Raw genomic sequence first — 49,093 nt, 5'->3', positions numbered from 1 at the left:
CCGGGACAAGCCCGGGCATGACGGTGTTGTAGCGATGTGCCTTTTTCGCGCCTACGCGGCCGCCTGCTCGCGCGGCTGGTAGATCGCGGTGTGCTGGCAGTGCGCCAGCGGCGTCGTGCCGTTGGCGACCACCAGGGCGTCGAGCTCGACGAAGCGGTGGCCCTTCTTCTCGTAGTTCGCGGTGACTTTGGCCCGCGCGGTGATCTCGTCGCCGGCGCGCGCGGCTGAGAGCAATTGCATACGGCTGCCGACATGGATCCACGGGCCGAGGATGGTGTTGTCCACCAGCACGCGATTCATGACGCGCTGGATCAGGCCGGGATGGCCGAGCCCCTCGCGCGCGAAGATCGGATCGGCCTCGCGGATGTCGGCGAGATAGTCGGCCGCATCCTGCCCGGTCCAGCGGCGCGGCGTCGTGCCCAGCCATTTGCCGGTCTCGAAGGTTGCCGGGTTGACCGGTTTGCGCTCGGCAATCGCGGGGACCTCGACATAGTCGCTCAACGACACCGCAGTCGCAGTCGCCGGCAGCGATGCCGTGCCGGTGGCACAGAGCTCGGTGCGGCTGAACACCTCGATCGTGAGCAGGCCGTTGTGCTCGGTCGCATCGACGTCGGCGATCTCGCCGTCATAGACCGGCTTGATGAAGCGCGCCTCGATCAGTCCGCGCGACAGGAAATCGCGGCCCCAGCGCGCCACCGGCACATGCATCATGTAGGCGAAGACGTCGACGCCGGGGACCAGCCCACCGGAAAAGCCGAAGCGGCGCGCCACATTGTCGTCATGCATCTTGTTTTCGGATTGCTTGGCCGTGTTGTAGGCCTCGACACGATAGGTTTCGAGCCGGTTCGGCATGGCTTGGCTTTCCCCAAATTCTTGTTGTTTCAGGCCAATCGTAGGCCCTGAGGAACCGGGGTCAATCCCCTCGCCTTTGCGGCCCGAATGGGGTACCACGCGGCTGCTGCGGAACCGCTTCGCAAGCCCCATCTACGGACAATGACGAACCCTCAAAACACTACCCGCATCTATGTCGACGCCGACGCCTGTCCGGTGAAGGACGAGATCTATCGCGTCGCCGGCAGACACGGCCTGCCCGTGAGCGTGGTCGCGGGCAATTTCATCCGCGTGCCCCAGGATCCATTGATCGAGCGGGTCGCCGCGGGTGCCGGCATGGACGCGGCCGATGACTGGATCGCGGAACGCGCCGGGCCCGGCGATATCGTCATTACCTCGGATATTCCACTCGCGAGCCGCTGCGTGAAGGCCGGCGCCGATGTGATTGCGTCCAACGGCAAGGCGTTCACCGAGGAATCGATCGGGATGACGCTCGCGGTCCGCAACCTGATGACCGATTTGCGCTCGGCCGGCGAAGTCACCGGCGGTCCGAAATCCTATTCGCCGCGCGACCGCTCGACATTTCTGTCGACGCTCGACCAGACCATCCGCCGCATCCAGCGCCGCCGCGCCGAACAGGCCGCAACAAGACAGGACCGAGACACCGCATGGCGCCACCGCTGATTCAACTGCGCGATATCAAGCTGACCTTCGGCGGCACGCCGCTCCTGGCGGGCGTCGAACTGTCGGTTTCGACAGGCGAGCGCGTCTGCCTGATCGGCCGCAACGGTTCCGGCAAATCGACGCTGCTCAAGATCGCCGCCGGCCTGGTCGAACCGGATGGCGGCAGCCGTTTCGTTCAACCCGGCGCCACCATCCGCTACCTGCCGCAGGAGCCGGATTTTTCCGGCTTCTCCACCACGCTGGCCTATGTCGAGGCCGGCCTCAATGCCGGCGACGATCACTATCAGGCACGCTATCTGGTCGAACAGCTCGGTCTCAGCGGTGAAGAAGATCCGGCGCATGTCTCCGGCGGCGAAGCCCGCCGCGCCGCGCTGGCACGCGTGCTGGCGCCCTCACCCGATATCCTGCTGCTGGACGAGCCGACCAACCATCTGGATCTTCCGACCATCGAATGGCTGGAGAGCGAACTGGAGAGCCGCCGCTGCGCGCTGGTGATCATCAGCCACGATCGGCGCTTCCTGGGCAATCTCTCGCGCAGCACCGCCTGGCTCGATCGCGGCCAGATACGGCAGATCGACCGCGGCTTCAGTGCCTTCGAGGCCTGGCGCGACGAGGTGCTCGCGGAGGAAGAGCGCGACCAGCACAAGCTCGACCGCAAGATCGTCAACGAGGAGCACTGGCTGCGTTACGGCGTCTCGGGCCGCCGTAAGCGCAACGTCAAGCGGCTCGGCAATCTCCACGCGCTGCGCGACCAGCGCCGCACCCATCGCGGCGCGACGGGCAACGCCAACCTCGCGGCTGCCGAAGCCGACAAATCCGGCAAGCTCGTCATCGAGGCCAAGAACATCAGCCGGTCCTATGGCGAGCGAAAGATCGTCGACGGCTTCTCGATCCGCGTCCAGCGCGGCGACCGCATCGGCATCGTCGGTCCGAACGGCGCCGGCAAGACCACGCTGATCGAGATGCTGACCGGCGGCAGCGCGCCGGACAGCGGCAGCTTACGGCTCGGCGCCAACATCGAGATGGCGACGCTCGACCAGCATCGTGAAAGTCTCGATCCGAAGACGACGCTGGCCGAGGCGCTGACCGGCGGCCGCGGCGACCATGTCATGGTCGGCGGCAAGCCGAAGCACGTCGTCAGCTACATGAAGGACTTCCTGTTCGCCCAGGAACAGATGCGCACGCCGCTGGAGGTGCTGTCGGGCGGCGAGCGCGGCCGGCTGATGCTGGCACGCGCGCTGGCGAAGCCTTCAAACCTCCTGGTGCTGGACGAGCCGACCAACGACCTCGACCTGGAGACCCTCGACGTCCTCGAGGAAATGCTCAGCGACTACGAGGGCACCGTGATCCTGATCAGCCACGATCGCGATTTTCTCGACCGCGTGGTGACATCCGTGATCGTGCCCGAGGGCAACGGACGCTGGCTCGAATATGCCGGCGGTTATACCGACATGCTGGCCCAGCGCGGCGCCGACGTGAAGCGGGCGACAGCGAAGGCCGTCGAAGAGACGAGAGAGCAGCGATCAGTTGCGCCGTCCGGCGTCGCGAGACGACGGTTGACCTTCAACGAGCAACACGCGCTGGAGACGCTGCCCAAGACCATTGCCAAGCTGCAGGCCGAAATTGCCAAGCAGCAGCGCTTCCTTGACGACCCCGATCTCTTCCGCAAGGATCGCAAGCGCTTTGACCAGGCCTCCGACGCTCTGACGAAGGCGCAAAAGGAATTGGCCGAGGCCGAGGACAAATGGCTGGAGCTCGAAGTGCGGCGCGAAGAGATTGAACAGGCCTAGCGTGCATTCCGCAAAAGTGGGCACCGCTTTTGCAAACGGAATGCGCGCCAACTCAGAGACTTCCATGACAACGACCCTTGCCGCCAAAATCGCCCGCGAATACGGCACGCCCTGCGCCGTCATCGACATGGACAAGGTCGAGCGCAACATCGCGCGCATCCAGAAGGCCTGCGATGACGCCGGGATCGCCAACCGTCCCCACATCAAGACGCACAAGAACCCGACGATCGCCAAGATGCAGATCGCTGCCGGTGCCAAGGGCATCACCTGCCAGAAGCTCGGTGAAGCCGAGATCATGGCCAATGCCGGCATCGATGACATCCTGATCAGCTACAATCTGCTCGGCGAGGAGAAGATGGCGCGGTTAGGGGCGCTGCAGGCGAAGGCCAACATGACAGTCGCCGCCGACAATTCGACCGTCGTTGCCGGCCTGCCCAAGGCCGCTGCGGCCTCAGGCCGACCGCTGTCGGTCGTGGTCGAATGCGACACGGGACGCAAGCGCGCCGGCGTCGAGACGCCAGCCGAGGCCATTGCGCTGGCACAGGAGATTGCCGCATCCAAGGGCCTGCAATTCGCCGGCTTCATGATGTATCCGACCGAGACTGGCTGGGCGGACGCGCAAAAGTTCTACGACGAAGCTCTGGCCGGCGTGCGCGCGCACGGGCTGGATGCAAAGATCGTCTCGACCGGCGGAACGCCGAACCTGAAGAATCTCGGCAAGCTCAAGGGCGGCACCGAGCACCGCTTCGGCACCTACATCTACAACGACCGCATGCAGGTCGCCGCCGGCTCCGCCACCTGGGACGACTGCGCGCTTCACATCTATTCGACGGTGGTGAGCCGTGCCGCGCCCGAGCGCGGCATTCTCGATGCCGGCTCCAAGACGCTGACCACGGATACCGGCGGCCTCGACGGCCACGGCCTGATCCTTGAGCACCCCGAAGCCAAGATCGCGCGCTTCGCCGAGGAGCACGGCTTCCTCGACCTCTCCCGCAGCAACACCCGGCCCAATGTCGGCGACGTCGTGCGGGTCGTGCCCAATCATGTCTGCGTCGTCGTCAACATGATGGACGAAGTCGTGATGGTGCGCGGCGATGAGATCATCGGCACGCTGCCGATCGCAGCGCGGGGGAAGCTGCGGTAGCTATCCCCCGATCAGCGCCTGGAGTTCCCGGACCAGGCCATCGCGGAAGAGTTTGATCGGCCGCTCCAGCCGACCGGCGGGGGCGCGATGCACCACCCATGCGCGCACGGCGGGTTTGAAGTCGCGCGCAGCGACCGGCTTGAGCCTGTCGCGAAATGCGCTGCGTTTCAGGGCGATCGGGGTGACGAGCCCGACGCCGAGGCCGCGCGACACCAGCGACAGGCGAAGCTCACTGTCCAGCGCCTCAACGGCGATGTTGAACGGCAGATGCGAGGCATCGAATTTTCGCTTCAGCGTATCGCGAAATCCACAGCCATCCTGGTTGATTACCCACGACAGTTGGGACAGCCGTTCCAGGTCGACGGTGCGCGGGATCTTCATGTCGCGTGCGACGACGAAGACGACGGGCTGCGCGCCGAGATCGTCGGCCGCCAGATCGGCGGGCGGCACTGCACCGTCGGGGAGACAAATCGCGGCTGCATCGAGCTCGTTGCGGCAGACACGCTCGAGCTGGTTCGGCGACCAACCGGAGACCACCCGCACGGCCAGCGCGGGAAATTCGGCGCGCACCGCATCGAGTGGTGCGGTCAGGCCTGCCTCCGAGAGAAACGGCGTCAGACCGAGCCTGAACTCGCCGCGGACCATTCCGTCGTTGGCCACGCCCGACTTGAGGTCGTCCAGCATCCTGAGCAGACGCCTGCCCTGCTCGTAGGCCTCATGGCCCGCCGCCGTCGGCTTCAGGGGCTTCGAGAGCCGGTCCAGAAGCTGCGCCCCCAATATCCCCTCGAGATTCTGGATACGTCGGGTCACGCCAGGCTGGGTGAGATTGAGACGCGCCGAAGCTGCGACAATCGATCCGGTCTCGACCACGGCGACGAAAGCAACAAGGTCATGGGTGTTCATAACAAACTCGCATGTTCTTTATAGCCTTATTTGAATTGTAGCATATTGATGCCCCCGCTTAAAGGGTCCCGCGCCACAGCTGCGAGGTCCCATGACTGTCTCCGAACCCACCAGGCCTGCGTCCCGAAACCAGCTCGCCGAGCGGCCGCTGATCTGGCTCGGCGCGATCACCGCCGGTGTCGTCGTCACCAATCTGTTCGCGCCGCAGATCCTGCTCGGCTTGATCGGCCGGTCAATGTCGATGCCCGCGTGGCAGGCGGGGCTGATCAGCACGCTGACCTTGCTGGGCTACGCACTCGGCCTGCTGCTGCTCGTACCTCTGGTCGATCTGGTCGAGAACCGGCTTGTCATCCTCCGCACCCTCGGCTGCGCGATCCTCGCCGCTCTCGCGACGGCGCTCGCGCCGACGCCCTCGCTCCTGCTGCTCGCCACCTTCATCCTCGGCGCCTGCTGCGCGGCGATCCAGATGATGGTTCCGCTGGTCGCATCCATGGTGGCACCGGATCGCCGCGGCCAGGCCATCGGCGAGGTGATGGGCGGATTGATGATCGGCATCCTGTTGTCACGACCTGCGGCGAGCCTGATTGCAGATCTCTGGAGCTGGCGTGCCTACTATGTCGTCTCGGCCGCTTTGATGGCTCTGCTTGCCGGCGCACTTGCCCGTTACCTTCCGACCCTTCGACCGACGGGACGCGCGAGCTACGCCGAATTGCTGCTGTCCTTTCCGAGACTGCTGCGCGAAGAGCCGGTGCTGCGCGTGCGGGCCTGGACCGCGTCGCTTGTCATGGCCTCCTTCACGGCGTTCTGGTCGGCGGTCGCGCTGCGGCTGCCGGAGGCGCCGTTCGACCTCGACGCCAAGGGAGTTGCCGCTTTTGCACTGATCGGCGTAGCGGGCGCCGCGGCGACACCGATGGCCGGCCGCTGGGGCGACAAGGGCCGGGCGCGGCCGATGTTCTTTGCCGCCCATCTGCTCATCATCGGTTCGCTCGCGCTCTGCGCCTGGGCGGGCATGCTGGACTCCCAGATCACCAGTCTGCTGGTACTGAGCCTCGGCACGATCCTGCTCGACGTCGGCATCACCACCGACCAGACGCTGGGCCGCCGCGCGATCAACCTGTTGCGCCCCGAGGCACGCGGTCGCATGAACGGCCTGTTCGTCGCGCTGTTCTTTATCGGCGGTGGCGTCGGCGCGGCGGCGGCATCGCTGGCCTGGAGTTTTGGCGGCTGGACCATGGTCTGCACGGTGGCGGCAAGCTTCGGCGTGCTCGGCCTCCTCACGGATCTCACAACCCGGACCGGAACGTCATGATGGGATAGTCAGGGCGACGATTGGGCGAGCCGTCGCAACACACCCCTACCCGCCGCCGCTCCCGTCGCGAACGAGGCCTGGAGCAAATAGCCCCCCGTCGGCGCCTCCCAGTCCAGCATCTCACCGGCTGCGAAGACGCCCGGCAGCTTGCGGATCATGAAGTCCGAGTCGAGTTCATCGAAGGAAATCCCGCCGGCGCTGGAGATCGCGCGCGCGATCGACGCGACGCCTATGAGCTTGATCGGCACGGCGTTGATGAGTTCGGCCAATCGCTCGGCCGATATTGCCGGCAACGACTGGCCAGCACCGATGGCGGCTTCCTGCAACAGCCCGACCGCGACCGGCGACAGCTGCGCAGCCTTGCGCAGGAAGTTGGAGAAGGATTGCTTGCCGCGCGAGGCGGACAGGCGCTTGACGAGTTCGCCATGCTCGACATCCGGCCGCAAGGTGACGTGCAGGACCGCTTCGCCGCTCGCCGCGATCGCCTCGCGCAGTTCGGCCGACAACGCATAGATCGCCCCGCCCTCGATTCCGCCCCTTGTGATCATGGCCTCGCCGCGCGCCCGGTGTGGGCCGAAGGACAGCGTAATGCCCTTGAGCGGCTGGCCTTCGAAGCGCGTGCGGAAGATTTCGGACCATGCGACTGTGAAGCCGGAGTTCGCCGGCCGCAGCGGCGAGATCGCAACGCCTTTGTCGGCCAGGATCGTCGTCCAGCCGCCATCGGAGCCCAGTCGCGGCCAGCTGGCGCCGCCGAGTGCCAGCACCGTGGCGTCCGCGGCGATGGTGGTGTCGCCGCCGGGTGTGCCAAAGACCAGTCGTCCGTCCCCGTCCCAGCCCATCCAGCGCTGGCGAAACGCAAAGCGCACGCCGGCGGCATCGAGCTGTCGCAGCCAGGCCCGCAGCAAGGGCGATGCCTTGAACGCTTTCGGAAACACACGCCCGCTGGTGCCGACAAAAGTCGGCTCGCCCAGCGCCTCGCTCCAGGCGCGCAGCGCGTCAGGCGGAAACGTTTCGATCGCTGCTTGCAGTTTCGGCGCCGCCTCCCGGTAGCGCGCCATGAACTGCGGCAGCGGTTCGCTATGGGTGAGATTGAGCCCGCCGCGGCCGGCCATCAGAAATTTGCGGCCCGCGGACGGCATCCCGTCATGGATCGTGACGCGAGCACCGCCCTGCGCGAGCACCTCGGCCGCCATCAACCCGGCAGGGCCGGCGCCAATGACGGCGACGGCTGTCAGAGTTTCACCCCGGCGCGCGCAGCGGCCTGCGCTACGTATTTCTGCGTCTGCTCGAAAGCCCCCTGCAGCGCCTTCGCCTTCGACATGTCGCTGATCTCGGCGAAATGCGCCGCGACCGCGTCCGGCGTCCACTCGGACTCCGGCAGGTTGATGCCTTCGCTCTCGACGATCTTGATCACCGCGAACGAGCCGGCGCCAGCGCCCATGATGGTGCGCGTCGGCGCATCCTCGCTCAGCATGTACTCGACCGCGGGCGTGATCGCGTTCGGCTTCATCAATTGCAACGCCTGCGGCGGCAGCAGCTCTTCCGTCATGCGGGTTGCCGCCGTCGGCGAAATGATGTTGACCCGGATGTCGGCCTTGCGGCCCTCTTCGGCCAGCACGTTCATCAGGCCGACCATGCCGGACTTGGCCGCACCGTAATTGGCCTGGCCGAAATTGCCGTAGAGGCCGGAGGACGACGTCGTCAGCACGATGCGGCCGTAGTTGCGGTCGCGCATGCCGGCCCAGGCGGCCTTGCAGCAATAGAAGGTGCCGACGAGGTGCACGTCGAGCACCTTCTGGAAATCGGCCGCTTCCATCTTGCCGAACGACTTGTCGCGCAGAATGCCGGCGTTGGCGCACAAGAGGTCGACGCTGCCCCACTCCTTGGTGGCGCGCTCGACCATGGCGGTGACCTGCTCGAAATTGGAGACGTCTGCGCCGTCGGCCATCGCGGTGCCGCCGGCCTTGCGGATCTCCTCGACCACGGTTTCCGCGGGCGACAGCGAACCGCCGCTGCCGTCGCGCGCGCCGCCGAAATCGTTGACCACGACTTTCGCACCGCGGCTGGCCAATCCCAGCGCATGCGCCCGTCCGAGACCATTGCCCGCGCCGGTGACGATGGCGACGCGTCCGTCGAACCTGATTGCCATGAGTGCAGTTCCTGCTTCTTCTTCCTTCTCCCCTTGTGGGAGTAAGGTGGCATAGGCGGCCAACGGCCGCCGTTCCCAGTTAAAACGCCAACGCGTAGCGTTGGCTACGGCGCCGAATAGGGGGTCTCTCGCAACGGATGTGCTCGCGGAGAGAAACCCCTCACCCGCCTCGCGTTCGGCGGGGCACCCTCTCCCACAAGGGGAGAGGGTTCGAGTCCACCGATTTGGACAGCTTTTGAGCAGCGATGGGTTGCCGGGTCAAGCCCGGTAACGACGGCCAGCGTCAGGCGAAATAGATCAACCCCAACCAATCAGCGACCAGCGCGGGCTTGTCCTCGCCTTCGATCTCCACGGTGACATTGGTGCGCGACTGCAATTCATTCGGCTTGCGCAGCTTGGCTTCCGCCAGCACGAAACGGCCGCGAACGCGCTTGCCCGAGCGCACCGGCGAGATGAAACGCAGCTTGTCGAAACCGTAATTGACCCCCATCGTGGTGCCCGCGATGACGGGCATCACCTCGTAGGACATGATCGACAGCAGCGACATCGTCAGGAAACCGTGCGCGATGGTGGTGCCGAACGCCGTCTCCTTCTTCGCACGCTCCGGATCGACGTGAATGAACTGGTGATCCTCGATCACGTCGGCATAGGTGTCGATGCGGGGCTGATCGACCATGTGCCACGACGACACGCCGATCTCCTTGCCGACCATGGCCTGATAGGCCTGAAGCGTGATCGGCGGCTTCTTCCAGACTTCGTTCACTTAGGTCTCACTCCGTGTTTTCGGCAGCTCCGGAAAATCCTCTTCGCGGAATTCGCGGCCGCGCAGGGGATCGGTGCGGTCGTCGTCGCGCTCGAGACGTCGTAGCTGCACGCGGCGGATCTTTCCCGAGATCGTCTTCGGCAGCTCGGTGACGATTTCGAGGCGGCGGATGCGCTTGAACGGCGCAAGGCGCGTGTGCAGATGTTGGAAGATCGAGAGCGCGGTGGCCGGCGACCGCTCCGCACCCGCGGTCAGCAGCACGAAGGCTTTGGGAATCGCGAGCCGGATCGGATCCGGGCTCGGCACCACGGCGGCTTCCGCGACGAGCTCGTGCTCGAGCAACACGCTCTCCAACTCGAACGGGCTGATGCGGTAGTCGGAGGATTTGAACACGTCGTCGGAGCGGCCGACGAAAGTGAGATAGCCATCGTCGTCCTCGAACACGACGTCACCGCTGCGATAGAGCTCGCCTTCGGCGCCGGACAGCTCACCGTTGTCGCCCTGATAGCCCTGCATCAGGCCGGCGGGGCGGTTTTCGCCGAGCACCAGAGCCACCTCGCCCTCCTTGGCCGGATGACCGTCGGCGTCGCTGACCTGCACGCGATAGCCCGGCAGCGGTCGGCCCATCGAGCCGACCTTGATCTTTTGCCCCGGCGAGTTGCCGGCGAGCGCCGTCGTTTCAGTCTGGCCGTACCCGTCGCGGATGGTGAGGCCCCAGGCGGCCTGCACCTGATCGATCACTTCCGGATTGAGCGGCTCGCCGGCACCGCAGACCTCGCGCAAGGCCACCTTGAACGACGCCAAGTTCTCCTGGATGAACAGCCGCCACACCGTCGGCGGCGCGCACAGCGTTGTGACACCGCAGCGGCCGATGGTGGCAAGCAGCCCCTTGGCGTCGAAGCGCGGCTGGTTGACCACAAAGACGGTTGCGCCCGCATTCCACGGCGCGAAGAAGCAGCTCCAGGCGTGCTTGGCCCAGCCGGGCGAAGAGATATTGAGATGGACGTCGCCGGGCTTCAGTCCGATCCAGTACATGGTCGAGAGATGGCCGACGGGATAACTGCGCTGGCTGTGCCGCACCAGTTTTGGCTTTGCGGTGGTGCCTGAGGTGAAATAGAGCAGCATCGGGTCGTCGGCGTTGGTCGGGCCGTCGGCTGCAAAGCTCTCCGACGCCTCTGCCGCGTCATCATAGGAAAGCCAGCCATCGGAGGCCTCGCCCACGACAATGCGGACGATATTGTCGGCACCAAGACTTGCGAACTTCGCAACCTGGTCCTGCGCTGCCACCACCGCCTTCGCCTGGCCGCGATCGAGCCGGTCGCGAAGTTCATCGGCCGTGAGCAGCGTCGTCGCGGGAATTACGACGACGCCAAGCTTGATCGCCGCCAGCATCGTCTCCCACAGCGGAACCACATTGCCGAGCAGCAGCAGGAGATGATCGCCGCGCTTGAGGCCCTGCGCGCGGAGGAAGTTCGCGACCTGGTTGGAGCGGCGCGACAACGCCCCGAACGAGAGCTTGGTCTGCCGGTCCTGCGCGGCATCGACGATCCAGAGCGCAGGACGATCCTTGCTGTCCGCATTCGCCGCCAGCTCGGCGTCGAACCAGTCGAGCGCCCAGTTGAACGGAACAGGATCGGGCCAGCGGAAGCCCCTGACCGCTGTCTCGTAGTCCGTGCGGTTGTGAAGTAGAAACGCGCGCGCTTCCTGAAATGTCGTCATCAAGCTTTCCCGGCCAGCCCCCTAACGTGCTTGATAATTCCGGAAAAATCCACCCCGCCCTGGCCGGCTGCGTCGAATGACTGATAGATCTCCTGCGCATGTTTGCCGAGCGGCGTTGCCGCGCCCGCGGCCTTGGCAGCGTCCTGCGCCAGCGTCAGATCCTTCACCATCAGCGCCGAGGCAAAACCCGGCTTGTAATCGTTGTTGGCGGGCGAGGTCGGCACCGGCCCGGGCACCGGGCAATAGGTCGTCAGCGACCAGCACTGGCCCGACGAGGTCGAGGCGACGTCGAAAAGCGCCTGGTGCGAGAGCCCGAGCTTCTCGGCCAACGCGAACGCCTCGCTCACCGCGATCATGGAAATGCCGAGGATCATGTTGTTGCAGATTTTTGCCGCCTGGCCCGCGCCGGCACCGCCGCAATGCACGATCTTCTTGCCCATGTTCTCCAGCACGGGCTTTGCCGCTGCAAACGCGTTGTCCTCGCCGCCGCACATGAAGGTGAGCGTCGCACCCTTGGCGCCGCCGGTGCCGCCGGAGACCGGGGCGTCGACCGAAAGCACGCCGTGCTTGGCCGCCAGCGCATGCGCCTGGCGCGCGCTCTCGACGTCGATGGTGGAGGAGTCGATAATCAGCGCGCCCTTGGTCATGACAGGAACGACCTCGCCCCACACGCCGAGCACATGCTTGCCGGCCGGCAGCATGGTGACGACCACATCGGCGCCCTTCACGGCGCCTGCCGCGCTCTCGGCGATGCCGGCGCCATCGGCCCTGGCCTGGTTGCGGGAGGCCTCGGCGAGGTCGAAAGCGACGACCTTGTGGCCGGCCTTGACCAGATTGGCGGCCATGGGGCCGCCCATGTTGCCGAGACCGATGAATGCGATCGTGGCCATCTTCGTTTCCTCCGCTGAACGTTTCGTTGATTAGTTGAATTTCAATTCGTCGGCGCCGATCTCGGCGAGATAGTGCGCAAGCATATCCGGCGTGACGTCCTCGATCCGCAGCGGCGACCAGGTCGGATTGCGGTCCTTGTCGATCACGGCGGCACGCACGCCTTCGCGAAAGTCGTCGCTGCGGAAGACTTCCAGCGCAGCCCGATATTCGCGCACCAGGCATTCTTCCAGGCTCGACGCGGTGCGCGCGAGCCGCAACAGCTTGAGTGTCACCACCATGCCGCGCGGCGATTTTTCGTTGAGCGTCTTCAATGTCGCCAGCGCGAACTCGGAACCGTCACGCTTCAGCGCGGCAAAAATGTCTTCCATGCGGTCGAAGCCGAACAGTGCGTCGATCGCCGGCTCCTTTGCGGCGACCGGCCCAGCGGTCTCCCCGGTCGCGAAGCCGTTGATGAGCTTACTGACATCGGCCGCTGTGACGCCTTGGCGAACCTTGGTCAGCGCTTCCCGCAATTCCGGCCATTTGGCTGCCGGTACCACTGCATCGGCAAACCTGGCGTGGATCGCATCGGGGCCGTTCATGGTCTGGCCGGTCAGGCCGAAATAAGTGCCGATCTCGCCCGGCGAGCGTGACAACAGCCAGGTGCCGCCGACGTCAGGGAAGAAGCCAAGCCCGACCTCGGGCATCGCGAGCCTGGTGCGGTCGGTCACGATTCGATGGCTCGCATGTGCCGAAAGCCCGACGCCGCCGCCCATCACGATGCCGTCCATGAAGGCGACATAGGGTTTTGGGAATTTCTTGATCCGCGCGTTGAGGATGTACTCTTCCCGCCACAGGATCTTGCCGAGGTCGCCCTCGACCTTCGAGCTCTCCCAGAGCGCACGGATGTCGCCGCCGGCACACAGGCCGCGCTCGCCGGCACCTTCCAGCACGATCACGGCAACGGCGAGATCGGCCTCAAAACGGTCGAGCGCCTTGTCGATGTCGCGAAACATCTCCAGCGTGACGGCGTTGATCGCCTTAGGGCGATTGAGCCTGATAATGCCGGCCGAGCCCTCGACCCGTGCGACGAGATCGCCCTCCTCCACTCCACTCATCGGGCGCCCTCGATCAATTTGCGCGCCACGATCAGCCGCATGATTTCATTGGTGCCTTCGAGAATCTGGTGCACGCGCAAATCGCGCACAATCTTCTCGATGCCGTATTCGCTGAGATAGCCGTAGCCGCCATGAAGCTGGAGCGCCTGGTTGGCGACCTCGAAGCCGGCATCGGTGCCAAAGCGTTTGGCCATCGCGCAGAGCATGGTGGCGTCGGGATCCTTGCGGTCCAGCGCCGCCGCTGCGCGCCACAGGAACGTACGCGCGGCCTCGAGCTCGATCGCCATGTCGGCAAGCTTGAATTGCAATGCCTGGAATTCGTCGAGACGTTTTCCAAACGCCTTGCGCTCTTTCATGTAGGCGCGCGCCTTGTCGAGCGCGGTCTGCGCGCCGCCGAGTGAGCACGCCGTGATGTTGAGACGCCCGCCGTCGAGGCCCGCCATCGCGATCTTGAAGCCGACGCCCTCCTCGCTCAAGCGGTTGGCAACCGGAACGCGCGCGTTCTCGAAGATCACGGCGCGGGTCGGCTGCGCGTTCCAGCCCATCTTGCGCTCGTTGGCGCCGAACGAGACGCCCGGCGTCTTGCCGTCGATCACGAGCGTCGAGATGCCGCCGGGGCCGTCGCCCCCGGTGCGGACCATCGCGACCAGCAGATCGGTCCCGCCAGCGCCGGAGATGAACTGCTTCTGGCCGTTGAGCACGTAATGATCGCCCTCACGCACCGCGCGGGTGCGGAGCGCTGCCGCGTCCGAGCCGGCGCCCGGCTCGGTGAGGCAGTAGCTCGCGATCAGCTCCATGGTGCAGAGTTTGGGCAGCCAGGTGTGACGCTGGGTGTCGCTGCCGTAAGCATCGATCATCCAGGACGCCATGTTGTGGATGGAGATGAAGGCCGAGGTGGTCGGACAACCCGTCGCCAGCGCCTCGAAGATCAGCGCGGCCTCGAACCGCGACATCGCGGAACCGCCGACATCGTCACGTATGTAGATGCCGCCCATGCCGAGCGTGGCGGCCTCGCGCATCACCTCGACGGGAAAATGCTTCTCCTCGTCCCAGCGCAGCGCGTGCGGCGCGATCTTTTCCGCCGCAAACGCCAACGCCATCTCGCGAACCGCGATCTGATCCTCATTCAGAGCGAACTGCATGATGGGCTGCTCACTGTTCTCGTCATTGCGAGGAGCGAAGCGACGAAGCAATCCAGTGGGTCCGAGGGAAAGTCTGGATTGCTTCGCTATGCTCGCAATGACGGGCTGGGCTACAGCCTTACTTCATCAGCGGGATCGAGAACTCCGCACCTTCCTTGACGCCGGACGGCCAGCGCGAGGTCACCGTCTTGGTCTTGGTGTAGAAGCGCACCGAATCCGGGCCGTGCTGGTTAAGATCGCCGAAGCCCGACTTCTTCCAGCCGCCGAAGGTGTAATAGGCGATCGGCACCGGGATCGGCACATTGATGCCGACCATGCCGACATTGACCTTGGCAGCGAAATCGCGCGCGGCATCACCGTCGCGGGTGAAAATCGCAACACCGTTGCCGTAATCATGCTCCGACGGCAGCGCCAGCGCTTCCTTGTAATCGTGCGCGCGCACGACCGAGAGCACGGGACCAAAAATCTCTTCCTTGTAGATCCGCATGTCCTTCGTGACGTTGTCGAACAGCGAACCGCCGAGATAGAAGCCGTTCTCGTAGCCCTGCATCTTGAAGCCGCGGCCGTCGACCGCGAGCGTCGCACCTTCCTTGATGCCGATGTCGATATAGCCCTTGACCTTCTCGACCGCCTCGCGCGTCACCAGCGGACCGTAATCGGCGGACGGATCGATCGAGGTGCCGATCTTGAGCGACTCGACGCGCGGGACCAGCTTTTCCATCAAGCGGTCGGCAGTGGACTTGCCGACGGGGACCGCGACGGACACCGCCATGCAGCGTTCGCCGGCCGAACCGTAGCCGGCGCCGATCAGTGCGTCGACCGCCTGGTCCATGTCGGCGTCGGGCATGATGATGGCGTGGTTCTTGGCGCCGCCAAAACACTGGCAGCGCTTGCCGGTTTGGGCTGCGCGCTCGTAGATGTATTGCGCGATCGGAGTGGAGCCGACGAAGCCGACGGCCTTGATATCGGGATCGTCGAGGATGGCGTCGACCGCTTCCTTGTCGCCGTTGACGACATTGAGGATGCCGGCCGGCAGGCCCGCCTCGATCATCAGCTCGGCGAGCATCATCGGCACGCCGGGATCGCGCTCCGACGGCTTCAGGATGAAGGCGTTGCCGCAGGCAATCGCAGGAGCGAACTTCCACATCGGGATCATCGCCGGGAAATTGAACGGCGTGATGCCGGCGACGACGCCGAGCGCCTGGCGCATCGAGTAGATGTCGATGCCGGGGCCGGCGCCTTCGGTGTATTCGCCCTTCATCAGATGCGGGATGCCGCAGGCAAATTCCGCGACTTCGAGGCCGCGCTGGATGTCGCCCTTGGCGTCCGGAACGGTCTTGCCATGCTCGCGGGCGAGCAACTCGGCGAGCTTGTCGTAGTCGCGCTGCACCAGCTCGACGAACTTCATCATGACGCGGGCGCGGCGCTGCGGGTTGGTCGCGGCCCATTCCGGCTGCGCGGAGCGGGCGTTCTCGACGGCGGCGCGGACCTCGGCCTTGGACGCCAGCGCCACCTTGGCCTGGACGTCACCCGTCATCGGCTCGAAAACGTCGGCGGTGCGGCCCGAGGTGCCCTTGACCTCCTTGCCACCAATGAAATGTCCGACTGAACGCATGGAATGGTCTCCTTAAGGCGAGCTTGAACGCTTTGACAAATCCTATCGACCTGCATTTTATAGGATTCAAGTCTGAGATAATGCACCATAGATGTGCGAAAATGCTGGATCAAGGCGCTATCGACTGGGACGACTTCCGCTTCGTGCTGGCCATCGTGCGGGGCGGCTCGGTTTCGGCTGCGGCAAAACAGCTCGGCGTCGACCATGCTACCGTCATCCGCCGCGTCGACCGGCTGGAGAAGCACCTCTCGGCCAAGCTGTTTGACCGGCGCAAGACCGGCTACCTGCTGACAGAGGCCGGCCAGCGCGTCGCCGACAGCGCGGAAGCCATGGAATCGACCATCGTCGCCAACCAGGAGCAGGTCGGTGGCTCCGTGGCGCGGCTGACCGGCACAGTGAGGATCGGCGCGCCAGACGGATTTGGCACCGCCTTCCTGGCGCCCCGGCTCGCTCAGTTCGCCGACCGGTATCCCGATCTCGATTTGCAACTGGTGGCCACCGCGCGGCTGTTCAGCCTCTCCAAGCGCGAGGCCGATATCGCGATCAGCCTGACCATGCCGAAGGAAGGCCGCATCGTCGGCCGCAAACTGCTCGACTACCGCCTCGGACTCTATGCCGCGCCCGCCTATCTCGACCGCTTCCCGAAAATCACCTCGCGCGAGGTGCTGCCGCAGCATCGCTTCGTCGGCTATATCGAGGAGCTCTTGTTCACGCCCGAGCTCGACTATCTGCCGCAGGTGTCGCCGAAGGTCTCCGCACGCTTGCGCAGCGCCAATCTGATCGCACAACTCAATGCCACGCTCGCCGGCTTCGGTATCGCCGTCCTGCCGCACTTCATGGCGGCCGACTATCCGCAGCTGCTCGCGGTGCTGGCGGAAGAGGTCTCGATCACCCGCACCTTCTGGATGCTGATGCACGCCGACAGCAAGGACCTCGCACGCATCCGCGCGGTGGCAGATTATATTTCCGAGATTGTGGAGCGCGAGCGGGCGCTGTTTGCGGGAAGGTAAGGACGGTCTCGTAGGTTGGGCAAAGCCGCCCTAGCGCCGTGCCCACCATGTCTCCACACTCGCGGTTGGGTGGTGGGCACGCTTCGCTTTTGCCCACCTACGGCACCTCGGCCTAACTCTGCTTCGGCTTCTTCGCCGCCGTTACCTTCGGCTCACGCCGCGCGCCATCCAGCGCGCTGTCCTTGCCCGTCTTCAACACCTCGTCCGACAGCTCGCTCGAGCCGGCAATGCGCGCGAGCAGCATGGTGCCGGCCATGGTCGCCAGCGTCGCGATCGCCTGCTTGCGCGCGGCCTTGCGCGGCAGATTCGGGATGAAGTCCGTGATCATCTCGATCATCTCGTCGAGCTTGCCCGCAAAGGCCTTTCGTGTCTTCGGGCTCTCCCGGGCGATCTCGGCGCCGAGCGCGGGAATCGAGCAACCGTGACCGGGGTTGTCGCGATGCACCGTCGAGAGATAGGTCTCCACGATCTGGGGGAGCTGCTTCTCCGGCGCGACCTGAACAGATTGCTTGCGCCAGTGCTCCATCGAGCGATCCATGGCGTAGTCGAACGCCTCGATCACGAGCGCCTCGCGGGAATCGAAATGGGCGTAGAAGCCGCCATGGGTCAGGCCCGCCTCCTTCATGAGGTCGGCGACGCCGATGCCGTGGGCGCCCTTTTCGCGCAGCCGCACGGAGGCCTTCTTCACGATGCGATCGTGGGTTTCCTGCTTGTGTTCCCGGGAATAGCGCATGCGAGTCTCATTGAATGTCGGAGGTCATCTAATAACACGGATATCGGCCGGACGGCGCATTAATTCCCGGTAAAATTGTTGCCGATCATGGAAAAGGTCGCCGTTGCGTGCACCGCAAGCGCCCCCTGACCGTCTCGGACGAAACCCTCGGTGTAGCTGGTCTGGCGTCCCAGCTTGATCACCTTGCCCTCGGCGGCGATCAGCCCGGACCGGACCGTACCGAGAGCGGACGCAGGAAGGTCATTTTCAGGTCGAGGGTGACGGAGCCCTGCCCGGGCTCCAGCCTGGTCGAGATCGCACACCCCATGGCGGTGTCGAGCAGCGCGGCGGCTGTGGCCCCGTGCAGGAGGCCTATGGTGTTTTCGAGATCCTCGCGCGGCTCGAGTTCCATGACGATACGGCCCGGCTCGACCACGGCCATGACGAAGCCGATCAGCTTGGCAAAGGGTGGCGGCGGCAGCCTTCCGTCGCGGATGCCCAGCATCGCATCCATGCCTGACAGGCCCATCGCCACCTTCGCAACCGGCGCAGGCACCTGCCACTCCACCACACGCTCGCGCCGGCCCGCAGGCGAAAACAGGTCGAGTTGATCGTTGCTGGTCATCGCGGCCTCTTGGTATGATTTCCATCATACTATTCTGCGGACTTCGCGCTGGCAACTCCCTCCCGCCCGCTTGACAACCAATGCGTTTCGCCCGGAAGTGATCCCGACAGGCGCATTCGCACGTCCACGAAACTCAGAGATCCCCTCATGGAAATGCTCAACCATCACTGCGGCGTGACGCGCGATCCGCGCGGCGTCGTTCACGTCGCCATCTGCAATGCCGGCTCGCTGAACATTTTGGGCTCGCCCGTCACCGATGCGGTTCGCGAAGGTTTGCAGCAACTCTCGTCCGACCGCAGCATCCGGGTTGTGGTGCTGCGCGGCCAGAGCGAGAAGAGCATGATCGGTGGCGCCGACATCAAGGAGATGGCCAGGCTCGACCAGAAGTCCGCCGAAGCCTTCATCAGCCGCCTGCGCGACCTCTGCGAGGCCGTGCGCGCCTTCCCGGCTCCCATGATCGCGCGCATGCCCGGCTGGTGCCTCGGCGGCGGGCTCGAAGTCGCTGCCGCCTGCGACTTCCGGATCGCAGCCCATGATGCGCATTTCGGCATGCCGGAGGTGCGCGTCGGCATTCCCTCAGTGATCCATGCCGCGCTGCTGCCGCGTCTGATCGGCTGGGCCCGCGCGCGCTGGCTGGTGATGACCGCTGAGAACATCGACGCGTCGACGGCGCTGGCCTGGGGGCTGGTCGACAAGGTCGCGCCGGAAGGCGGGCTCGATGCCGAGGTCGAGCACCTTGTGCAGGCGCTGCTCGAATGCGGCCCCGAGGCGCTGCGCTCGCAGAAAGCACTGCTGCGGCAATGGGAGGAACTGCCGCTGACGGAGTCGGTGAATTTGAGCGTGAAGGTGTTCGGCGAGTCGTTCCTGACGGACGAGCCGACGCGGCTGATGGGCGCGTTTGTGAATCGGAAGCGGTAGGCGCTCTCAACCTCTTCCGTTCGCACGACCAAATCTCATGCGAACCACAAGATTTTCTCATGCCGGACGCAGTTGCATTTTTTTGCGCCGCATCATATGATGGTCATAATCTTACATGTCCGACATCGTAGGGAGTCTCCCCCATGGCCGAAGCCGCCGATCCCGTCGTCATCGTCTCCGCCGTCCGTAGCCCGCTCGGGCGCTTCATGGGCGAGCTGTCGCCGCTTCCCGCACACAAGCTCGGTTCGCACGTGATCGGCGCGGCACTCGAGCGTGCCAAGCTTGCGCCGGAGAAGGTCGACGAGATCTTCATGGGCTGCGTCCTTCCCGCGGGCCAGGGCCAGGCCCCGGCGCGCCAGGCTGCGCGTGCGGCCGGCCTGCCCGACGCCACAGGGGCGACCACTGTGAACAAGGTCTGCGGCTCCGGCATGAAGGCGACCATGCTGGCGCACGACATCATTCGCGCCGGCTCGGCCGAGATCGTCGTCTCCGGCGGCATGGAGAGCATGAGCAACGCGCCGTATCTGCTCGTCAAGGCGCGCGGCGGCTATCGCGCCGGCCACGACCGCATCATCGACCACATGATGATGGACGGCCTTGAAGACGCCTACGAGACCGGCCGCTCCATGGGCGATTTCGGCGAGGCCACCGCCGAAGCCTACCAGTTCACCCGCAAGGACCAGGACGCCTTCGCGATGGAAACGTTGAGCCGCGCGCGCAAGGCGGTCGAGGGCGGCGCGTTCAAGGCCGAGATCGCGCCGATCACGCTGAGCGAGAAGGCAGGCCCCCGCATCGTCGCTAATGACGAGCATCCGCTCAAGGTCGATCCCGCGAAGATCCCCGGGCTGAAGCCGGCGTTCCGCGCCAACGGCACCATCACGCCAGCGGCCTCCTCCGCCAACGCCGACGGCGCCGCTGCGCTGGTGCTGACGAAGCGCTCACTCGCCGATCGCAACGGCCTGCCGGCTCTCGCCGTGATCAAGGGCCACGCCACCCACAGCCAGGAGCCGCAATGGTTCACCACGGCCCCGATCCCGGCGATCCGCAAGCTCTTGGACAAAGTCGGCTGGAGCGCCGACGACGTCGACCTGTTCGAGATCAACGAAGCCTTCGCCGTGGTGGCGATGGCGGCGCAGCGCGATCTCGGCATTCCCCGCGAGAAGCTCAACATCAACGGCGGCGCGTGCGCGCTCGGCCATCCCATCGGTGCCCCGGCGCACGGCTGATCGTGACGCTGCTGCATGCGCTCGAGGCGCGAAACCTCAAGCGCGGTGTCGCGGCGCTCTGCATCGGCGGCGGCGAAGCCACAGCGATCGCGATGGAACGCTTGACGCACTGAGGTGAAAGTCCGGAAATGAGGGAACTCCGTCATTTCAGACAGACGCGTCTCGTGCCACTCTGCAAACTTGCGCAGGTGTTTCAAATCCTGCCTACCAAGATTGAGGCCCAATGATCTCGAACTGGCTCGCGGCAACACTCGGCCGCCGCAATATCCACTACGGCTGGGTGATGGTCGGCGTGACCTTCCTCACCGCGCTGATCAGCGCCGGCACGGTCGGCGCGCCCGGCGTGTTCATCGTTCCGCTTCAGAAGGAATTCGGCTGGAGCACGGCGGAGATCTCCTCCGCGCTGTCAATCCGCTTCATCCTGTTCGGGCTGATGGCGCCGTTTGCGGCAGCCCTGCTCAACCGTTACGGCCTCCGCAACGTCACGCTGACCGCGCAGCTCATCGTCGTCTCGGCGCTGGTGCTCTCGCTCGGCATGACGGAGGTCTGGCAGCTCGTGGCGCTGTGGGGCGTCGTGATCGGGATCGGCACCGGCATGACCGCACTGGTGCTGGGCGCCACCATCGCGACGCGCTGGTTCGCAGCGCGGCGCGGCCTCGTCGTCGGCATCATGACCGCAAGCGTCGCCACCGGCCAGCTCGTGTTCCTGCCGCTGCTGGCAAGCCTCACCGAACGTTTCGGCTGGCGGCTTGCGCTCGGCTTCGTCTGCATCGCGCTTGGTGTTTCCGCCCTCGCGGTCCTGCTCGCGATGCGCGACCGTCCGAGCGATTTGGGCCTGCGCCCGTTCGGCGACGAAGGCACCACACCCCTGCCCGCCCCGCCCGTCAGCCATGGCTCGATCACCGGCGTGGCACTCGGCACGCTGCGCGACGCCTCGAAGAGCAGCGCGTTCTGGGTCCTGTTTGCGACGTTCTTCGTCTGCGGCGCATCCACCAATGGCCTCGTGCAGGTGCATCTGATTCCGATGTGCCTCGATTTCGGCATCCCGCAGGTGCAGGCCGCGGGCTTGCTGGCTGCCATGGGCATCTTCGACTTCTTCGGCACCATCATGTCGGGCTGGCTGTCGGACCGCTACGACAACCGCTACCTGCTGTTCTGGTATTACGGCCTGCGCGGGCTCTCGCTGATCTTCCTCCCCTTCAGCGATTTCTCGTTTTATGGGCTCTCGATCTTCGCGATGTTCTACGGACTCGACTGGATCGCAACCGTGCCGCCCACGGTGCGCCTGACCGCGCAGAAATTCGGACCTGAGCGCGCCAATCTGGTGTTCGGCTGGATCTTTGCCGGCCACCAGCTCGGCGCGGGCACCGCCGCCTTCGGCGCCGGTTTCTCGCGGACGGTCTATCAGAGCTACCTGCCCGCCTTCTTCATCGCCGGCGCGCTCTGCGTGTTCGCCGCGCTGATCGTGCTGACGTTGTCGCGACAACCGAAGCCAAAGCCGCAAGCCGCGATGGCTTAGTATCTGATGGTGCCGGTGACGCCGTAGAGTGCGGCGTCACCGATCCGCCCGACACGAGGCGGGTCGTTCGGGTTCGGGATGCCGCTCGATTGCGGAAGACGTACCTGAAATAAAACGCGACCAGCCGTCGCAGATCGAAAAATCAGCAAGGCGAACCTGCCGTAGCCGTCGACAGACGCCTTGCGGATGTTCATGCGTCGCAATTATGTCGGCTGGCCTCTCAGGCGACGGAACCACCGCGCGGGTTGACGATCGTATAGCCACGCAATGAACGCGCATGCATTCGCGTCGCGTGTCCGCCCGAGTTGGCGTCGTACGCCATCCAGGTGTCCCCTTCCAGGTGCTGCTCGAGGACGAACACATGTCCACGTCGCGCTGCGACCATTCCCGGTGCGGGTGATGTCCGCGGGAAGCGCAGCCAATTGGCCGCAAGATTCAATTCCGGCACGATACGGCCGAACACGCGCAGAGCCGCGCCGCAGCCGCAGAAGGATGAAGGACACCCTGCCGGACGACTGCCGACGATGCGGGCGCCGGAGATGTCCGCCGTCGGGGCGCTGCCCGCGCTGGTCACCGTCAATTGCGTCGCGCGATAGGCTTGTAGCGAGGACCTGGGATTCAGTGGGGACCGGGAAGTCCGCTCACGGCGCGTTTGCGCATACGAGAAGTCGCAGGGCATCGTGACGTTGCATTCAGGTACTTGATGAATGCGATAAGTCCGTGCTTCGGAAGCGACGGAGCTGAGGGCAACCAAGAGACACGCAGAAAGAACCGCCTTGAACATTGCAGGGCTCCAAATTGAAGATCCCTGCCTCGGCAATGAGAAACCAATAACAGTTTGGCTGAAATGGGCTAAAAAGCGGCCGAAAGTGGCTTCATTTGCGGGCCGATTTCTGCAGTCCTCATAGCCCAGACGTAGCGGCAGAGATGGACTACTCGCAGAGAACGAATGCGTGTCGTCGCAACTGAGACGCTACCGCATGTGCACGCCGCCCAGCGACGGGCGTCGACCGGCCGAGCGCGCAAACGCCCAGGGCGCCCCTCGAGCCATAAACCCGGGCAGTAATTGTTGCGCGCGTGGTCAGCCCCGAGTCGTCGCCAAACCCGCTCCTGTGGCTATCGCAAAGTCCGATTTTGCAGCACTGAGCGCTGCGGCGAGCTCGTCGATGTGGTAGGGCTTCGACAGGATCCGGATCCCGGCCATTTCGGCGTCGTGAACCGCGGCTTCGGCGTATCCGCTCGTCAGCAGGACCGGGATGTCGCTTCGCCTCCTCTTTATCTCGGACGCGAGTTCGACACCGTTCATGCCGCCCGGCATCATGATATCGGAAAACACCAGATCGACGGAGCGGCCGTCCGCTAGGGCACCGAGGGCCGCCGCAGCACTGGCCGCGCGCGTGACCTGGTAACCGAGCTGCGCAAGCATTTCGCTGACCAGCGCGGCGACCTCGTCGTCGTCTTCGACGAGGAGAACCCGGCCATGATTAGCCTTCTTGGGACGCGCCCTGTTCAGGTCGATGAGATGCCGTTCACCCGAAGGAATATTCCTGGATCGCGGCAAATAGAGCTCGATGCTGGTGCCCTCGTCGACGATCGATTTTATTCGAACCATCCCGCGTGATTGCGTCGCAAATCCGTGCACCTGCGCAAGCCCCAGGCCCGAGCCTTTCCCGACATCCTTGGTCGTGAAGAACGGTTCGAAGACCCGCGCCAGGATCTCGGGGCTCATCCCGACGCCCCTGTCGACCACGGACATGCGGACGTAATCGCCCGAAATTTCATCCTCGTCGAAGCCGGCCAGGTTCTCGCCACGAACAACGATCGTGCCGCCGTTCGGCATCGCATCGCGGGCGTTGACCGCCAGGTTGAGAATGACCAGTTCGAGCTCTCCCGGATCGACCTCCACCGGCCAAAGACCATCCGGAAAATCGAACTCGACGTGAACGTCGCCTCTCAGGCTCCGATCGAGCAGTTCGCGCATGCCGCCGATCTGCGATGCGATGTCGACGGCCTCGGGCCGGAGCTTCTGCCGCCGTGAAAAAGCCAGAAGCTGCCGGGTCAGGCCGGCACCGCGCTGCGCCGCCTGAACCATTCCCTGCAACAGACGACGCCGCCGATCAGGATCTGTCTGCCGATCGAGCATGTCCAATCCACCGGAGATCACCATCAGCAGATTATTGAAGTCGTGAGCTACTCCGCCGGTCAATTGTCCGATGGCTTCGATCTTCTGGGCTTGACGAAGGGTCTCCTCGACCCGGGCGCGCTCTTCCATTTCGGCCCGCAGATGCTTGTTGGCCTCCTCGAGAGCACGGGTGCGCTCGACCACGAGCTTCTCGAGCTCCTGGGCCGTCCGCTCGCGCGCCTGCAGCAAGGTTCGAATTTCATATTGCCGCCGGCGGGCCCGCATTGCGGATTGAATTGCGCTCGTCAGCGTGATCGGCTGAACCGGACGTTCAAGCAGCGAAACGTTGCGGAGTGTCTCGACGATGCTGCGGCGCCAGGCAACCACCGCCGGCTGCTCCCGGTGGCTGGTGAGAATGACAAAGGGCAGGTCAGACCAGGGCGGCTGCCGCTCGATCCAATGTGCCAGCGGCTGGGTATCCTTCCCGAACAAGCCCTCCTCGGCGAGAAGGACCGCGCCCACTCCCGCCGACATCTCGCTGACCAGTTCAGGCAGACCACGACAATTGATTGCGACGAGATTCGAATTGCGGAAAAGCTCGACCGATGCCGCCCCATCACGGCCGATCGGAGCAAAAACGAGAACGCAATGATCGCGGTCCGCGCTCATTCCGCCGGCCCCTCTGGCATGCTCGTGCCCGTATAACGCGGATTTCCGGAAAAAATGCCGCTGAACTCGCTCAGCGGAGGGCCTAGCGTGACGCCAGCGCGGCCAAGACGAAACTCGCGGATTGAGTTTTCATGATTGCCGCTGCGCTTCTTCACGACGGAGAGGGCACGCCGCACCGTTCCGCCGACCTCAAAATAGCGCAGCATGAGCACCGCATCACTCAAATAGCTGATATCGAGAGCCGTTTCCATCGGACCGATCAGCCCATGTTGAGCGAGGATCAGGACGGTCAGCACGCCTTTCTGCCCGAGATAGCTCAGGAGCTCATGCATCTGAAGGATGAGGAATCGCTCATCCGGCATCGCGTTGAGGTAACCGTTCAGACTGTCGATGATGACAATCCGGGCGTTATCCTTTTCGACGCTCTTTCGTACATTCGCGGCGAATTCCCCGGGGGACATCTCGGCGGGATCGATCTGTTGAAAGCGGATGAGTCCCGATTGCAGGTGCGTTTCAAGGGGCAGGCCAAGCGTCCGAGCCCGGGCTTCCACCGTGCCGCGACCTTCATCGAAGGCAAAGAATACCGCATGCTCACCACGGGCTGCCGCCGCGATCGCATAGGTCAGCGCGAGAGACGACTTGCCGACACCGGCGGCGCCCAAAAGAAGCGCACTGGTGCCGCGCTCAAGCCCTCCTCCCAGGAGCTGGTCGAGTTGCGCATTGCCGCTCGGCGTCAACTCACCGATGAACGATGCGTGATGTTCCCCCGCGACCAGCCGGGGGAATATCCGCACACCTCCTGCTTCAATGGTGAAATCGTGGAAGCCGCCGCGAAATCGAATGCCGCGCATCTTGATGACGCGCATCCGCCGGCGCTCTGCTCCATAATCAATGGCGAGCTGTTCGAGCATCACCACGCCATGCGCGATCGAATGGAGTTGCAAATCGTCCTGGGACGACGAGAGGTCGTCGAGGAGGATGACCGTGCAATTGCGGTTGGTGAAGAAGTGCTTCAGGGCCAGAACCTGGCGCCGGTACCGCAGCGGGTTCTGCGCGAGGAGGCGCAGCTCGGACAGGCTGTCCAGCACCACGCGCGCGGGATTGATCCGTTCGACTTCCTTGAATATCAGGCCCGTCGTTTCGCTCAGCTCCATTTCAGCGGGATGGAAGACGGTGAGCTCCCGCTCGGGATCCAGCGTCGTCTCCGGCGGAACCAGTTCGAAGATGTCGACACCTCGCAGCGACCAGCCGTGCCGCTGCGCAACCAGCGTCAGCTCACGTTTGGTTTCCGACAAGGAGATATAGAGCACGCGTTCACCGCAGCGGACGCCCTCGAGAAGGAATTGAAGCGCCATCGTGGTCTTGCCCGAGCCGGGCCGACCCTCGTAGAGGTACATGCGATTGGGATCGAGCCCGCCACAGAGGATGTCGTCCAGACCGTCGCTGCCGGTCGAAATCCTGGGCAAGTCTTCGGGGTCGCTGGTTTGCGCCCCGCTGGATGAATCGGTCATTGGACCCCCGTGAAAGTTCCGTCGCTAACAATCTGCGCTCCGGCCGGAAGACGGGTCGCGCAGGTCAGCGGTCCGGTTCCAACCAAAAGGCGAAAGCTGGCGAAGAACGCCTAGGCGGGGTTCCAAGTTCCGCGTTACGACGCATGTCCGCCAGACCGTCTCCGGCGGAACCGTTTTGGGCCCTCGTTCAGATTCCCGGAGGGTCAGAAGGTCAATATCGACAAAACCAGTACGCTGGCCCCGAAATGCAGCACCAGCTCACTGCATCATCGAGGCCGCGATCTTCTCTGCCGACATCAGAACTGGGAAATTGGTGTTGGCACACGGCACCACCGGGAAGATCGAGGCATCGACGACGCGCAGGCCCTGCACGCCTTTGACGCGGCCCTCTGGATCGACGACTGCCATCGGATCGTCGGCCCGGCCCATGCGGCACGAGCAGGAGGCGTGCCACACGCCGATGGTGGCCTTGCGCACGAAGGCTTCCAGCACCTCGTCGTCGTTGATGACGTCGTCGAAGGTGAAGCCCTCGACCACGAAATTGTCGATCATGTAGTGGCGCAGCGCCGCCGGCCCGTCCATCAGGGCCGCGGCGATCTTGGTCAGTATCCGGTTCCTGGTGTTGACCACGCCGATCTTGCGTACGCGGTCGGTATAGGAGGCCGGGAATGGCTTGTCCGTCACGGCCCTGACGACGTCGCTCATCTGGACGGCCGCCATCTTGCGGAAACCGCTCATCAGGCGATCGAGGTCGCGCCGGTCGGACAACAGGTTGAACTCGACGATCGGCTCGGCTGCCGGGTCGCGCGAGGCAAGCTTGACCTGTCCTGTCTCGGAATAGGTCTTGTTGACGAACGTCAGCAGCGATCCGATCTGCTCACCGACGGCGTGCCAGGCTGATTTGCTGAGCAGGACGACGAACATGTCGCCTTTCGGCACGCCTTCGAGCCCGGACGAATAACGCAGGCCAAGCTGCATGTGGCGCCTGGTGTGCTCGTTCATCCGCGCTCCGCGGCGGACAAAGGACGACAGCGAGATCGAGGGATGATCCATCAGGCGCTGGCCGACGCCCTGTAGCCCCATCAGCACGGGAATGCCCATGTCCTTGAGGTGTCCGACTGGGCCGATGCCGGCGCGCAACAGATGCGCCGGCGAATGGATGGCGCCGCTGGAGAGAATGATCTCGCGGCCGCGGAATTCCTGCTCCCGTCCGTCGACCACGGCCTTCACGCCGACGCATCGCGTGCCTTCGAACAGCAGCTCTCTGACCTGCGTGTTGGTGGAGATCGTCAGATTGGCGCGCTTGCGCGTATCACGATCGAGATAGCCCATGGCGGCCGAGACGCGTTGCTCGGCCTGGTTGGAGTGCGTCACGGGGAAAAACCCGTCGACGAACTCGCCGTTCTGGTCGGCTAAGTATTGGTGGCCGGCCTGTTGGAAGGCATCGGCGAACGCCTGAGAATGTCGCGTCCAGTGCTCCCGCGGGATCCGGCGAACCGGGATCCGGCCGTCCTTGCCGTGGTAGGGACCGTCGAAATCGAGGTCGCGCTCGACCTTCTTGAAGAAGGGCAGCACATCGTTCCAGCTCCACCCCGCAGCGCCGCGCGCTTCCCATTCGTCGTAGTCGGTCGGCGCGCCGCGGTTGGCCATCTGGCCGTTGATCGAGGAGCCGCCGCCAAGCACGCGTGCCTGCTCGTATTTGCGTAAGGGCGGACGTCCTTCGTCCGGATTGTTGTGGCTGACGATCTGGGTCGTGACCTTGAGCTCGGTCCAGTGGAAGCGCGGATCGAAATAGGCCGTACCCGGATAGCTGTCCCTGATCTCGGCCGGCTCGTCGCCGGGCGGTGTGTCCTGTCCAGCCTCGCAGAGCAGGACCTTGTTGGCGCTCCTCGCGGAGAGCCGGTGGGCCAGCACGGACCCCGCCGAGCCGCCGCCCACGATAATGAAGTCGTACACGATTGGCGCTTCCTCTTGTTCTTGCCCGGGAAGCGTAGCGCGTAATTGTTTTGAGGTCACGTCATCACTGCCGCGGCAAAGCGGAGCACAGACAGCGGCAACATCGAAGGCGCCCTATCGGCAGGCACCCATCGTCGGGTCAGCAGTTGACGAGCTACCGAACCTGGGAAGCTTTACGGCTTCCTCACGAAGCCCGCGCGCAACCGCTCGGCAAACCAGACTACAAAAATTGAAGCAAACGACAGACAGAAAAATATGGCCGTCCAAAGCAGCGCGTTACCCGCATTTGTCATGACGTCTCTCCCTCGTTTCAAACGAGACGCTTGCAGACAATCGGACGCGTGGCGTTGCGATAGATCAATTTTGCTCAACTGGCATTGGGCAGAGGTCGGCATCAGCGGCTCGCAGTGACGGCTGAAACTACGGCCTGATCGAAAACTTCCCCGGCGGCCCCGGCTTTCGCAATGGCTCCGCCAGCCGCGCAAACTCGCACAGCAGCGACCGCGTCTTCCTGGGATCGATGATCTCCTCCACCCAGAACTTTTCGGCGGAGCGGAACGGCGAGCGCAGCTTGTTGAGGCGGTCCTCGATCTCTTTCAGTTTCTCCGCCTTGTCCTCAGCCGCGTCGATGTCCGCACGGTAGGCGGCTTCGATGCCGCCTTCGAGCGGGAGCGAGCCCCAATAGGCCGACGGCCAGGCGTAGCGGATCGAGAAGCGGTCGGCGGGCTGATGCACCACGCCGGCGACGCCGAAGGCATTGCGCAGGATCACCGTGCACCAGGGCACCGTGGTCTGGTTGACCGCGGCCATGGCGCGAACGCCATGGCGGATGGTGCCCGCCTTCTCCGCATCGAGCCCGATCATGAAGCCGGGGCAGTCCATGAGATAGACGATCGGCAAATGGAAGGTCTCTGCGAAGTCGACCCAGCGCACCACTTTCTGGCAGGCGTCCGCCGTCCAGGAGCCGCCATAGTGAAAGCTGTCGCTGGCAAGGACCATCACCGCCCTGCCCTCGAGCCGCGCGAGGCCGACGATGATCGGCTTGCCGAAATTCTTGGCGACCTCGAAGAACGAGCCCTTGTCCACGACCTGTTCGACGATCGGCCGTATCTTGTAGACCTGCTTGCGGTTGCGTGGCACCGCGCTCATCAGCGCCTCTTCGGTGCGCTCCGGATTGTCGGTGCAGGGCAAGGTCGGCGGCAGCCCGTCAACCGACGACGGCAGATAGGACAGGAATCGCCGGGCGCAGGCAAAGGCCTCCTCCTCGGTGTCGACGGCATGATCGACCGCGCCGGCGCGGGTCTGGATGTCGGCGCCGCCGAGCTCTTCCTTCGAGAGATCCTGCCCCAGCGCCTTCACCACCGGCGGGCCTGCGACGAACATCGCGGACTTCCGGGTCATGATGGAATAGTGGCTGGCGGCAAGACGCGCGGCACCGAGCCCTGCGACCGAGCCGAGGCCGAGCGCGACCACGGGCACGCGCGACAAGTTTTCGGTGGTGAAGCGATACCAGCGTGTGCCGCCGATACCACCCGGCAGGTTCGCCGCGCCCTTGGTCTCGATGGTCTTGACCGAGCCGCCGCCGCCCGAGCCTTCGATGATGCGGACGATGGGCAGGCGGAGATCATGCGCCATCTCCTCCGCCATCAGCGGTTTTGCGGAGATGGACGCGTCCGCCGAGCCGCCGCGCACGGTGAAATCGTCGCCGACCACGACGACGGTGCGGCCTTCGACGCGGGCACGGCCGAACACGCAGTTCGCCGGCGTCAATTTCTGCAACTCGCCGCTGGAATCGTACTCGCCGACGCCGGAGACGGCACCGATTTCGTGAAAGCTGCCTTTGTCGGTCAGTCTGTCGATACGTTCCCGAACAGTCAGTCGGCCCTGGTCATGCTGACGCTTGACCTTGTCAACGCCGCCCATCTCCCGCGCGAAGGCTTCGCGCCGGGCGAGCTCGTCGAGTTCCGACTTCCAGTTCATTCACTCCCTCCGAATTGATCGGCTTGTTATTGTTGTGCACGGCCATGGCGACCGGTTTGCGCGGGATGCGGGCGTTGAATACGTCGCCCTCCGCGCCGTCCATCAGGCTGCCGAGCGAGCGGCCGAGCGCGACCATCAACGGGGCGACTTCGGCATGCAGACGCTGCTCGTCATACATCGACGACAGAAGACCGATCGTGATCACCACAAACGTCTGATACTGCGGCGACCAGATCGGCACCGCGAGCCCGTTGATGTGCGGGCTCCACAAGCCGCAGGCCACGACATAGCCGCGCTCATGCAGCGACTGCCGATTGGCCTCGATGCGGGGCCGCAGGATTTTCGCAGCCTCGGGAGCTTCCCGCTCCATGTCTGCGATGAAGGCATCGCCGACCTCGGGCGCCAATGCCGCGGTGTAGGCTGCGCCCGCAGCAGTGGAGGCCATCGAGATGCGGCTGCCGGTGCCCTCGTGCAGGCCGAGTGCCGAGGCCGAGCGCGCAAACTGGAGATAGACCAGATGGAAGCGATCGGGCACCACGAAACCAACCGTGCCGGGCAGTTGCTCGGCGACTTCCTGGAGCCGCTGGCGAATCATGCTGCGCAGCTGCGCGCCCTTCATCATCGAGGCGCTCATCGCCACCGCGCTCGGCCCGATGCGATATTTCTGATCGCGCGGCAGATAGACCAGCTGACCCATTCGCGTCAGCGTGTGCGTGAGCCGCGACACGGTCGAGCGCGGCAGGCCGCAGCGGTTTGAAATTTCGAGATTGCCGAGCCTGCTATCGTGGCCCTCGAAGCATCGTAACACGTCGAACGCGCGCGACACCACTTGGATGACATCACCCTCACCGGCATCGCCGGCGAGCGCACCTTGTCTACTCAACCGCTCTGAACGTCGTCCCATGATCCCTACCGCTTGTTCCGCTGTGCGGAATTAAATTCCGCTTGCAGAAGAAACTACCTCAGGCATTTTGCGACCACAAGAAGAAGGCGATGGCATGCCAGAGATTAAGATCGTCACGGAGATCGCGGGTCGCATCTGCTCAACTCCCGTGCAAGTTGGAGGAACCGTTGCGGATGGTGATGAGATTGTGCTGGTCGAAGCGATGAAGATGGAGATACCTGTGCTTTCTCCTGTGAGCGGCGAGATCACATCTATCCTGGTGAAGATCGACGACGTCGTTGCCGAGGGACAGGCGATCGCGATCGTTGCGAACTGACTGCATTCTCCGTCTTTTCCGCGACAATCTGTCAGCCTCATTGCTGCGTTCGCGGTACGGCGTTGCCATTGCTTGATCGCGATGACATGATCCGTTTCAAACAAAACCTGTTTCAAACAAAGAAAGAAAATCGTCGCGGCAAACGCGAGGATCATTGGAGGGAAACATGCTTCGTGGGCTGATCGTGCTCGCGCCTGCCTTGGTGGCGGGCCTTTCTTTTGCGTCTACACGCTATGCATTCGCCGAAGACATCAAGCTACCGACGACATTGACGTTCACCGCCTATGACACCGGCACCGCCGGCTTCAACATCGCGGTCGGCGTCGGCAAGATGATGAAGGACAAATATTCGACCGACGTGCGCGTGCTCCCCGCAGGCAACGACGTCGCGCGTCTGGCGCCGCTGCGCGCCAAGCGTGCGGTCTCCGCGGCGATGGGATCGGGGACCTATTTCGCGCAGGAAGGCGTGTTCGAGTTCGGCTCCAGGGAGTGGGGCCCGCAACCGCTCCAGATCCTGCTCTCATCCGTCGACTGCAATTGCGGCACGCTCGGCGTGGCTGCGGATACAGGCGTGAAGGAGCTGAAGGATCTCAAGGGCAAGCGCGTCGGATTCGTCGTCGGCTCGCCGGCGCTGAACCAGAACTCGCTCGCGGTGCTCGCCTTCGCCGGCCTGACGCAGAAGGACGTCAGGGTCGTCGAGTTCGCAAGCTACGGCGCGATGTGGAAGGGCCTGATCAACAACGACACCGACGCGGCCTTCGGGACCACCATCACCGGCCCCGCCAAGGAAGCCGAGACCTCGCCGCGCGGCCTGATCTGGCCGCCGCTGCCCGCCAAGGACAAGGAAGGCTGGGCGCGGATGCAGAAGGTCGGCTCATTCTTTTTCCCGCAGACCGCGACCTGCGGCGCCGGCATCTCGCCGGACAAACCGATCGAGCTCGGTAACTACCCCTACCCGATTTTCGTCGCCTACGCCTCGCAAGCCCCCGACCAGGTCTATGCGATCACCAAAGCCATGATCGTGAACTACGATTCCTACAAGGACGCCGCGCCCGGCGCCGGCGGGCTTGCGGCCGATCGCCAGACCAAGAACTGGGTGGTGCCGGTGCATCCCGGCGCGGTAAAGGCGCTGAAGGAAGCCGGGCAATGGAGCGACGCGCAGGACGCTCACAACAACAGACTGATCAAGCGCCAGGAGGTGCTTGGCGCAGCGTGGACCGACTACGGAAAGTCCAACCCGCCTGCGGATGACAAGGCGTTCCTCGACGGCTGGATGAAGGCGCGTGCCACAGCCCTTGCGAAGACCGACATGCCGAACGGGTTCGAGGATTAGTTCTCAGCGTTTATTGCCCACGCGCGGGGTCGATCATGTCGTCTGCTTCAGTCTCTACCGCCGCGCAGGACGAGGCCAAGCGGATCGTGTTCGACGATCCGCATGGCGCCGCCGGCAACATGCAGGAAGCGGAGGTCACGCGCGTCCGAAGCTTGCCCGGCGCGTGGCGCTGGATGCTCGTCGTCGCGACCGCCGCGACCGTCCTGCTCTGCATCAACCAGCAATTCTCGCTGCGCTTCTTCGTCGGCTACACCCAGCTCAACACGGAGTACTTCTATCTCCTGATCGCGCTGATGCTACCGTTCACGTTCCTGATCTTCCCGGGAACCGCACGCGCGCCGCTCGACCGCATTCCCTGGTATGATCTTCTCTGCTTCGTCGTGACTTTTGCCGCAGCGCTTGTGTTGATGTCGAACGTGCGCAAGGCCGCGGAGGCCGGCTGGGAATTCGGCGGCGCGCCGAACAGCGTGACAGCCGCGGGTCTCGTGATGTGGGTGATGCTGATGGAGGCGCTGCGCCGGACCGGCGGCTGGAGCCTGCTACTGAGCGTGCTCCCCTTCACCGTCTATCCGCTGTTCGCAGAATCCAGCTGGTTAGGTCCGTTCCGCGGCACGCAGTCGACGCTGGAGCAGGCGACCGCCTATCACGTGCTGTCGGGCGAGAGCCTGCTCGGCATTCCCATCCAGGCGTTTGCCGACACCGTGATCGGCTTCCTGGTATTCGGCACCGCGCTGATGATGACCGGCGCCGGAAAGTTCTTCATCAATCTCGCCTTCGCGCTGTGCGGCACCTTCCGCGGCGGCGCGGCGAAGGTCTGCATCTTCGCCAGCGGCCTGCTCGGCATGATGTCGGGCTCGATCATCTCCAACGTGCTCACCGCCGGCACCATGACCATTCCGGTGATGAAGAAGAGCGGCTTTCGCGCATCTTATGCCGGCGCGATCGAGGCTTGTGCCTCGACCGGCGCGGTGCTGGCGCCGCCGGTGATGGGTGCAACCGCCTTCGTGATCGCGCAATTCCTCAATGTCAGCTACGCCGATGTCGCGATCGCGGCCATCATTCCCGCCGCGCTCTATTACATCGGCCTGTTCATGCAGGTCGATTCCTACGCCGCACGACACGGGCTGAAGGGTATTCCGCGCGCGGAGCTGCCGCGGGTCATGGATACGATCCGGGACGGCTGGTACTACGTCTTCGTGATCGCGCTGCTGATCGTGATGCTGCTCTACTTCAAGCGCGAGAGCCATGCGCCATTCTACGCCACAGCACTGCTTCTGGTCCTCAACCAGTTGTTCGCAAAGGACACGCGCTGGACTGTGGCGACCATCGGCAAATTCCTCGAGGTCAACGGCCGCACCTTCGTCGAGCTCGTCGGCATCCTCGCCGGCTGCGGCCTGCTGATCGGCGCCTTCTCAATGACAGGCGTGGTGTCGAGCCTCGCCAACGACCTGCTGCGCATTGCCGGTGACAATCCGTTCCTGCTGCTCGGCATGTGCGCCCTCACCAGCCTGATCCTCGGCCTCGGGTTGACCACGACGGCCTGTTACATCTTCCTCGCCATCCTGGTCGCACCGGCGCTGGAGAAGCTCGGGCTAAACAAGATGGCCGTGCACATGTTCATCTTCTACTGGGGCATGTTGTCGTCGATCACCCCGCCAGTTGCGATCGCCTCGTTCGCGGCGGCAGGTATTGCCGGCTCGCCGGCGATGAAGACGGGCTGGGAATCGATGTGGGTCGGCAGCATCATCTATTTCATCCCGTTCTTCTTCGTGCTCAATCCCGCGCTGGTGCTGCAGGGGCCGAGCCCCTATTTGGCCGGCCTCGGTTTGATGGCGCTTGCGGCGTTCGGCACGCTGTTCATCTGCGGGGGCATCCAGGGCTACCAGCCCTTCGTCGGCGATCTCCGCGGCGCCGGTGCGCTGGAATGGCCGATCCGCGTGCTGCTGGTGATCGGCGGGTTCGTGGTGGCCACCCCCGGCGGCGGCATCATGCCGCTATCGCAAATGCAGGTGACGCTGCTCGGCCTCGCCATCCTCGTCCCCACGGTTTTGCTCGCCTTGCTGCTGGTCCGGCGGCAGACCATGGTGCCGGACGGGTTGCGCGTGCCCTGATTGCGTTGCACAAAGAGAGGCGATGAAACCGCTTTCGCCACTCGCCACCGCCTGGACCCGCTCGAAGCCGCCATTGCTGCGGTTTCTGGACAATTGCCTCAACGAATTCTCGGCGGAGACCTCGGGCGCGGTCGCCGACTACATTCCCGAGCTCGGCAAGGCCGATCCTGCTTGTTTCGGCATCAGCCTCGCGACCCTGGACGGTCATGTCTACGAGGTCGGCGACTCCAGGGTACCCTTCACCATCCAGTCGATGTCAAAGCCGTTCGTGTTCGCACTGGCGCTGGACCTGCTCGGCGCAAACAGGGTCGAGAGCTCGATCGGCGTCGAGCCCTCCGGCGATCCTTTCAACTCGATCCGGCTCAACTCGGACAACCATCCGTTCAACCCGATGGTCAATGCCGGCGCGATCGCCTGCACCGGGCTGATCCACGACAGCAAGGGTCCGGACGCTTTCGAGCACATTCGCCTCGCGCTCGGTCGTTTTGCCGGCCGCGACCTCGCCGTCGACGAGGCCGTCTACGCTTCCGAAAGCCAGACCGGCGACCGCAATCGCGCCATCGGCTATCTCCTCAAGACCAATGCGGTGATCTCGGACGATGTCGCCGCCGTGCTCGACGTCTATTTCCGGCAATGCGCGGTACTGGTCACCGCGCGCGACATCGCGGTGATGGCGGCAACGCTCGCCAACCGCGGCGTCAACCCGGTTACCGGCGAGCAGGTGCTGACGCCTTACGCGATCTCGCGCACGCTCTCGGTGATGACGTCGTCGGGCATGTACGACTATGCCGGCGAATGGATCTACCGGATCGGCATCCCCGCCAAGAGTGGCGTCGGCGGCGGAATTCTCGCCGCCCTCCCCGCTCGCCTCGGGCTCGGCAGCTATTCGCCAAGGCTCGACAAGCACGGCAATAGCGTGCGCGGCATCAAGGTGTGCGAGGCGCTGTCCTCGCATTACGATTTGCACATGCTCAACCGGAGCGACGACGCGCGCAACGCCGTCATCGCCGATTACGACATCGGCAAGAGTCCGTCGCGGCGCGTGCGCCGCCCGCAGGAGCGCGATATTCTCGCAGCCCACGAGCAGGAGGTGCGGATCATCGAGCTGGTCGGCACGCTGTCGCTGTCGGCGGTCGACTATGTCTCGCGCCGGCTTGCGGGGCGGCCGCGGCCGCAATTCGTGATCTTCGATCTCCACCGCGTCACCTCCACCACACGCGCCGGAGCGCGGTTGGTGGCAGAAGCGTTCGAGGAACTCGCGGTGCTGAATGTGACCGTCGTGCTGTCAGGCGTCAGGCGTGCCTCCAAGGAATGGGACAGCCTGCGGGAATGGACCGCCGAGCTCAAGAACGTCCGCGACTTCTATTTGCTCGACACCGCGATCGAATGGGCGGAAGACCAGATCATCTATCGGTACGGAGGCTCGATCGATTTCCACGAGACCACCGAGCTTGCCGAGCAGCCGCTGCTGGCCGGCATGAGCGAGGAAGAGCTGACCGACCTCGCCTCGATCTGCACAATCCGGACCTATCAGTCTGGCGCGAAAATCCTCACCACGGGCGCCGCAGCCGATTCCCTTTTCTTCCTGCGCAGCGGCGCGGTGCATGTCACCCTGCCCGACGGAGTACGGCTCGCAACACTCACCGCCGGCATGGCGTTCGGCGAGATGGCGCTGATCGAGACCACTCGCTCCGCCGACGTGTTCGCGGATATGGCGGCGACCGCGTTCGAGGCGCCTCTGAAAGCGTTCGAACGCTTCCGCAAGCAGCACCCGCACGCCAGCGAACGCATCATGCGCAATCTTGCGCAGCTTCTCGCCGACCGCCTGATCGTCGCCAACGCCAGGGTGGATATCCTGACGTCGACCTGAGCGGCCTAGCGGCTCGCCGCCTCGCTGATCCGCCGCTTGATCTTGGCGGCACTGGTCTTGAGCAGCTCGGATGGCTGCTGGCCGGTCGCCACGCACAGGCATGCCCAGTAATAGATGACATCACCCAGCTCTTCGACGAGGCCCGCCTGGTCGAGCCAGTCATCGCGGAGCAGCTTCTTGATGTGGTCGGCGACTTCGCCGGATTCGCCGGCGAGGCCGAGCCCGAGATAGGACAGCCGTTCGTTGGACGGACGCTCATCGACTTTTGCAACGGTGGCGGCCCAGGCCGCATATTCATCGATCGTCATCGGCATCCCTCGCCGCGGCTTTGGATCAGCCCACCACTTCCGTGACCGGCTGAAGATCGATCTCAAACGTCTCCAAAAACTTTGACGTCATGATGTAGAAGCCAACCGAAAGCTGCAACTCGACCAGTGCGGCGGGTGTCAGTTTTGACGCGATCGCCCTGAAGGCAGCGTCTGTAGGCTTGTTCAATTTCACGATCTCGTCGGTGAAGGCGAGCGCGGCACGCTGCACCTCGTCGAAACACTTGGCGGCCTGCCAGTTCTCGAGCGCCTCGTTCTGCTCGTCGGTTACGCCGACATTCTTGCCGATACGCTTGTGCGCGACGATCTCATACGGCGCCTCGCACAGGATGCCAGTGCGGGTGATCGCTAGCTCGCGCACGATCGGATCGAGCTCGCCCTTGTGGCGGATGGCACCGCCGAGGCGGCAGTATTGCTCAAAGTAGCTCGGCGAATGCGACATCATGCGGAAGATGTTGGCATTGCGATTCTTGTCGAGGATTTCGCGGGTGCGGTCGGATGCATTGGACGGGTCGCTGTAGTTGATACGGGCCATGATTTTCCTGAAGTTTTTCCCTAAGCCTTTGATGCTTTTTGTCGTTAGCGGCGAAAGTTCCACGAAACTGTATTCTTGCGCGTCCGCAGGAGCAACAACATCGAGTCAAAATGCCGCCGCATTGCTGAACGACCTTGGTACAGTCGATATTCGCCGCGTGGGGACTTGATCGCTGCGGATACTCGCAAGGGGTGTTCCGAGTAAAAACAATTGGCCGTTGGGCGCTAACCGCGCATCGATGAGTCACGCCCAAGTCTAGGGAGAAAACGGCATGAAGGAAGCCACCAAGGGGGCGGCCTCGGAAGCGTTCGCGCATATGCTGGCGGTGATGGCAATGCTCGTCATCGCCAGCATCCTGTTCTACGGGCGCTAGTTAAGAGTCGGGTGAGTGCTTTCGTCATTCCGGGGTGGCCCTCGCACAGGCCAGGCCCAGAATTCCCGTTCCAGGCTCGGTCTCTCAGGACCGCCCCCGAATGACGGATCCCACCGCTTGCGTTGCTGCAGTAGCCCAGATGGAGCGCAGCGCAATCAGGGCTACATCCAATTTCACTATCCGTCTTTGGCGAAGAACGGCACCAGCTTGCCGGCGAACCGTTTGAAGCTCGCGCTGACCTCATCGCCGATGGCGAGATCATTCTCACCATGCGCCATCATGCGAAAACCCTCGGCGCAATCGACCAGCAGGATGTTGTAAGGCACGTGCGCGCGCGTCTCGGGCGTGGCGGCGCGACAGACCAGCGACGTCGCGTAGACCCTGCCCTTGCCGCTGGCGCGCTGCTCGCGCGGATCGGACGCGCCGCAGGCCGCGCAGAAGGCGCGACGAAAATACTGCACATGGCCGCATGCGGTGCAGGTCTGATAAATGACGGCCTGTTCGCCCTTGGTCCAGTCGGCTAGACGCTCGCTCATCGCACCCGCTCCAGGAACATGCTGACGTGAGACGACAGCACGCCGCCGTCGCCGTGCAGCAGCGCGATCGAGGCGTCGCGCACCTGACGATTCGCCGCTCGCCCCGTCATCTGCAGATGCGTTTCGACAAGATGCGCCATGGCGCCACCCACGCCGCAATGACCGTAGCTGAGCAGGCCACCATGGGTGTTCAGCGGCATCGCGCCGTCGCGGCTGAAATGGCCGGCGCGCACGCGTGCGGCTGCCTCGCCCCGGCCAGCAAGGCCAAGGTCTTCCAGCAGCATCGCGAGCGTGATCGTAAAGCTGTCGTAGATCGCCGCGTAGCGCACGTGGGAAATCGCGAGGCCGGTGGCCTCCCTGGCGCGGGCGACGGAGATCTCGGCGCCGAGTTCGCTTAGGGCGGGCGCTGCAGTGACGTGCTGATGGGTATGAGCCTGGGCACAGCCGCGAATGCGCACGCCGGCCTCTCCGGTCCGCTCGCGGCTGATGACGAAGGCGGCGCCGCCGTCGGACACCGGGCAGCAATCGAGCAGCTTCAGCGGCATCGCCACCGGCTTCGAGGCCATGACGTCGCCAACAGTGATGGAATCGCGGAATTGCGCGCCGGGATGGGTGCAGGCATGGGCGCGCATCAGCACGGCGAATTCGGCGAGGTCTTGTTCCGTCACGCCGTATTCGTGCATGTATCTGTTGGCGACCAGACCGTAGTAGGCGGGAATGGTCGGGCCGAGCGGCACCTCGTAGTCGGGATGGCCGACCTGCGCCAACGCCTGGATCGAGGCATCGCGGCTCTGTCCGGTGAGACGGTTCTCACCGGCGACCACGAGCACGTTGCGGGCGACTGCAGCCTCGACGAGGTGATGCGCCAGCATGGTCATCGCGAGGCCGGTCGCGCCCCCGACCTGGACGGCGTGGGCGTAACTGGGACGGATGCCGAAATGCTCGGCAAAGACGGTCGCCAGCATGATGTGCGGCGAGACGGTGGAGTAGCCACAGAGGATGCCGTCGATGTCGGCGCGCTCGAGCCCGGCGTCGTCGAGCGCGGCCTGCGCGGCCCTGCTCATCAGGTCGAGCGAGGACGAACCTTCGTGCTTGCCGAAAGGCGTGAGGCCGACACCGGTGATGAAGCTCACGGACGCACCTGTGCATCGTCATTACGGGGCGGCGAACGGGTGACGCCATCGCGGACCATGGCGTCGATCTCGTCCGCGGAGTAGCCGACCTCACGGAGGATTTCCGCGCCGTGCTCGTTCAGCTGCGGCGCGAGCCGCACCGTTTCGGCTTCGGTCTCCGACCAGGTCGCCGTCACCCTCATACTCCGGATCGGCCCTTCAGTTGGATGGTTCACCACTGGGAAAAAGCCGGTCGCCTCCAGATGCTCATCGTGCAGCATCGACGCGAGATCGTGCATCGGCATCACAGGCACATCGGCCTTGGTGAGCAGGTCGATCCATTCCGTTGTGGAACGCGTCTCGAAGATGCGCGCGAGCTCGGCATAGACCACGTCGATATTGGCGGCGCGGCCGGCGAATGTCGCGAACATCGCGTCGGCCCGCAGATCGTCGCGTCCCGTCGCCTTGAAGAAGTTTTCCCACTGCTTGTCGTTGTAGACGATGACGCTGAGATAGCCGTCCGACGTCTTGTAGGGCCGGCGGTCGCGCGAGAGATGGCGGGCGTAACCGCCCTTGTCGAGCGGAGGCTCGTAGGTGAGCCCGCCCATGTGGTCGCCCATGACGAAGCCGGCCATGGTCTCGAACATCGGGATGTCGACGCGCTGACCGCGTCCGGTGCGGTCGCGGTGCACGAGGCTGGCGCAGATCGCGCCGACGGCGGTAAGGCCGACAATGCGATCGACCAGTGCGTTCGGCACATAGCGCGGCACGCCGTCACCGGTCTGCGCCATCAGAGCCGGCAGCGCGGTGGCGCCCTGGATCAGATCGTCATAGGCGGGTTTTGCAGCATACGGCCCGTCCTGGCCGAAGCCGAACACGCCGGCATAGACCAAACGCGGATTGATCTTGGCAACAACGTCATAGCCCAGTTGAAGCCGCGCCATTGCCTGCGGGCGGACGTTGTAGACGAGAACGTCGGCATCTTTCAGCAAGCGCAGCACGGCCCCGCGGCCGGCGGGCTTCTTCAGGTCGAGGCAGATCGAGCGCTTGCTGCGGTTGGTGTTGAGGAACACCGGGCCCATGCCGGCGTGCCGCATCGGACCGATCAGGCGGGTGACGTCGCCGTCCAGAGATTCCACCTTGATGACGTCTGCGCCGTAGTCGCCGAGCATCTGGGTCGCATAGGGACCCATCAGCACGGTGGTCATGTCGACGACCTTGATGCCCTTCAGCGGTCCCATCGTTCGCTCCCGATTGCGCGGGCTCAGATGAGCCCTGCGATTTCGGTCCAGCTAACGGCAGCGGCGTCGCGTGCGCAAGGGCGGCCGGCGTATGGCCGCATGCGCCGGCGGCGAAGGGCCGCTATTTCTTCTGACGGGATTCGCGAATCTTGAGGAGACGGTCGAGCTCCTCATTCTGCTGGTTGATGCGGTCCGCGATCCGCGACTCGTTCTGCTCACCCGAGGCGGCCGCGGCCTGCTCGATGAGCTGGCGGATATTGTCCTCGAGAATCGCGATGCGATCGTTGAGTGCGTCCATCGACAGCGAATCTTCGTAGTCATTGCTCATGATGCATGTCCCGCGAATCAATCGGTGCCGTAGGGTGGGCAAAGCGAAGCGTGCCCACCATGATCTAGCGCAAACAAGATGGTGGGCACGACGCTTGCGCGCCTTTGCGCACCCTCCGAGATCGGGGCTTACTTCAACGGCTCCAGCACGGAGACGTAGTTGGCGACCGCCGCACCGCCCATGTTGAAGATGCCGCCGAGCTTTGCATTCTTGAGCTGCATGCCCTCCGGCGCTTGCCCGGCGAGCTGCATCGCGGTCATCACGTGCATGGAGACGCCGGTGGCGCCGATCGGATGGCCCTTGGCCTTCAGGCCGCCGGACGGATTGACCGGCAGCTTGCCGTCCTTGAGCGTCCAGCCTTCCTTGATGGCACGGGCGCCCTGCCCCCTCGGCGTCAGGCCCATCGCTTCGTACTCGATCAGCTCGGCGACGGTGAAGCAGTCATGGGTCTCGACGAAGGAGAGATCGGACAGTGTAACGCCCGCCTTCTCCAGCGCGCGCTGCCAGGCGACCGTGCAGCCCTCGAACTGGAGGATGTCGCGCTTGGACATTGGCAGGAAATCCTGGGCGTGCGCGGTGGCGCGGAAGCCGATCGACTTGCTCATGCCCTTGGCGGTTTCCGCGTCGGCCAGCACCAGGGCAGCGGCACCGTCTGAGACCAGCGAGCAGTCGGTGCGCTTCAGGGGGCCGGCAACGTAGGGGTTCTTCTCGCTCTCGGCGCGGCAGAACTCGAAGCCAAAGTCCTTGCGCATCTGGGCGAAGGGATTGGCGACGCCGTTCTTGTGGTTCTTGGCCGCGATCAGCGCCAGTGCATCGGACTGGTCGCCGTATTTCTGGAAATAGGAGCTGGCGATCTTGCCGAACACGCCGGCGAAGCCGCCGACGGTGTCGCCGTCCTCAGGCAGATAGGACGCCTTGAGCAGGTTCTTGCCGATCTCCGGCCCCGGCGTGCGCGTCATCTGTTCGACCCCGACGACGAGGACAATCCTGGCCGCGCCGGCCGCGATCGCGCGCACGCCCTGATGGACGGCGGCGGAGCCGGTGGCGCAGGCGTTCTCGACCCGGGTCGCCGGCTTGAAGCGCAGCTTCGGGTCGGCCTGGAGCACCAGCGAGGCGGTAAAATCCTGGGGCGAGAAGCCGGCGTTGAAATGGCCGAGCACGATCTCGTCGACATCGCCAGCCGAAATGCCGGCATCCGCCAGCGCCTCATTGGCGACCTTCACCACGAGGCTTTCCACGGTCTCGGTGTCGAACTTGCCGAACGGCGTATGCGCCCATCCGACGATGCTGGCGGTCATGGTCTATCTCCCTGGCGGTCTCTTGCTGACCTAAGTCTTAGCCCAGGGATGGCAAGACTTCACGCGGGTTTAAGGGCCTGGAGGGTGCGCTGGCAGATGGCAGTTATGCCGGCCCAGTTCCCGGCCCTGATCTCCGCCGTCGGGCACAGCCAGGAACCGCCGACCGCGACCACATTGGGCTCCGCGAGCCAGGTCGCCGCATTGGCCTCGCCGACCCCCCCGGTCGGGCAGAACCGCACGTTCGGGAACGGCCCACCCAGCGAACGCAGCCCCTTGATGCCGCCGGCCTGCTCGGCCGGGAAAAATTTTGCAATGTCGAAGCCGTAGGATAGCGCCATCATCAGTTCGGACGCCGTGGCGATACCCGGCGCAAACGGCAAGGAGCTATGGGTGGCGGCCTTCAACAGGTCCGGGGTCAAGCCCGGGCTGATGCCGAAGGCGACGCCGAGCTTCTCGACACGCGTAAAGTCAGCCGGATTGAGAATCGTGCCGATGCCGACCACCGCCTCGGGCACCTCGGCCATCATCGCCCTCGCAGCCTCGATCGCAACAGGGGTACGCATGGTCACCTCCAGCGTACGGACGCCGCCGGCCACCAGCGCACGCGCCAGCGGCACAGCATCCTGGATACGCTCGATGGTGAGGACGGGAATGACGGTCGCGGCCTTGAACAGCGCGGCGAGGTGGTTCTGCTGGGCAGTCGTGGTCATCTTGGCTTTCGTTTCACTTGGTCGCTTGACGCGTCGTCGCCGGCCGGTGCCGTTTCTTCGGCGGCATGGCATAACCCGGAATGATGGCGCCGGAATAGCAGATCACGAGGCTGGCGAGGCGGTGCCCGGCCTGGGCGGCCTCGACCGGGTCGGAACCGGCGAGCCGCGCCGCGATATAGGCCGCCGCAAAGCTGTCGCCGGCCGCGGTGGTGTCGACCACGGGTTTGGTCATGGGCTCGGCGCGGACCTCGTAGGGGCCCCCGGGAAAGCGCAGCAGGCTGACCGGCTCCGCGAGCCGGAACACCAGCTCGGGGGTCGGGATGCGCGCCATCAACTGCTCGTGGCTTTCGCCGGGATAGAGGGCGAGCAGATCCTCGGTCGAGGTCAGCACGATGTCGGCAGCCGCGAAGGCGGCTGAAAACACCTCGCGCGCGACGTCGCGATCGGGCCATCCCCGCGCGCGGAAATTGGTGTCGAACACGAAGCGGGTGCCGAGCAGGCGCGCACGCTTGATCGCCGCGAACAGACGCTCGCGCCCGGCCGCGTCGTAGATCGAGAGCGTGATGGCAGAGAGATAGATGATGTCGTAGCTCATCAGGGAGTTGAGGAGATCGTCCGTCTCCGGCAGATTCATCAGCTGGCGCGCCGCCGCACTGTCGCGCCAGTGGAAGAACTGGCGCTCGCCCTTCGCGTCCACCTGGATCATGTAGAGGCCGGGCAGCTTGCCGGGCAGCCGCGCGACGCGCCTCGTGCCGACGCCCTCCGCAGTCCAGGCAGCGATCATCTCATCGCTCAGGGCATCGTCGCCAAGCGCGGTGAGATAATCGACCTTGACCTCGAGCCGCGCGAGGTACACGGCCGTGTTGAGAGTGTCGCCGCCGAATCCACGCGAGTAGAGGCCCCCGCCCTGCCCGCTGGAATGTCCGGCGGATTGTCCACCCTGGGCCTGCCGGAGCTCGACCATGCATTCGCCGATGCAAGCAACGCTCGCCATCACTTTACCCGCTCAGTCAGAGATCACGTGACGAAATTGCCGCCGAGCTCGTCTTCAATGTGAATGCGGATGATGTCGTCGAAAGTCTTTTCGGCGGTGGTGAAGCCGAGTTCGAGCGACCGCTTTGCATTGAAGTTGCGCGGCCAGCCGCCGACGATACCGACGATGAAGGGATCGGGCTCCCGCTTGATGCGGGCGGCGACCTTGTCGCCGGCGACGCGTTTCAGCGCAGCGATCTGCTCGCCAACCGTCGCCGACAGGCCCGGCATGGTCAAATTGCGGCGCGGCCCCACCGCGGCGAGGTCCATGGTGGCGGCATGCAGCAGGAAGCCGACGGCGGAGCGCGGCGTGGCATGCCAATGGCGGACGTCCTCGGACACGGGAAGGACCGCTTCCTTGCCGGCCAGCGGCTCGCGCAGGATGTTGGAGAAGAAGCCCGATGCCGCCTTGTTGGGCAGGCCGGGCCGAATGCAGATGGTCGGCAGGCGGATGCCGATGCCATCGAGGTAGCCGAGGCGGGAATAGTCGGCCAGCAGCAATTCGCCGATCGCCTTCTGCGTACCGTAGCTCAGAAGCGGCGTGTGGAAGAACTCGTCGCCGATCGCATCGGGAAACGGCGCGCCGAACACCGCGATCGAGGACGTGAAGACCACGCGCGGCTTGTAGCCGCCGCCTGCGACCCTGACGGCATCGAGCAGCATCCGCGTGCCGTCGAGATTGATGCGGTAGCCCTTGTCGAAATCGAGCTCGGCTTCGCCCGAGACGATCGCGGCGAGATGAAAGATCACGTCCGGACGGCCGGCGATCAGCTTTTCGGCCGCACCCGGGACGGCAAAATCGCTCGATACGGTCTCGACGGCAAAACCGGCCTTTTCCGGCGTCTTCGGCTCGACCACGTCATGCATGGTCAGCTTGGTGATGTCGCTCTTGCCAAGCCGGCCGTCCCGCAACAACCGTTCGCACAATTTGCGGCCGACCATGCCGGCGGCGCCCAGAACCAGAATGTGCAAGAGCCTACTCCTTTTTATTGGCCGGAACGCGCCGATTTCGGCGATTCGTCCTGGCGCGCTCTCGAGGCAGGCCCCGCGATCACTCCTTCACGGCGCCGGTCATCGCCGACACATAATACTCCACGAAGAAGGAATAAAGGATAACTACGGGAACCGAGCCGGTCAGAGCCGCCGCCATCAGCGCACCCCAATGGTAGACGTCGCCATTGACGAGCTCGGTGATCGCGCCGACGGGGATCGTCTTGTTCTCGGACGAGGAGATGAAGGTCAGCGCGTAGATGAACTCGTTCCAGGACAACGTGAAGGCGAAGATGCCCGCCGAGATCACGCCCGGCAGCGAAAGCGGCAGCGTGATCTTCATCAGAATCTGCAGCCTCGTCGCCCCGTCGATCAGCGCACACTCCTCCAGCTCATAGGGGATGGTGCGGAAATAGCCCATCAGCAGCCAGGTGCAGAACGGGATCAGGAAGGTCGGATAGGTCAGGATCAGCGCCAGATTGCCGTCGAACAGGCCGAGCTGAAACACGATCGCCGCCAGCGGAATGAACAGGATCGAGGGCGGCACGAGATAGCCGAGGAAGATCGCAAGGCCGACATAGCGCGAGCCCTTGTAGCGAAGGCGTTCGATCGCATAGGCGGCGCAGACGCTGGCGAATAGCGAGATGAAGGTCGAGGACACCGAGACGATCACGGTGTTCCACATCCAGAGCGGATAGTCGGTGTCGAAGAACAGCTTCTTGATGTGCTCCAGCGTCGGATGCACGATCCAGAACGGATTGTACTTTTCGTAGTCGTACATTTCCGCGTCCGGCTTGAACGTCGCGACCGCCATCCAGTAGAACGGGAACAGCAGGAAGAAGATGATCAGGCCGAGCGGAAGGTAGACCCGAAAAAACTTCCGCGGGAAGCTCTCGAGGTAGTCCATTCCGACGCTTTGGTCGTCTGCCGTGGTCATGGTCAGTCCCTCCCGCCCTGCTGCCAGCGGGAACGCTGAAGCCCAAAGAAGCTGAGCAGGATCGCCGCAACCAGGAACGGAATCATCGCGTTCGAGATCGCCGCGCCCTCGCCCAGATTGCCCCCGGTGATGGCACGCTGGAACGACAGCGTCGCCATCAGATGGGTGGAGTTGATCGGCCCACCCCGCGTGATGGTGTAGATGAGCTGGAAGTCCGTGAAGGTCATCAGCACCGAGAACGTCATCACGACCGCGATAATCGGCGACAGCATCGGCAGCGTGATGTGGCGGAAGCGCTGCAGATTGGTGGCGCCGTCGAGATTGGCGGCCTCATAGAGCGAGGGCGAGATGGTCTGTAATCCCGCCAGCAGCGTGATCGCCACGAAGGGCACGCCGCGCCAGATATTGGCGGCGACGACCGACCAGCGCGCATTCCAGGGATCGCCGAGGAAGTCGATATAGCGTGTTATCAGGCCGGCCTTGATCAACACCCAGGAGATGATCGAGAACTGGCTGTCATAGATCCACCAGAACGCGATCGCAGAGAGCACCGTCGGCACGACGAAGGGCAACAGGACGATGGCGCGGACCATCGACTTCATCGGCAGCCGTTCGTTGAGCAGCAGCGCCAAATAGAGGCCGATGGCGAATTTCACCGCGCTGGCGGCGACCGTGTAGAAGATGGTGTTGAACACCGAAAGCCAGAACACCGAGTCCTTCGCCAGCGAGACGAAATTCTGGAAGCCGATGTAGCGCCCGGCGCCACCGATCTTGGTGTCGGTCATGCCGAGCCAGAAGCCCAGCGCCAGCGGGTAAGCCAGAAACAGGATGAGAATGGCGATCGCCGGCACCATGAACATCGCGCCGAGGAAATTCCGGCTCTCGAATGCTCTGGTCCACAAGCTGCTGCGCTTGACCTGCGCGGCAACGGACTCGGCCATAACTGCCATGTCGGATTCCCCTCGACGAAAAGTCGCGGCGTCCGGCGAACCGGACGCCGCGTAGATTGGAGCTGATCAGACCTGGTAGTAGCGCTTGGCGCGCTCGGCTGCGCGTGCGGCTGCCGCCTTCGGCGTCACGGAGCCTGACGCGGCCTCCGCGAACATGTCGACGACGACGAAGTCGCCCATCACGGCGGCCGAGGCATAGCCGAGATCGCCGGCATAGCCGTTGTCGCGGCAGCGCTTCAGGCAGTCGCGATACGGCGTGATCTTCGGATCCGACGTCCACACCGGGTTGTCGTTGTAGGCCGGAAGCGGCGGCGACACGTAGCCGTTGGAGGAGACCTCCCAGGCGTCGTAGTTCGCCTTGTCCATCATGAACTTGATGTATTCCTTGACGGCCTTCGGATACTTCGAGTGCTTGTAACCGTAATAGACGAGCACGTTCTGCTGCTCGGTCGACACGCCCACGGGACCGATCGGCATCGGCGCGTGGTTCATGTCCTTGGCGATTTCCTGCTGCTTCGGATCGGTCGAGTTCTTTCCGACGGTCCAGATCGAGATGCCGTTCAGCGTCAGGCTGAGCTCGCCGTTGAGGAACGCCTTGTTGTTGTTCGAGTCATTCCACGACAGCACGCCGGGGATGAAGGTCTCGTAGAGCTGCTTGACGTATTCGAGCGCGGCGATCGTCTCCGGCGAGTCGATCACGACCTCGTTCTTGTCGTTGACGACCTTGCCGCCGAAGGCCCACAGCGCCCACTGGCACCAGCCGTTGGCGTCGCCCGTGGCGTGGCCGAGCGCGAAGCCGGCCGGCGTGTTGTTCTTCTTCAGCGCCTGGCAGAGCTTGAGGAAGCCGGCGGTGTCCTTGGGGAATTCATCGAAGCCGGCGGCCTTCACGTGGCTGACGCGGTAGTTCAGGCAGCCGCCGGTCGCGCCCTGCGGAATGGCGATCCAGCTGTTGCCCTTCTTGCCGTAGCGTTCGGCAACCGGATACCAGCCGCCATACTGCGCGCCGAGATAGTCGGCGACGTCGGTCATGTCGATCAGCTTTTCCGGGAATTTATGGGGATCATCGAGCGTTCCGATGATCAGGTCAGGACCGGCGCCGACATTGGCGGCGACCGCGGCTTTGGGACGGATGTCCTCCCAGCTCTCGGCCTCGAGCTTGATCTTGACTCCGGTCTTCTCGGAGAACGCCTTGGTCTGCTCGGCGAATTTGTCGAACTCGGCCTGAATGAACTGCTTCCAGCGCAAGACGCGGATGGAGGCGTTTGGCTCGGGCGTGTTGGTCCACTCCGCCGCGCGCACCGGGACGATACCCGGGCCGGCCAGCAGCGCCGCGCCGCCCAGACCGACTTTAAGCACACTTCGCCTGTCGAAATCGCTCATCGTTCTCTCCCTAAATTTTATATTTGTATTGGGTCGTCTTGTATTGGGCAGTTCTGCTTGGGCAGTTCTTTGGCGTCGCTACACGCGTTTGCCCGTCGCCTCGTCGAACAGATGAATCACGGAGGGATCGGGCTTCAGCTTGACCTTGTCACCCGGATTGAACTGGTGACGTTCGCGGAAGACCGCGACGACCTGCTCACCGCCGAGCTTCGCAAACACCTGCGTTTCCGAGCCGGTCGGTTCGACCACCACGATCTCGGCATCGGCACCGTCGTCAGCGATGGTGAAATGCTCGGGACGCACGCCGTAAACAACGGGACGCCCGTCGGACGCCGCCGGCGCGTTCCTGAGCGGCAGCTTGACGCCATTCGGCCCCTCGAAGGTCGCAACGCCGTTGACGCGCACATGACCTTTCAGGAAGTTCATGGACGGCGAGCCGATAAAGCCGGCGACGAACTGGTTCTCGGGCTTGTCGTAGAGCTCGAGCGGCGTACCCATCTGCTCGACGATGCCATCGTGCATAACG

43 protein-coding genes and 2 pseudogenes are annotated in these 49,093 nt (G+C 64.3%); 12 read left to right on the top strand and 33 right to left on the bottom strand.

What is annotated here, in order from left to right; genetic code table 11:
- Positions 1-51: 51 nt before the first annotated feature.
- Positions 52-852 carry a hypothetical protein gene (locus IVB47_RS10995; protein WP_247461546.1) on the bottom strand — a complete coding sequence of 267 codons (801 nt, stop codon included), beginning with the start codon at positions 850-852 and terminating at the stop codon, positions 52-54.
- 141 nt (positions 853-993) lie between these two features.
- Here IVB47_RS10995 and IVB47_RS10990 point away from each other — a divergent pair, with 141 nt between their 5' ends.
- The 3 genes from IVB47_RS10990 to IVB47_RS10980 all read left to right on the top strand — a co-directional run bounded on the left by IVB47_RS10990 (position 994) and on the right by IVB47_RS10980 (position 4,449).
- Positions 994-1,515, top strand: a complete 522-nt coding sequence (locus IVB47_RS10990; protein ID WP_247461544.1) for a YaiI/YqxD family protein — start codon at positions 994-996, stop codon at positions 1,513-1,515.
- Positions 1,500-3,305 (top strand): ATP-binding cassette domain-containing protein, encoded by a 1,806-nt coding sequence (locus IVB47_RS10985; protein WP_247461541.1) that lies wholly within the window; start codon positions 1,500-1,502, stop codon positions 3,303-3,305. The genes IVB47_RS10990 and IVB47_RS10985 overlap by 16 nt, the downstream gene beginning before the upstream one ends.
- 64 nt (positions 3,306-3,369) lie before the next feature.
- Complete coding sequence (locus IVB47_RS10980) at positions 3,370-4,449, top strand: alanine racemase (RefSeq protein WP_247286530.1); 1,080 nt, start codon at positions 3,370-3,372, stop codon at positions 4,447-4,449.
- Here IVB47_RS10980 and IVB47_RS10975 read toward each other — a convergent pair whose 3' ends face one another.
- Complete coding sequence (locus tag IVB47_RS10975; RefSeq protein WP_247461539.1) at positions 4,450-5,352, bottom strand: LysR family transcriptional regulator; 903 nt, start codon at positions 5,350-5,352, stop codon at positions 4,450-4,452.
- 91 nt (positions 5,353-5,443) lie between these two features.
- On the opposite strand from IVB47_RS10975, the gene IVB47_RS10970 reads away from it, so the two are divergent.
- Positions 5,444-6,661 carry an MFS transporter gene (locus tag IVB47_RS10970; protein WP_247461537.1) on the top strand — a complete coding sequence of 406 codons (1,218 nt, stop codon included), beginning with the start codon at positions 5,444-5,446 and terminating at the stop codon, positions 6,659-6,661.
- Between the two features lie 8 nt (positions 6,662-6,669).
- Here the strand turns inward: IVB47_RS10970 and IVB47_RS10965 are convergent, their stop codons facing one another.
- The 8 genes from IVB47_RS10965 to IVB47_RS10930 all read right to left on the bottom strand — a co-directional run bounded on the left by IVB47_RS10965 (position 6,670) and on the right by IVB47_RS10930 (position 16,037).
- Positions 6,670-7,896 (bottom strand): TIGR03862 family flavoprotein, encoded by a 1,227-nt coding sequence (locus IVB47_RS10965; RefSeq protein ID WP_256467874.1) that lies wholly within the window; start codon positions 7,894-7,896, stop codon positions 6,670-6,672.
- The gene (locus IVB47_RS10960) at positions 7,893-8,810 is read right to left on the bottom strand and encodes an SDR family NAD(P)-dependent oxidoreductase (RefSeq protein ID WP_247461533.1); all 918 of its coding nucleotides are present in this window, start codon (positions 8,808-8,810) and stop codon (positions 7,893-7,895) included. The genes IVB47_RS10965 and IVB47_RS10960 overlap by 4 nt, the downstream gene beginning before the upstream one ends.
- A 283-nt stretch (positions 8,811-9,093) precedes the next feature.
- Positions 9,094-9,573 (bottom strand): MaoC family dehydratase, encoded by a 480-nt coding sequence (locus tag IVB47_RS10955; RefSeq protein ID WP_247286535.1) that lies wholly within the window; start codon positions 9,571-9,573, stop codon positions 9,094-9,096.
- Positions 9,574-11,292, bottom strand: coding sequence for an AMP-binding protein (locus IVB47_RS10950; RefSeq protein ID WP_247461531.1), 1,719 nt, complete (start codon positions 11,290-11,292; stop codon positions 9,574-9,576).
- Positions 11,292-12,182 carry a 3-hydroxyisobutyrate dehydrogenase gene (gene mmsB, locus IVB47_RS10945; RefSeq protein ID WP_027569568.1) on the bottom strand — a complete coding sequence of 297 codons (891 nt, stop codon included), beginning with the start codon at positions 12,180-12,182 and terminating at the stop codon, positions 11,292-11,294. Before mmsB ends, IVB47_RS10950 begins: the two co-directional genes overlap by 1 nt.
- A 30-nt stretch (positions 12,183-12,212) precedes the next feature.
- Complete coding sequence (locus IVB47_RS10940; RefSeq protein WP_247461529.1) at positions 12,213-13,280, bottom strand: enoyl-CoA hydratase/isomerase family protein; 1,068 nt, start codon at positions 13,278-13,280, stop codon at positions 12,213-12,215.
- A complete protein-coding gene (locus tag IVB47_RS10935) occupies positions 13,277-14,422 on the bottom strand; it encodes an isobutyryl-CoA dehydrogenase (RefSeq protein WP_247461526.1) in 1,146 nt (381 codons plus the stop codon). Before IVB47_RS10935 ends, IVB47_RS10940 begins: the two co-directional genes overlap by 4 nt.
- Before the next feature lie 118 nt (positions 14,423-14,540).
- The gene (locus IVB47_RS10930; protein WP_247408278.1) at positions 14,541-16,037 is read right to left on the bottom strand and encodes a CoA-acylating methylmalonate-semialdehyde dehydrogenase; all 1,497 of its coding nucleotides are present in this window, start codon (positions 16,035-16,037) and stop codon (positions 14,541-14,543) included.
- 101 nt (positions 16,038-16,138) lie between these two features.
- Between IVB47_RS10930 and IVB47_RS10925 the strand changes: the two genes are divergently transcribed.
- Positions 16,139-17,047, top strand: a complete 909-nt coding sequence (locus tag IVB47_RS10925; protein ID WP_027569564.1) for a LysR family transcriptional regulator — start codon at positions 16,139-16,141, stop codon at positions 17,045-17,047.
- 112 nt (positions 17,048-17,159) lie between these two features.
- Here the strand turns inward: IVB47_RS10925 and IVB47_RS10920 are convergent, their stop codons facing one another.
- Positions 17,160-17,780, bottom strand: a complete 621-nt coding sequence (locus tag IVB47_RS10920; RefSeq protein ID WP_247461524.1) for a TetR/AcrR family transcriptional regulator — start codon at positions 17,778-17,780, stop codon at positions 17,160-17,162.
- 59 nt (positions 17,781-17,839) lie between these two features.
- Positions 17,840-18,384, bottom strand: a pseudogene (locus IVB47_RS10915) (PaaI family thioesterase).
- A gap of 147 nt (positions 18,385-18,531) precedes the next feature.
- Between IVB47_RS10915 and IVB47_RS10910 the strand changes: the two are divergent.
- The 3 genes and pseudogenes from IVB47_RS10910 (at position 18,532) to IVB47_RS10900 (ending at position 22,047) form a co-directional block, all read left to right on the top strand.
- The gene (locus tag IVB47_RS10910; RefSeq protein WP_247461522.1) at positions 18,532-19,302 is read left to right on the top strand and encodes an enoyl-CoA hydratase; all 771 of its coding nucleotides are present in this window, start codon (positions 18,532-18,534) and stop codon (positions 19,300-19,302) included.
- Between the two features lie 143 nt (positions 19,303-19,445).
- Positions 19,446-20,641, top strand: a pseudogene (locus tag IVB47_RS10905) (acetyl-CoA C-acyltransferase).
- Positions 20,642-20,751: 110 nt separating this feature from the next.
- Positions 20,752-22,047 (top strand): MFS transporter, encoded by a 1,296-nt coding sequence (locus IVB47_RS10900; RefSeq protein WP_027569559.1) that lies wholly within the window; start codon positions 20,752-20,754, stop codon positions 22,045-22,047.
- On the opposite strand, the gene IVB47_RS10895 is transcribed toward IVB47_RS10900, so the two are convergent.
- The 7 genes from IVB47_RS10895 to IVB47_RS10865 form a co-directional block, all read right to left on the bottom strand.
- Positions 22,044-22,241 (bottom strand): hypothetical protein, encoded by a 198-nt coding sequence (locus IVB47_RS10895; protein ID WP_247360495.1) that lies wholly within the window; start codon positions 22,239-22,241, stop codon positions 22,044-22,046. The two genes, IVB47_RS10900 and IVB47_RS10895, sit on opposite strands and share 4 nt — an antisense overlap.
- Positions 22,242-22,267: 26 nt before the next feature.
- On the bottom strand, positions 22,268-22,831 hold the full coding sequence (locus IVB47_RS10890; protein WP_247461520.1) for a hypothetical protein: 564 nt from the start codon (positions 22,829-22,831) through the stop codon (positions 22,268-22,270).
- 297 nt (positions 22,832-23,128) lie between these two features.
- Positions 23,129-24,838 (bottom strand): response regulator, encoded by a 1,710-nt coding sequence (locus IVB47_RS10885; RefSeq protein WP_247461518.1) that lies wholly within the window; start codon positions 24,836-24,838, stop codon positions 23,129-23,131.
- Positions 24,835-26,349, bottom strand: coding sequence for an ATPase domain-containing protein (locus tag IVB47_RS10880; RefSeq protein ID WP_247461516.1), 1,515 nt, complete (start codon positions 26,347-26,349; stop codon positions 24,835-24,837). Before IVB47_RS10880 ends, IVB47_RS10885 begins: the two co-directional genes overlap by 4 nt.
- A 258-nt stretch (positions 26,350-26,607) precedes the next feature.
- Positions 26,608-28,305: a GMC oxidoreductase gene (locus tag IVB47_RS10875; RefSeq protein ID WP_247461514.1), complete on the bottom strand. Its 1,698-nt coding sequence runs from the start codon at positions 28,303-28,305 to the stop codon at positions 26,608-26,610.
- A 420-nt stretch (positions 28,306-28,725) separates the two neighbouring features.
- Entirely contained in the window at positions 28,726-30,285 is a 1,560-nt protein-coding gene (locus IVB47_RS10870) for a carboxyl transferase domain-containing protein (RefSeq protein ID WP_247461512.1), read from the bottom strand.
- Entirely contained in the window at positions 30,215-31,189 is a 975-nt protein-coding gene (locus IVB47_RS10865; protein WP_247286556.1) for a helix-turn-helix domain-containing protein, read from the bottom strand. Before IVB47_RS10865 ends, IVB47_RS10870 begins: the two co-directional genes overlap by 71 nt.
- Positions 31,190-31,283: 94 nt before the next feature.
- Here IVB47_RS10865 and IVB47_RS10860 point away from each other — a divergent pair, with 94 nt between their 5' ends.
- The 4 genes from IVB47_RS10860 to glsA all read left to right on the top strand — a co-directional run bounded on the left by IVB47_RS10860 (position 31,284) and on the right by glsA (position 36,819).
- Positions 31,284-31,505 carry an acetyl-CoA carboxylase biotin carboxyl carrier protein subunit gene (locus IVB47_RS10860; protein ID WP_027569551.1) on the top strand — a complete coding sequence of 74 codons (222 nt, stop codon included), beginning with the start codon at positions 31,284-31,286 and terminating at the stop codon, positions 31,503-31,505.
- Between the two features lie 166 nt (positions 31,506-31,671).
- On the top strand, positions 31,672-32,838 hold the full coding sequence (locus IVB47_RS10855) for a TAXI family TRAP transporter solute-binding subunit (RefSeq protein ID WP_247461509.1): 1,167 nt from the start codon (positions 31,672-31,674) through the stop codon (positions 32,836-32,838).
- 35 nt (positions 32,839-32,873) lie between these two features.
- Positions 32,874-34,949 (top strand): TRAP transporter permease, encoded by a 2,076-nt coding sequence (locus IVB47_RS10850; RefSeq protein ID WP_247461507.1) that lies wholly within the window; start codon positions 32,874-32,876, stop codon positions 34,947-34,949.
- A gap of 22 nt (positions 34,950-34,971) precedes the next feature.
- Complete coding sequence (glsA, locus tag IVB47_RS10845) at positions 34,972-36,819, top strand: glutaminase A (protein ID WP_247461504.1); 1,848 nt, start codon at positions 34,972-34,974, stop codon at positions 36,817-36,819.
- A gap of 5 nt (positions 36,820-36,824) precedes the next feature.
- Here the strand turns inward: glsA and IVB47_RS10840 are convergent, their stop codons facing one another.
- From IVB47_RS10840 to IVB47_RS10775, 14 genes are all read right to left on the bottom strand, one after another.
- Positions 36,825-37,127 carry a nucleoside triphosphate pyrophosphohydrolase family protein gene (locus tag IVB47_RS10840; RefSeq protein ID WP_027569547.1) on the bottom strand — a complete coding sequence of 101 codons (303 nt, stop codon included), beginning with the start codon at positions 37,125-37,127 and terminating at the stop codon, positions 36,825-36,827.
- A gap of 25 nt (positions 37,128-37,152) precedes the next feature.
- Positions 37,153-37,680, bottom strand: coding sequence for a carboxymuconolactone decarboxylase family protein (locus IVB47_RS10835; protein WP_249806651.1), 528 nt, complete (start codon positions 37,678-37,680; stop codon positions 37,153-37,155).
- Positions 37,681-38,229: 549 nt separating this feature from the next.
- Positions 38,230-38,589, bottom strand: coding sequence for an OB-fold domain-containing protein (locus tag IVB47_RS10830; protein WP_027569545.1), 360 nt, complete (start codon positions 38,587-38,589; stop codon positions 38,230-38,232).
- A complete protein-coding gene (locus IVB47_RS10825) occupies positions 38,586-39,722 on the bottom strand; it encodes a thiolase family protein (RefSeq protein ID WP_027569544.1) in 1,137 nt (378 codons plus the stop codon). The genes IVB47_RS10830 and IVB47_RS10825 overlap by 4 nt, the downstream gene beginning before the upstream one ends.
- A complete protein-coding gene (locus tag IVB47_RS10820) occupies positions 39,719-40,942 on the bottom strand; it encodes a CoA transferase (RefSeq protein ID WP_247461499.1) in 1,224 nt (407 codons plus the stop codon). Before IVB47_RS10820 ends, IVB47_RS10825 begins: the two co-directional genes overlap by 4 nt.
- 121 nt (positions 40,943-41,063) lie before the next feature.
- A complete protein-coding gene (locus tag IVB47_RS10815) occupies positions 41,064-41,270 on the bottom strand; it encodes a hypothetical protein (protein ID WP_027517389.1) in 207 nt (68 codons plus the stop codon).
- Positions 41,271-41,398: 128 nt separating this feature from the next.
- A complete protein-coding gene (locus tag IVB47_RS10810; protein ID WP_027569542.1) occupies positions 41,399-42,568 on the bottom strand; it encodes an acetyl-CoA acetyltransferase in 1,170 nt (389 codons plus the stop codon).
- A 59-nt stretch (positions 42,569-42,627) separates the two neighbouring features.
- Entirely contained in the window at positions 42,628-43,278 is a 651-nt protein-coding gene (gene eda / locus IVB47_RS10805; RefSeq protein WP_204510940.1) for a bifunctional 4-hydroxy-2-oxoglutarate aldolase/2-dehydro-3-deoxy-phosphogluconate aldolase, read from the bottom strand.
- A 13-nt stretch (positions 43,279-43,291) separates the two neighbouring features.
- A complete protein-coding gene (locus tag IVB47_RS10800; RefSeq protein WP_247461497.1) occupies positions 43,292-44,272 on the bottom strand; it encodes a sugar kinase in 981 nt (326 codons plus the stop codon).
- Positions 44,273-44,295: 23 nt separating this feature from the next.
- Positions 44,296-45,282, bottom strand: a complete 987-nt coding sequence (gene denD, locus IVB47_RS10795) for a D-erythronate dehydrogenase (protein WP_247461494.1) — start codon at positions 45,280-45,282, stop codon at positions 44,296-44,298.
- A 79-nt stretch (positions 45,283-45,361) separates the two neighbouring features.
- The gene (locus IVB47_RS10790; RefSeq protein ID WP_007592322.1) at positions 45,362-46,237 is read right to left on the bottom strand and encodes a carbohydrate ABC transporter permease; all 876 of its coding nucleotides are present in this window, start codon (positions 46,235-46,237) and stop codon (positions 45,362-45,364) included.
- A 2-nt stretch (positions 46,238-46,239) separates the two neighbouring features.
- The gene (locus IVB47_RS10785; RefSeq protein ID WP_247360480.1) at positions 46,240-47,187 is read right to left on the bottom strand and encodes a sugar ABC transporter permease; all 948 of its coding nucleotides are present in this window, start codon (positions 47,185-47,187) and stop codon (positions 46,240-46,242) included.
- Between the two features lie 66 nt (positions 47,188-47,253).
- Positions 47,254-48,567 (bottom strand): ABC transporter substrate-binding protein, encoded by a 1,314-nt coding sequence (locus tag IVB47_RS10780; RefSeq protein ID WP_027517383.1) that lies wholly within the window; start codon positions 48,565-48,567, stop codon positions 47,254-47,256.
- Positions 48,568-48,645: 78 nt separating this feature from the next.
- Positions 48,646-49,093, bottom strand: a 448-nt coding sequence (locus tag IVB47_RS10775; RefSeq protein WP_247461491.1) for a TOBE domain-containing protein, incomplete at its 5' end; no start/stop codon positions are given.

Source organism: Bradyrhizobium sp. 62, assembly GCF_023073035.1.
Lineage (GTDB): Bacteria > Pseudomonadota > Alphaproteobacteria > Rhizobiales > Xanthobacteraceae > Bradyrhizobium.
Note: the sequence above shows the minus strand (reverse complement) of the source record. Positions and strands in the feature narration are given on the sequence as shown.

Excerpts from the sequence above, each read along its gene's own strand:
- IVB47_RS10995 (WP_247461546.1), bottom strand. The coding sequence starts at position 852 with ATGCCGAACCGGCTCGAAACCTATCGTGTCGAGGCCTACAACACGGCC.
- IVB47_RS10990 (WP_247461544.1), top strand. The coding sequence starts at position 994 with ATGACGAACCCTCAAAACACTACCCGCATCTATGTCGACGCCGACGCC.
- IVB47_RS10985 (WP_247461541.1), top strand. The coding sequence starts at position 1,500 with ATGGCGCCACCGCTGATTCAACTGCGCGATATCAAGCTGACCTTCGGC.
- IVB47_RS10980 (WP_247286530.1), top strand. The coding sequence starts at position 3,370 with ATGACAACGACCCTTGCCGCCAAAATCGCCCGCGAATACGGCACGCCC.
- IVB47_RS10975 (WP_247461539.1), bottom strand. The coding sequence starts at position 5,352 with ATGAACACCCATGACCTTGTTGCTTTCGTCGCCGTGGTCGAGACCGGA.
- IVB47_RS10970 (WP_247461537.1), top strand. The coding sequence starts at position 5,444 with ATGACTGTCTCCGAACCCACCAGGCCTGCGTCCCGAAACCAGCTCGCC.
- IVB47_RS10960 (WP_247461533.1), bottom strand. The coding sequence starts at position 8,810 with ATGGCAATCAGGTTCGACGGACGCGTCGCCATCGTCACCGGCGCGGGC.
- IVB47_RS10950 (WP_247461531.1), bottom strand. The coding sequence starts at position 11,292 with ATGACGACATTTCAGGAAGCGCGCGCGTTTCTACTTCACAACCGCACG.
- mmsB (WP_027569568.1), bottom strand. The coding sequence starts at position 12,182 with ATGGCCACGATCGCATTCATCGGTCTCGGCAACATGGGCGGCCCCATG.
- IVB47_RS10940 (WP_247461529.1), bottom strand. The coding sequence starts at position 13,280 with ATGAGTGGAGTGGAGGAGGGCGATCTCGTCGCACGGGTCGAGGGCTCG.
- IVB47_RS10935 (WP_247461526.1), bottom strand. The coding sequence starts at position 14,422 with ATGCAGTTCGCTCTGAATGAGGATCAGATCGCGGTTCGCGAGATGGCG.
- IVB47_RS10930 (WP_247408278.1), bottom strand. The coding sequence starts at position 16,037 with ATGCGTTCAGTCGGACATTTCATTGGTGGCAAGGAGGTCAAGGGCACC.
- IVB47_RS10925 (WP_027569564.1), top strand. The coding sequence starts at position 16,139 with ATGCTGGATCAAGGCGCTATCGACTGGGACGACTTCCGCTTCGTGCTG.
- IVB47_RS10920 (WP_247461524.1), bottom strand. The coding sequence starts at position 17,780 with ATGCGCTATTCCCGGGAACACAAGCAGGAAACCCACGATCGCATCGTG.
- IVB47_RS10910 (WP_247461522.1), top strand. The coding sequence starts at position 18,532 with ATGGAAATGCTCAACCATCACTGCGGCGTGACGCGCGATCCGCGCGGC.
- IVB47_RS10900 (WP_027569559.1), top strand. The coding sequence starts at position 20,752 with ATGATCTCGAACTGGCTCGCGGCAACACTCGGCCGCCGCAATATCCAC.
- IVB47_RS10895 (WP_247360495.1), bottom strand. The coding sequence starts at position 22,241 with ATGAACATCCGCAAGGCGTCTGTCGACGGCTACGGCAGGTTCGCCTTG.
- IVB47_RS10890 (WP_247461520.1), bottom strand. The coding sequence starts at position 22,831 with ATGTTCAAGGCGGTTCTTTCTGCGTGTCTCTTGGTTGCCCTCAGCTCC.
- IVB47_RS10885 (WP_247461518.1), bottom strand. The coding sequence starts at position 24,838 with ATGAGCGCGGACCGCGATCATTGCGTTCTCGTTTTTGCTCCGATCGGC.
- IVB47_RS10880 (WP_247461516.1), bottom strand. The coding sequence starts at position 26,349 with ATGACCGATTCATCCAGCGGGGCGCAAACCAGCGACCCCGAAGACTTG.
- IVB47_RS10870 (WP_247461512.1), bottom strand. The coding sequence starts at position 30,285 with ATGAACTGGAAGTCGGAACTCGACGAGCTCGCCCGGCGCGAAGCCTTC.
- IVB47_RS10865 (WP_247286556.1), bottom strand. The coding sequence starts at position 31,189 with ATGGGACGACGTTCAGAGCGGTTGAGTAGACAAGGTGCGCTCGCCGGC.
- IVB47_RS10860 (WP_027569551.1), top strand. The coding sequence starts at position 31,284 with ATGCCAGAGATTAAGATCGTCACGGAGATCGCGGGTCGCATCTGCTCA.
- IVB47_RS10855 (WP_247461509.1), top strand. The coding sequence starts at position 31,672 with ATGCTTCGTGGGCTGATCGTGCTCGCGCCTGCCTTGGTGGCGGGCCTT.
- IVB47_RS10850 (WP_247461507.1), top strand. The coding sequence starts at position 32,874 with ATGTCGTCTGCTTCAGTCTCTACCGCCGCGCAGGACGAGGCCAAGCGG.
- glsA (WP_247461504.1), top strand. The coding sequence starts at position 34,972 with ATGAAACCGCTTTCGCCACTCGCCACCGCCTGGACCCGCTCGAAGCCG.
- IVB47_RS10840 (WP_027569547.1), bottom strand. The coding sequence starts at position 37,127 with ATGACGATCGATGAATATGCGGCCTGGGCCGCCACCGTTGCAAAAGTC.
- IVB47_RS10835 (WP_249806651.1), bottom strand. The coding sequence starts at position 37,680 with ATGGCCCGTATCAACTACAGCGACCCGTCCAATGCATCCGACCGCACC.
- IVB47_RS10830 (WP_027569545.1), bottom strand. The coding sequence starts at position 38,589 with ATGAGCGAGCGTCTAGCCGACTGGACCAAGGGCGAACAGGCCGTCATT.
- IVB47_RS10820 (WP_247461499.1), bottom strand. The coding sequence starts at position 40,942 with ATGGGACCGCTGAAGGGCATCAAGGTCGTCGACATGACCACCGTGCTG.
- IVB47_RS10815 (WP_027517389.1), bottom strand. The coding sequence starts at position 41,270 with ATGAGCAATGACTACGAAGATTCGCTGTCGATGGACGCACTCAACGAT.
- IVB47_RS10810 (WP_027569542.1), bottom strand. The coding sequence starts at position 42,568 with ATGACCGCCAGCATCGTCGGATGGGCGCATACGCCGTTCGGCAAGTTC.
- eda (WP_204510940.1), bottom strand. The coding sequence starts at position 43,278 with ATGACCACGACTGCCCAGCAGAACCACCTCGCCGCGCTGTTCAAGGCC.
- IVB47_RS10800 (WP_247461497.1), bottom strand. The coding sequence starts at position 44,272 with ATGGCGAGCGTTGCTTGCATCGGCGAATGCATGGTCGAGCTCCGGCAG.
- IVB47_RS10790 (WP_007592322.1), bottom strand. The coding sequence starts at position 46,237 with ATGACCACGGCAGACGACCAAAGCGTCGGAATGGACTACCTCGAGAGC.
- IVB47_RS10785 (WP_247360480.1), bottom strand. The coding sequence starts at position 47,187 with ATGGCAGTTATGGCCGAGTCCGTTGCCGCGCAGGTCAAGCGCAGCAGC.
- IVB47_RS10780 (WP_027517383.1), bottom strand. The coding sequence starts at position 48,567 with ATGAGCGATTTCGACAGGCGAAGTGTGCTTAAAGTCGGTCTGGGCGGC.